The sequence below is a fragment of the Rhizobium sp. RU36D genome (assembly GCF_900176345.1).
Classification (GTDB): Bacteria; Pseudomonadota; Alphaproteobacteria; order Rhizobiales; family Rhizobiaceae; genus Allorhizobium.
Map to the genome: position 1 here is coordinate 228,740 of NZ_FWXU01000006.1, position 56,233 is coordinate 284,972.

Sequence of the window (56,233 nt, forward strand, 5' to 3'; positions counted from 1 at the left end):
GCCGGCCATATTCGCGCGGTCAGCTTACCGGGCTGCTGCGGGAAACCAATTTCACGCCCAGTGCCAGCGCGGAGGCGCTTTTCTTTCCGCCCTCGAAGATCCGCACGATCCTCAAGCTCCGGCGCGGGTTCGAACGCATGGGACGGATCGTCTGGCCAGCCTTTTCCGGCGTCATCCTGGTAGAGGCGCAGAAGCGTCTCTATCAGGGGCTGCCGGTTGCGGCGCGGGCATCGCGGCGTGTCTTTGCCCCAGTCCTGGCGCCGCAGGGCGTGCCGACGACGCGTAGCGGCCTCGACAAATCCAGCATTCAGCTTTAATCCACACGGCGTCCTTTAAGGCGTCGTGATCGGGCTTCGGCCTGTCCCGTTTCTAGAAAGAGCCATTGCGATGAGCAGCGAGTTGAACCAGCCCGTCCCCCGTCCGGGAATTCTTGATATTGCCGCCTATGTGCCGGGCAAGGAGCATGCCCCTGGAGTTGCACGGGTGTTCAAACTGTCATCCAACGAGACGCCGATGGGCCCGAGCCCGCGCGCGATCGAAGCCTTCCGCCAGGGCGCCGGCCATCTGGAGCTTTATCCCGATGGCCAGGCCATGGCGCTGCGCGAGGCAATCGCGGAAAAATATGGGTTGAACCTCTCCAATATCCTGTGTGGAAATGGCTCGGACGAGCTGCTTGGCCTGCTTTGCCACGTCTACCTCTCCCCCGGGGATGAGGCTGTTATCACCGAGCATGGCTTCCTGGTCTACAAGATCCAGATCATGGGCGCGGGTGCCACGCCCGTGGTTGCCAAGGAAAAGGATTGCACCGTCGACGTGGACGCTGTGCTGGCTGCGGTGACGCCGAAGACCAAGATCGTGTTCATTGCCAATCCCGGCAATCCCACCGGTACCTATGTGGCGGCCAGCGAAATTCGCCGGCTGCATGCCGGTCTGCCGAAGCATGTGCTGCTGGTCCTGGATGCGGCCTATGCCGAATATGTTCGTCGCAACGACTATGAGGCCGGGATCGAGCTCGTTTCCTCGGCGCGCAACGTGGTCATGACCCGTACCTTCTCCAAGGTCTATGGTCTTGCTGCCCTACGCATCGGCTGGATCTATGCGCCGGCTGCTATCATCGATGCGATGAACCGTGTGCGCGGGCCGTTCAATCTCAATGCTCCGGCAATTGCTGCCGGTGCCGCCGCGATCCGTGACCAGGACTTCGTCGACAAGGCCGTGGAGCACAACCTGCTGTGGATCGACAAGCTGACTCATGCGCTGACAGACCTTGGGTTGAAGGTCACGCCGTCGGTTGCGAATTTCGTGCTGATGCATTTCCCCGATGTCGATGGCAAGCGCGCTGCCGACGCCGATGCCTTCCTGACCAGCCGCGGCTATATCCTGCGGGCGGTGAAGGGCTATGGCTTTGCGAACTCGCTGCGCATGACCATTGGCAGCGAAGAAGCCAATCGGGGCGTGATCGAGACGCTTGGCGAGTTCATGGGGCGCAAGGCATGAAGACGGTTCTGTTCAACAAGATTGCCCTGATCGGCATCGGGCTCATCGGCTCATCCATTGCCCGCGACATCAAGGCGCTGGGCCTCGCGAACGAGGTGATCATCTCAAGCCGCAGCCGCGAGACATTGCGACGGGCCGAACAGCTCAAGCTTGGCCACACCTATGTGACGTCTGCCACCGAGGCGGTTGTCGATGCGGACCTGACGATTGTCAGCGTCCCGGTCGGCGCTTCCGAGACAATTGCCAAGCAGATTTCCGAAACGTTGAAGCCCGGCTCGATCGTCACCGATGTCGGTTCCACCAAGGCCTCCGTCATCTCCCAGATGCTGCCGCATATTCCGGCTGACGTTCACTTCATTCCCGGCCATCCGCTGGCCGGCACGGAAAAGTCCGGTCCCGATGCCGGATTTGAGGGTCTGTTCAAGGGCCGCTGGTGCATCCTGACGCCGGTTGAAGGCACCGATCCGGATGCCCTTTCCAAGCTCAAGGTCTTCTGGTGGGCGCTGGGGTCCAAGGTCGACGAGATGGATCCGGAGCATCACGACAAGGTGCTGGCGATCGTCTCGCATCTGCCGCATATCATCGCCTACAACATCGTCGGCACGGCTGATGACCTGGAGACGGTGACCGAATCCGAAGTCATCAAGTATTCGGCCTCTGGTTTCCGCGATTTCACCCGCCTTGCCGCGTCCGACCCCACCATGTGGCGGGATGTGTGCCTGCACAACAAGGATGCCATCCTGGAGATGCTGGCGCGCTTCTCGGAGGACCTTGCCTATCTGCAGCGTGCGATCCGTTGGGGCGAGGGCGACAAGCTGTTCGAGCTTTTCACCCGCACGCGTGCGATCCGCCATTCGATCATCGAAGCCGGCCAGGACGTGAATGTGCCTGATTTCGGTCGCCACGCCTTCGACCCCAAGGCTCCGAAGGCTTAAGGCTGACCCTGCCGCCTCAAAGCGGCGGCAGGGTGCCGATCGGAATGAAGCTCAGCATCACGACGCCGTTTTGCACCACGATGCGGGCGCTTGATGTATCGGCGCCCTTGGCAAGCGAGCGCAAGATGGAGGTCGCGGCGTTGGCGAGGGGCTGCATCTCGGGCAAGGCGGCTGCAATCGTCGTATTCCAGGCAGAGAGTTTCTCGATCGTCAGGTTGAATTCTCCTGAGATCAGGCCATCGTCTCCAATCGAGTAGGGTCCGCTGAAGGTGATCACCCGACCCTCGCCGAGATCCGCGACGAAGCGGCGCAGTTCTCCCGAGGCGCCGTAGAGCGCCGTACGGTAATCACTCGTGCCGTTCAGCAGCGTGGCCCGGTCGGTAACGACAAGATCGACGCTGGCGGAAATGGGGGGCAGTGCTTGCGCGAGGCCGCGGGCCGTGCCTGTAACATTTTCCAGCAGCGAGGCGATTTCCAGATTGGCCTCATTGCGGCGCACATGGGTTTCGCCACGGGCTGCAACCACATCGAATGTCTGGCCACTCACGGTTTCCGTCAGGCTGGCCTTCAGGTCCTTCACCTCGAGAGAGCTTGCCTGCAGCCCGCCATCCCCGGTTCTCGTGCTGGCATGCAGCATTGACCATTCGGCGGAGCCGGTGAGGCCGAGGGCAGAGCGGATCTGGCCGGGGCCATCGAGTTCCCAGACGATGTGCGAGGGATTATAGACTTGGGCCGCAGAGCGGAACGCTCCGAAGGTGGCGGACACGCCATTTTGCAGGTCGTCTATCTGCAGGCTGCTGCAGAAAACGCCGATGCGAAAGGGATAGCCGTGGCTGGCCGGATCGGCGCAGGCGATTTTCGGCGCTGTCGTCGTGTCGTTCTCGATCGAGGCCAGGATGCCTGTTTTCAGTTGATCGGCTGCAATATACCAACCGATCGTGTAGACAGCGATGGCAGCGACAATGGTCAGCCCCAGCTTCAGGAATTTCCGGCTCGTTGTCGACCGGGGCGCGCCGCTTGACGTTGGCATGTGCCGCTCCAATGTTGTGCGAATAGCGAAGGGTGAGGCTTTGAACTCGGATATGGACGAATTTTGGGTATTTGGCTATGGCTCGCTCATGTGGAATCCGGGCTTTGCCTATGAGCAGAGGATCGAGGCCCGGGCCAATGGCTATCGTCGATCCCTCTGTGTCCGCTCTTTCGTGCATCGTGGAACGCCTGAAAATCCGGGGCTGGTGCTGGGACTGGATCGCGGTGGATCTTGCCGCGGCATTGCCTTTCGCGTCGCTGATGCGGTGCGCGAGGAGGTCATCGCCTATCTGCGCGAACGCGAACTTGTAACAAATGTCTATCTGGAGCGCCGGCTGCCGGTGACCCTGAAAGACGGGCGACGCGTCCCGGCGCTGACCTATGTCGTCGACAGGGCGCATCAGCAATATGCCGGTGCGCTTGACGTCAGAGAAGCTGCGGCGGTCGTCAGCCAGGCCTCGGGGAAATCAGGGCCCAATCACCTCTATGTCGCCAATACGCTGTCGCACATGCAGGAGATGGGCATTCGCGATCAATGGCTGGAGCAGGTTGCCGCCATGGTCATGCCGGCTGCATAAGTCTTTTGGAGCCTAGATGGCCTCGCTGCCATGCTGATGCGGATGGCCCTTGGTCGCGCCGGATTTGAGGGCGGCTATGCGGGCAGCAGCGGTGGGCGGTATTGGCAGGTTCGGGTTTTCCTCTGCCGTCTTCACCAGAAGTTCGTCACTGGCATCCTCCAGCGTATCGATCAGGTGATCGAAGAAGGCATCGGGATCCATTCCCGGCTGGATGGGCGGCAGGATCCTGACCGTGAAATGGCCGGGATAGCGGAAGAACTTGCGCCGCGGCCAAAACAGGCCGGGATGCATGGCAACGGGAACCACGGGCAGTTGCAGGTCGCGGTAGAGGCGGGCGATGCCATATTTGTAGACGGGTTCCGCGCCTGGTGCGCGACGGGTGCCTTCAGGATAGATGATCAGTTGCCGGCCGTGCTTCAGCTCTTCCTTGGTGCGGACCATGACCTCGGCCATGACCTTGCCCCGCGCGCCCCGATCGACGGGGATCATGCGCTGCTTCCAGGCATACCAGCCAAACAGCGGTATCCACATCAGCTCACGCTTGAGAATGTAGACCGGATCATCCAGCCAGGGCAGCAAGGCATAGGTATCCCAGAAGGACTGGTGTTTCGGCGCGAGAATGTAGGCTCCCTGGGGAATGTTCTCGAGCCCTTCGATGGTGAAGGTCGTGCCGACGATCTTACGCATCAGCCAGTGGCAGGACTTCGCCCAGTTCTTCGGAATTTCGAACGCCATCTTCCGGGGGATGATGAAGTAGATCGGCGACAGAACGATCATGCGGATGATCAGGTTCGCATAGAATGCCGTGTTGAAAAGGATCGATCGAAACGCAATCATAGAGCCGCTACCCCGAAATGAAGCGCTTTGCCTACACGATATCGGATCGCAGCGGAAGCATGCGCGAACGCATCAACAGCGTGCGGACGCCCGACTGGGTCGATCCGCCGGTTCTCAATCCCGGACTGGTGCCCCAGCCGGCAAGCTGGCGGGCATAGACAATAAGCGTCTTGCCATACTCGATGATCAGGGTCCTGAGCAGGTCGGGATCGGCATACCAATCCGTCGATTTCATATCGGTATTCACGACGGGATATGGGATGAACTGGGTGGCGTGATCGACACGGCGCAGTTCCATCAGGCTGCGCTGCATGTGGTAATTGTTGGTCACGACCAGAACGCTGCGATAGCCCTTGTCGTGAATCCAGCGCGTGATTTCATTGGCATTGCCGATGGTATCAAGCGCATCGTAGCCGATGTCGACGCAGCAGTTGAAAAGGTCGGTGGAGCTCTGCGTCATCTTGCGGATGCGGGCCGGTGAGGTCGAGGGATGAGCGCCCGAGATCAGCAGGCGCTTGCCGGAACCGGCGCGCAACAGTTCCACGGCCTGGTCGATCCGTTGATAGCCGCCGGTCAGGACGACGATCGCGTCGGCCCTTGGGCTTTCGGGTGGGGCAAGGGTTGCAACGGAATCGGCAAATCGCAGGAAGCCGCCGATGAAGATCGCAAGAGAGAGCACGGCCAGAATTCCGCCGATGCGGAGCATTCTCCGGAACCGGCCGCGACGGTCGAAGAACCCGCGGTCGCCGTTGCCCGGCGGGTGCGCCGACAATGGTTCCTCTTCAGTCATTTGCCCCTTCATATCACGTGAATAGCGTCAAACTACGTTTGCGAACAGGCTGATTTGTGGCAATTCAACAGGGTTTGTGCCAGCCTCCGGTTCGTAAGGTTCATGGATATTGGCGCGCTCGCGCCTGTTGCCCTCAATCATTGAACAACCCGTCGGTGCGCGCGGGATCGGACCGGATCGCGTCGATTTCGTAGATCGTTCGCATGACGGTGATTCGTGCCGTCACCGTGGTCAGCAAGGCAATGACGATCATGGTGGCGAAAATGCCGAGATAGCCTAGCAAGCCGACGCTGAAGGTGCCGAACAGGGCGGCCGCCTGGTCGCTCTCCGGGGTCGCGATCGTCTGGTTCTGCCAGAAGCCCGCGACGGCAAACAGTCCTGCCGCCAGCAGACCGCCGGCACCGGCGCCCTTGAGGCTGATCTTGAGGAAATGCCGCTGAAACTCCCGGGCGACGAACGCGCTTTCCGCGCCGACGAAATGCAGCACCTCGATGATGTGCCGGTTGCCCGACAGTGCGCCGCGGGTGGCGAAGACGACGGTCAGGATCATCGCGGTAAACACCAGGAACAGGATGCCGAAGCCGATCATGACCGTGGTTCTGGCCATCGACACCAGCCGGTTCACCCAGGTCCTGTGATCGTCAAGGAAGGCTTGCGGCACCTCGGCCTTCAGGAGATCCCGCATGGCGGCAAAGTCGGGCGGATTGGCCTCGTCGATGGTCACGACGACAAGGCGTGGAACGGGCAGGTCGTTGATATCGAGACCCGTGCCGAGCCAGGGCTCCAAGAGGCGAGTGGTGGCCTGGTCGTCCATGATTTGGCCGCTGCGAGTGCCGACGAAGGTCATGGCGAGATCGCGCGCGCGATTGAGTGCCTGTTCCATATCCAGCCCTTCCTGGGGCTTGATCTGGATGGTGATCTCGCGGGCAATCTGGCTCTGCCAGCCAGCGGCCGTCGCACGCACCATGCTGACGGCGCCGAGCGTGAGGCAGGCCAGGAACGCCATGATGGCGATCACCACCATCAGGGCGTTGCCCTGGATGTTTGCGGGCGGCAGAATGGGGCCGGTCGGCCGCACCTGCATCGGTGGGCGCCGCGGCTGGGTCGGCGCGGGCTGACCCGTCACTGCCTTGTCGATCTTATTCATAAATGTCCAACCGCCCTTCGGTCAGAATCATCCGGCGGGCCTCCACCTGATCCATCAGCGCCAGATCATGGGTGGCGATAATGACGGCGGTTCCAAGGCGGTTGAGCTCCAGGAACAGGCTGAGTAGGCGCCGCGCCATCGGCGGGTCGACATTGCCCGTGGGCTCATCGGCCAGCAGCAGCTCCGGACGGTCGATCAGGGCGCGGGCGATGGCGACGCGCTGCTTCTCCCCGCCAGACAGGACGGCAGGCAGAACATTGATGCGCTCGCCCAATCCGACCCATTTCAAGAGTTCCAGCACGTCCTGGCGATAGGAGCTTTCTTCCTTGCCGCGCACGCGCAGCGGCAGCGCGACATTCTCATAGGTGGTGAGATGATCAAGCAGCTGGAAATCCTGGAAGACGATGCCGACCCTGCGGCGCAGCATCGGCAATTCGTTTCGCGGAATCCGGGATATGTCGCGGCCAAAGCTGCGGATGAGGCCACGCGTCGGCTGCAGCGACATGAAGAGCAGGCGCAGCAGGGTCGTCTTCCCGGCGCCAGAGGGGCCGGTCAGGAATTGGAACGACCGTTTGGGCACGTCGAAGGTCAGGTCCCGCAACACTTCCGGACCCATCCCATAGCGCAAGCCGACGTTTTCGAAATGGATCAACGGGCAACCAGCCTATCAAGATTTGAGAACAGGGACTTGTTAACACAAAGGGTTAACAACCGGTAAGCGCCTTTGCCCGCAGGCTTCCGCGGCATGGCTTTAGCGAAGCATTAACCATTTGAATTTACGACTGGGAAGGATTCGTTTCAATGCCCAGATTTTGCTGGGCGCAACAGGCTGGGCCGGAGGCGAAAACCCATGGGCGCATTCCGTATGCGGCGCGAGCCGCAGCATCAGGACTTCGATGTGTTGCCACCTTCGCACCGCCAGCGGACGGCATCGCAACTTGCAGCCGGTTTTGAAGACGACGTCAGCGATGCGCATTTCGTCGTGATTGACGACAGGCCGCATACCGCTTCTTGGCATCAGGGCAACGACAACAAGCCCTCTCAGGCGGGCCGTCAAGGCCATTCCCGGTATGAGGTCATGTTCGCCCACCTTGCCTTGCAGGGAGAGGCTTTTCTGGAGCGCTTTTCCGAGCGCGCTTTTGCCGTCATGGTGGCACTGATATTCGGTGTCGTCTTCATGCTGGCCAGCGGGCTGGCGGCGACGCAGACATCAAGTCCATCGGCTGGCGCGCCGAGGCTGGATATAACCCATGCCACGCTGACGCCGCAGGACAGGAACGGCATGCGCGTGTTGCTCATCAACGGCATCGTTGAAAACCGCAGCGAGACGTCTCAAGCCGTCCCGCGGATCCGGGCCGATATTCTGAACGGCGGTCGGCTGGTCGCCAGTACCTTTATCGACACCGATATTGCGATGCTGGAAGAAGGGCATAGTCGCGGATTTGCCGCGCGGATCCAGCATCCCGGTGGAAAATCACCGGACTTGCGCCTTTCCTTCGTTGAACAGGATGTCTTGGCGCGTTGATCATGCTATCGCGCAGCCTTCAAATGTCGGCGGCAGCGCTCAAGCATCATTCCGCCGGCTGGCCTACAGGAGCGATATCATGATCACAGTGCGCGGAAAGACCATCGAGCCCCTGTTCACCGCCGAACAAATTGCCGAGCGCAATGAAGCGCTGGCGGCGCAGATTGCTGCCGGGCCGAGCGAAGACCTGCTGGTCATCTCAGTTTTGAAGGGATCCTTCATCTTCGCGGCAGACCTGATCCGCGCGCTGCATCACGCCGGACTTGCACCCGAGGTGGAATTCATCACCCTGTCCAGCTACGGCACGGGCACGGTCTCTAAGGGCGTGCGCATCATCAGGGACATCGACAGCGATGTGAAAGGCCGCAATGTGCTGCTGATCGATGATATCCTGGAATCCGGCCGCACGCTGCTGTTTGCCAAGGAACTGATGTATGAGCGCGGCGCGGCCAATGTCAGCCTTGCCGTGCTGCTGGACAAGCGGGTGAAGCGCCAGGAGGTGCTGGAAGCCGATTATGTCGGTTTCGAATGCCCAGACTATTTCGTCGTCGGCTATGGCATGGACGTTGCCTATGCCTTCCGCGAGCTTCCCTTTGTCGGCGTCGTCACCGGCGACGCGTGACGTCAAGGCGTGGGGCGATCCAGGCCTCATGCCCCCACGCGAGATGGTTTAGCACATCCGGATAAGCCAACGGCTCATTAACCACCTGTGCCACCTCAGGTCAGTTGTTTACCGATCGCAAACACATAACTGGTGATTTGCGTCCCGGGACAGTTCACTGACGGGATAGCAGAATGGCCAAGATCTTGATCACCGAAGACGAGGATTCCCTCCGCTCCTTCGTCGCCCGTGCGCTGCGGTTGGACGGTCACGAGACCCATGAAGCGGCCGATGGCGCGGAAGGACTGGAAAAGCTCGACGGTGCCGGCTTCGACCTCATTCTCTCGGATATTCGTATGCCGGTCATGGACGGCATCGCCTTCGCGCACCAGGCGGCATCGCGCTATCCCGGAATCAAGATCCTGCTGATGACGGGCTATGCCGATCAGCGCGAGCGCGCCGACGACCTGATGGAAAAGATCATCGATGTCGTGGAGAAGCCGTTCGCCCTGCCTGATATCCGCAAGGCGGTGGCGCGGGCACTCGCCGCCTGACGCTTTCGAGCTGCTATGCCTGCGGGATCAGAGATCCAGCAGGCGTTCCAGGTAACGACGCTCGTTTTCCTGCGTTCCGCCCTGGCCCAGCTTTTCGCGGATCGCTTCCAGAATTTCACGGGCGCGCTGAACGTCGATAACGTCAGGCACCTTCACGCCGCCGTCGTAATCGGGGCCGGCCAACTGCCGCTGTCTGCCAAGGGGATCCCGGCCGTTCTGGCCGCCCTGACCCTGCTGGCCCGGACCCTGACCCTGGCTTTCGCCCGGCTGACCCTGCTGCATGGCCTGCATCATCTGGTTCATCATGTTGCGGGCACCCTGGCGCAACGCTTCCATCGCCCGGCCCTGGCCTTCGACAGCTTCGCCTCCGCGTGATTCGCCCAGGGCTTCGCCGGCGCCGCGCATCTCGCGGCCGGCCTCGCCGAACTGTTCGCCCGGCTCCATGCCCATGCCTTTGAGGCCTTCCTGAAGTTCCTTCAGCTTGTCGCCCAGCCCATCCTGTTGCGCCCGCAATTGCTTCAGGGCTTCACGCAGCTGTTCTGCCGTCATCCTGTCCGTCGGGGACTGCTGGCCGTCCTGCGGCTGGTCCAGGAACTCTCCATCCTCGCCTTCGCCAGGATCGCCCCGCTGCATGCGGTCGCGCAATGCCTGGTCCAGCCTGAACGTTTCGTCCATCAGCCGTTGCTGTTCCTGCATCAACTCGCCCAGCTTGTCGATCTGCTGGCGCATCTGGCTGTTCTGCTGTTGCTGTTGGCCCTGCTGGGGTCGTCCGGCCTGCAGATTGTTCATCATCCGCTGGAGTTCCGAGAGCATCTGCATGGCCTGATCGCGATTGCCCGAGCGGGCCAGGTTCTCGATCTGGTTCAGCATGTTCTCCAGGTCCTGCTGCCGCAGCACGTTCTGGGCCTGTTGCTGGTTCTGGGGCTGGTTTGCGTTGGGTGCGCGCTCCATCAGCGCCTGCAGGAATTCCTGCATCGCCACGCGCAACTCGTCCATCAGCTTGGCGATTTCCTCATCCGGCGCGTTTCGCTCGAGTGCTTCGCTCAGCGCCTTCTGTGCATCCCGCAGCCGCTGCTCGGCCAGCGACAGATCGCCGTCCTCGATGCCCAGCGCGATTTCCCAGAGATAATCGGCCGTGTTCTTCAGGTCCTCTTCCGTGCGCGCGAGCGTCATGCGCGCCCTAGCCGACTCGATCAACAGGTAGTGACCGAGATTTGGAATGGTTTCGTCCGGGCGTAGCGTCAACGCCTCGTTCAGCGCGATCGCGCGCGGCATGGCCCTGGTATCGAGGGCGAAAACCTGGCGCTGCTCGGCCACGGCGCCCGCCAAAGGCTCGAAGAAATTGCGGGCCGGCATGGTCATTACATGCGGTGGGCTGCGGCCGATCTGACCGGCGCCATCCCGCGCCACCAGTACGATGCTCACCTTCTTGCCCGACAGCGGATGCTCCGACAGATTGCGGCTGGACAGCCCCTTGGCTTCTCGTGCGTTCATGCGCGGCAGGTCAAGCTTGTATTCCGGCAGCGGGTAAAGCGGCGTCGCGCCTTCGGCCGCATCGACCGGCGTGATCTCCGCATGGGCGGCCTGAAGGCCATAATCATCCCTCGCGGTGAAGCCTATTTCCAGCGCGCCGTTCACGCTTCGCTTCGGCTGCCCGTCGAAGGCGATCTCGGGCACCTTGTCGGCAATAATCCCGATTTTCCATGCCTGGTCGTTTATCGATAGCGTACCGCTGTCGGCGATCTGAAACTCATGGGACCGCGCAACAGACGCAGCAGGCAAGGAGGCGGCAGGTTGTGCCGCGGCGGCGGCATCAGGCTCAGCGGCGGCGATCTCGATCGCCTCGCCTTCCTCAGGCTTGAACAGCACCTTTTCTTCACCGATGCCGCCACTGATGCGCACGGTGACCGTCGAGTTCTGCGGAACCGAGACTTCCGGTGCCAGCGCGCCATCGCGGCTGGTCAGGAATACGGGGGCGCGGCCCGTATAGGATGGCGGGGTGATCCAGGCATCCAGGCGAAGACCCGGAGCCTGTGTCTGTGACGCAGTTCGGAAAAACGCGTCCGTGATGCTGCCGGCGCCATTGGAACCGGAATAGGCAAAGGCGATCACCACGGTCAGGGCTGGGACGGCGCGCAGCGCAAACCGGTCATAGCGCGAGATATCAGGTCGCGGCAGCCCTGCATCCAGATCGGCAATGCGCTTGGCCATGCGGCGCTGATGCTCTTCCCACAAAGCGCGGCTGACCGGGTTGTCGAAGGCAGGAACATCGGCCTGAACAGCGACGGGCTGGTGAGGAAGGTTGTTGCGCTCCTCCAGCAACCGATCTGCATCGGAGGCCTGTGGCCATCTGACCTTCAGTAGCGGCAGCAGTGACGCCAGCGCCAGGAAAATGAGGATGAAGACAAGCGGGAATCGGACCCAATCCGGCATCATCCGGAATAGTCCGAACCAGGCGATGGACACGAAGATTGCTGCAATGCCCAGGGCCGGGAGGAACAGCGGGATAAGCCGCTCGGCAAACAGCACGAGCCGTGCGAAGAAACGCTTCACCGCGACGCGGCGCGCGAGCGACGGGTCGGTGCGGAAGGCGCCTTGCTTGCTGCTGCCCCGATCGAGAGCATTCATCCATCAGGTCTCCCGTTGGCCTTTGCACATCAGGGGCGATCCCCCAGCGCGAAAGATGATGCAGCAACGATAGCACCGTTTGTGGCGAAGACGAGGGCGCAGCAGAGCACCCCCGGCATTTTCATCGCAATTCCCTGAAATGTGATCGCAATTCAGTCGAGCCAGGCAGGCACGGAATCGAGGCCGATCAGTTCTTCATAGGTGGAGCGGGGGCGAATCACGTGGAATTCGCCATCCTTGACCAGCACTTCGGGAATCAGCCGCCGGGTGTTGTAGGTCCCGGCCTGGACAGCGCCATAGGCGCCGGCTGAGCCCACCGCCAAAAGATCGCCAGGCTTGGGCATGGACATTTCGCGGTCCAAAGCCAGGTAGTCACCGGTCTCGCAGACAGGGCCGACGACGTCGGCGCGGATGCGCGGTGCGTTGGCCGCAGACAGCACCACGGGCTTGATCTCGTGGTGCGCCTCGTAAAGGGTCGGCCGGATCAGGTCGTTCATCGCCGCATCGACGATCACGAAGGTCTTGTCCCCGCCATCCTTCACATAGATGACCTCAGTGACCAGGATGCCGGCATTGCCGACGATCAGGCGGCCCGGTTCCGTAACGATCTTGCAGTTCAAGCCGGCCAGCTGATCCTTGACGATCCGGGCATAGGCATCGGGTTCCGGAGGTGGATTGTTGTCGTCCTTGTAGGGAATGCCCAGGCCTCCGCCGACATCGACATGGTCGATCTGATGGCCATCGGAGCGCAAGGTCTCGACCAGTTCGCGCAACAGGCGGAATGCGTCTTCAAACGGCTGCAACTCGGTGATCTGGCTGCCGATATGCATGTCGATGCCGGAAACCTGGATGCCAGGCAGTTCTGCGGCCCGTGCGTAGACCGCGCGGGCGCGCTCGTAGGAGATCCCGAACTTGTTTTCCTTCTTGCCGGTCGAGATCTTCGAATGGGTCTTGGCATCCACATCAGGATTGATGCGGAACGACACATGCGCCTTTTTCCCGGCCTTGACGGTACGCTGGTTCAGGACTTCGAGTTCCGGCTCTGACTCGACATTGAAGCAGTAGATGCCAGCCTCGAGCGCAAGATCCATCTCGCTCGGCGTCTTGCCGACGCCTGAGAACATGATGCGGTTGGCCGGAATGCCGGCGGCCAGAGCCCGACGCAACTCGCCTTCGGAGACGACATCGACGCCGGCGCCAAGGCGGCCGAGCGTCTTGAGGACTGCCTGGTTCGAATTGGCCTTCATGGCATAGCAAACCAGCGCGTCCACGCCTTCGAAAGCCCTGGAGAAGACTTTGTAGTGGCGTTCCAGCGTGGCCGTCGAATAGCAATAGAAGGGCGTGCCGACGGCTTCCGCGATGGTGGGAACGGCCACGTTTTCGGCGTAGTAGACGCCGTCACGATATTCGAAATGGTTCACGGAGATTGCGCCTTGTCAGAGAAGTCGATCGAGCACGAAGGGCCGGTCTTCGACCGTATTCTTCGGGTTCGAGGTGCGCTGGTTCTGCTGCTCAATCGGCATGTCAGGCGGATCGAGATCGGCCTTGCGGCCGCAGCCTGACAGAATGACCAGCAGGCTCGCAATCAATCCGGTTGTCACCACAATGCTTTTAAGTGTCTTCACCTTGACCTCATCGAGCGCCGAGCCATTCATATGAAAGCCTGTAGCGAAAAATCCGCGCCTTGTGCACCCACATTCTTTTGATGGGCCTGTCAGGCGCGTTGATCAGTTTCGGCTGCGCCACCAGGCAATCTGGCGGCGAACCTCCTGAGGTGCCGTGCCGCCGAAGCTGACGCGGCTCGCCACGGAAGCCTCGACGGTCAGGACGTCGAAGACGCCTGATGTGATGGCGGGATTGATCGCCTGCAGGTCTTCGAGCTTCAGTTCCGCAAGATCGCATCCCCTGGATTCGGCCAGTGCCACGGCTTTGCCGGTGGCATGATGGGCGTCGCGGAAGGGAAGCCCTGCCTCGCGCACCAGCCAGTCGGCCAGATCGGTCGCCGTGGAATAGCCCGAGCCTGCGGCCTGCTTCATCTTGTCGGCGCGAATGGTCATGTCTGAGACCATGCCGGTCATGGCGGCAAGCGCCAGTTCCAGGCTTTCGGCGGCATCGAAGACCTGTTCCTTGTCTTCCTGCATGTCCTTGGAATAGGCGAGCGGCAGACCCTTCATCACGGTCAAAAGGGCGATCAGCGAGCCGTTGATGCGGCCGGTCTTGGCGCGCACCAGTTCTGCCGCGTCGGGGTTCTTCTTTTGCGGCATGATTGAGGAGCCGGTCGAGAAGGCATCCGAGAGCCGGATAAAGCCGAATTGCGGCGTCGACCAGATGACGATTTCTTCCGCCAGCCGGGAGAGATGGGTCGCGCAGATCGCGGCGATCGACAGGAATTCGAGCGCGAAATCGCGGTCGGAGACCGTGTCGATCGAGTTGCGGGTCGGCTCGCGGAAGCCGAGCGCCTTGGCCGTCATATGGCGGTCGATCGGGTAGGGCGTGCCGGCCAATGCGGCGGCGCCAATCGGGCTTTCATCCATATGCTCGATCGCGTGGCGCACGCGGGCGCGATCGCGGCCGAACATCTCGACATAGGCCATGCAGTGGTGGCCGAAGGTCACGGGCTGCGCCGTCTGCAGATGGGTGAAGCCGGGCATGACGGTGTCCGCATGTTCCTCGGCGCGAGTGAGGAAGGCGCTGATCAGTGCCGTCAGCGCGATTTCGACCTTTTGCAGCTCTTCCTTGACCCATAGCCGGAAATCGAGCGCCACCTGGTCGTTACGCGAGCGAGCGGTGTGCAGTCGGCCCGCTGCCGGACCGATCAGGGTCGCAAGGCGCGCCTCCACATTCATATGAATGTCTTCAAGCTTGCGGGAGAACTCGAAGCGGCCTTCCTTGATCTCTGACAGAATCGTGTTCAGGCCGTCGATGATTTTGATTTTGTCTTCGTCGCTGATGATGCCTTGATGCGCCAGCATGGTCGCATGCGCTATAGAGCCGCGGATATCCTGGGCGTAAAGCTTCTTGTCGAAACCGATCGAGGCATTTATCTCCTCCATGATCGCAGCCGGACCTGAGGCGAAGCGGCCGCCCCACATTGCGTTGGAGGTTCCTTCGTCCTTGGTGCCTTCGGCCATGCTTGCTGATCCTGGAGAATTGAATGACTCAGAAGAGACCCTTAGGCCTTCCCTCGGTCAAGCTGATTGCGATTGCGGCGTTCGCCGGGATCGTTGCCGGCGCGGTGGCGGTATACGTGAAGGAGACCGGGTCTGGCAAGGTTGAGAGTGCTGCTGTCGGCCAGTGTGAGGGCGAGGTGGCGACGGCCGAGGCGCTGAAGGCCTTCACGAGGGGCGAAGTGGCCGCCATGGTTCCTGCCAATCCGCCGCGCAAGCTGGCGGGCCTGTCCTTCGTGGATGCAGAGGACAAGGCAAAATCCCTTGATGATTTTGCCGGCAAGACCGTCCTGCTCAATCTCTGGGCCACCTGGTGCGTGCCTTGCCGCGAGGAAATGCCGGCGCTGAATGCGCTGCAGAAGGAAAAGGGCAGCGATGCCTTTCAGGTGCTGGCCATCAATATCGACACCGGGGATGCGACCAAGCCCAGGGGATTTCTGGAGGAGACCGGTGTCGACAGTCTTGGCCTCTATCGCGACAGCTCCATGGGCGTCTTCAACATCATGAAGAAGGAAGGCCTCGCTTTTGGCCTGCCGGCAACGCTTCTGATCGATGAAAAGGGTTGCCTGCTCGGCGCCATGAACGGCCCAGCCGTCTGGGACAGTGCTGATGCCAAGGCGCTGATCGACGCCGCTGTCGGAGGCTGATGGCGGCTGATCCCCCTATCAGCGGGTTGCCATCGACCGAATGGCACGTTAATAGGCCCCTATCCACAAGGACCCGGTGAAAATCCGGGTGGCTCTTCCGGCCGCCGATCCGCCGGACAACCCTCATCCATAGAAGCCTAACTCGCCGCTGCATCAGCCGCGCTGCTTCTTTCTTGCGGGATTTCATGCTCTATAAAAATTTCGACATCGCCCGATACCGCCATGAGTGGTTCGGCAACATTCGCGCCGACCTGTTGTCCGGCCTGCTCGTCGCGCTCGCGCTGATCCCGGAAGCGATCGCCTTCTCGCTGATCGCCGGAGTCGACCCAAGAGTCGGGCTCTATGCATCCTTCTCGATTGCCGTCATCATTGCCTTCGTGGGCGGACGTTCGGGGATGATCTCGGCGGCAACGGCCGCCACGGCCGTCCTGATGACACCGTTGGTCAAGGATCACGGGCTTGAATACCTGCTGGCTGCCAGCGTTCTGGCGGGGCTGTTGCAGATCCTCGCAGGTTTCCTGAGGCTCGGAACGGTCATGCGCTTCGTGTCGAAGTCTGTCATGACAGGCTTCGTCAACGCACTAGCTATTTTGATCTTCATGGCGCAGTTGCCGGAGCTCATTGGGGTGACGCCGATGACCTATGTCCTTGTGGCAGCGGCGTTGGCGATCATCTACCTGTTTCCGCTTGTCACGCGCGCAGTTCCATCGCCGCTGGTCGGCATCGTGGTGCTGACCGCGCTCAGTCTCTATTTCGGATTCGATGTGCGCACTGTAGGAGACATGGGAGAGCTGCCGTCGGCACTGCCAAGCTTCCATCTGCCAGTGGTGCCGCTGACGCTCGAGACGTTTTGGATCATTCTCCCCTATTCAACGGCGGTTGCCGTGGTCGGCCTGCTGGAATCGCTGATGACCGCCCAGTTGATTGATGAAGTGACGGATACGCCGAGCGACCGGCATCAGGAATGTATCGGTCAGGGCATTGCCAATTCGATTACCGGCTTCATCGGTGGCATGGCGGGATGCGCCATGATCGGTCAGTCCATGATCAATGTTAAAGCGGGCGGACGGGGACGCTTGTCCACCTTCGCTGCCGGGATCCTGCTGCTGATCCTCTGCGTTGCGTTGGGAGACTGGGTCAGCCTGATCCCCATGCCCGCGCTGGTGGCCATCATGATCATGGTGTCGGTCGGTACCTTCTCCTGGGCCTCGATCCGAAATCTCCGGCATCATCCGCGCTCGTCATCGATCGTGATGCTCGCCACAGTCGTCGCGGTTGTCGGCACGCATAATCTGGCGATCGGTGTTCTGGTCGGCGTGCTGTTGTCCGGGATCTTCTTTGCGTGGAAGATCGCGCAGATCTTCGGCCTATCGTCTCAATTGTCGGATGACGGCCGCACGCGCGTCTATACGATCGTCGGCCAGTTGTTCTTCGCTTCCGTGGAGCACTTCAACCGGTCATTTGACTTCAAGGAACGGCCTGAAAAGGTCGTGATTGATGTCAGCGGTGCTCACATCTGGGACATTTCCAGCGTCGCGGCCCTGGATCTCGTTGTTCTGAAGTTCCGGCGCCAGGGTGCGGACGTCGAGGTCATTGGACTGAACGCTGCCAGCGAGACGATCGTTGACAGACTTGCCATCCACGACAAGCCGGGCGCCCTTGAATTGCCGGCCGCCGCCCACTGACGACGGCTTAAGGGCTCTTGCCGATCCGCCTCAGCGGGTCGGCACCGGGTGCTCGCCGCGATAGTCGTAGAAGCCGCGGCCGGATTTTCGGCCGAGCCAGCCAGCCTCGACATATTTGACCAGCAGCGGGCACGGGCGATACTTGCTGTCAGCCAGGCCGTCATGCAGCACCTGCATGATAGACAGGCAGGTGTCGAGGCCGATGAAGTCGGCGAGCTGCAGCGGGCCCATCGGGTGGTTGGCGCCGAGACGCATGGCCGTATCGATGGCTTCAACTGAGCCGACGCCTTCATAAAGCGTGTAGATCGCCTCGTTGATCATCGGCAGCAGAATGCGGTTGACGATGAAGGCCGGAAAATCCTCAGCGACGGTGATCGTCTTGTCGAGCGATTTTACGAAGTCACGCGCCGTCGAGAAGGTCACTTCGTCCGTTGCTATGCCCCTGACAAGCTCGACGAGCTTCATCACCGGCACAGGGTTCATGAAGTGGATGCCCATGAACCGCTCCGGGCGATCCGTCGATGCAGCGAGCCGGGTTATCGAGAGCGACGACGTGTTGGTGGCGAGCAGCGCCTCGGGCTTCAGCACCGGGCACAACTGGGCGAAGATCTTGCGCTTGACGGATTCGTCTTCCGTCGCAGCCTCGATGACGAGGTCCATGCCGGCCATATCATTGATGTCGGCGGTGCCGGAAATACGGGCGAGCGTCGCCTTGCGATCATCCTCGGCAAGCTTTCCGTTGGAAACCTGCCGTGCGAGATTGCCGTTGATGGTGGCAAGGCCGGCTTCGATGCGGTCCTTGGAGAGATCGTAGATGGTGACTTTATAGCCTGCCTGGGCCGAGACATGGGCGATGCCGCAGCCCATCTGTCCGGCTCCGACGATCCCGATGTTCTTCAATGCCGTGTCCATCGCCTGGTTCTCTCCCTTGATCGGTCGGGTACTTCTGCCCGCTCACGAAATTCGCCGGACTGCTGAAGCAGCCCGGCGAATTGATAGCCCCGTACGCGATGTTTTTCCAGCTTTTTCGCAAGTGCGAAGGGGCTGGCGTTAGAGCGACTTTTCGAGTTCCGGCAGGGCTTCGAAGAGATCGGCCACCAGTCCGTAGTCCGCGACCTGGAAGATCGGTGCTTCCTCGTCCTTGTTTATGGCGACGATAACCTTCGAATCCTTCATGCCGGCGAGATGCTGGATGGCGCCCGAGATGCCGCAGGCGATGTAGAGGTCAGGAGCGACCACCTTGCCGGTCTGGCCGACCTGCCAGTCGTTCGGAGCGTAGCCCGCATCGACGGCAGCGCGCGATGCGCCGACGGCGGCACCGAGCTTGTCAGCGAGCGGCAGGATGACCTCCTGGAACTTCTCGGAAGAGCCAAGCGCACGGCCGCCCGAGACGATGATCTTCGCCGAGGTCAGCTCCGGACGGTCCGACGACGACAGCGCGTCGGAGACATGGCTGGACAGGCCGGGGTTCGCCGCTGCTGCAACCGTCTCCACCGCTGCAGATCCGCCTTCGGCGGCTGCCGAGAAGGAGGCCGTGCGAACGGTGATCACCTTCTTGGCATCGGTCGACTGTACGGTCTGGATGGCGTTGCCGGCATAGATCGGGCGCTTGAAGGTATCGGCCGAAACCACCTCGATGATTTCGGAAACCTGCATCACGTCAAGCAAAGCGGCGACGCGCGGCATGACATTCTTGCCAGTTGCCGTTGCGGCCGCGATGATCGTGTCATAGCTGCCGGCGAGCGAAACCACGAGTGCCGCGAGCGGTTCTGCCAGGTTGTTGGCATAGTCGGCGCTGTCGGCGAGAAGGACCTTGGAGACGCCGGTGAGCTTGGCAGCCGCATCGGCCGCCGCCTTGGCATTGATGCCGGCGACAAGCACATGCACGTCGCCGCCGATCTTGGAGGCGGCAGTCAAGGCCTTGGCGGTCTGGTCGGACAGGGTTGCGTTGTCGTGTTCTGCCAGGAGAAGAATAGCCATGGTAAAATCCTTTCTATCCGATCAAAGCACACCAGCGGTCTTCAGGCTGGACACCAGCTCGGCGACGTTCTTGACCTTGACGCCGGCCTGACGGCCACCCGGTTCCTCGGTCTTCAGCACCTTGAGGCGTGCTGCGGTATCCACGCCGAAATCCGCCGGGTTCTTCTTGTCGAGCGGCTTCTTCTTGGCCTTCATGATGTTCGGCAGCGAGGCATAGCGCGGTTCGTTCAGGCGCAGGTCCGTGGTCACCACGGCCGGCAGCTTGACATTGATGGTCTGCAGGCCGCCATCGACTTCGCGTGTGACATCGGCGGAGCCATCCTTGATCTCCAGCTTGGAGGCGAAGGTCGCCTGCGGCCAGCCGAGCAGTGCAGACAGCATCTGGCCTGTCTGGTTGCTGTCGTCATCGATCGCCTGCTTGCCGGTGATCACAAGGCCCGGCTGTTCGGCTTCGATGACGCCCTTGAGGATCTTGGCGACGGCGAGCGGCTCAACCGCGTCCTCGGTCTCGACGAGGATCGCACGGTCGGCACCCATGGCAAGACCGGTGCGCAGGGTTTCCTCGGCCTTGGCCGGACCGATGGAAACGACCACCACTTCGGACGCCTTGCCGGCTTCCTTCAGCCGCAGCGCTTCCTCAACCGAGATCTCGTCGAAGGGGTTCATCGACATCTTCACATTGGCAAGTTCGACACCTGAACCATCCGACTTCACACGGATCTTGACGTTGTAATCAACAACCCGCTTTACCGTGACTAGGACCTTCATCGCTTCCTTCCTTATTTGCTGTTCGACCCCGAAAATGCGCCCTCAGTGCCGCCGCCGATGGTCGATTGGCGACATCGATACGCATTTTTCGTCCAAACACAACGTCAAGCCGATGCCGCGTACCAATTTGTCTCAGCAATATCTGCCGTTTACGTTCACGTCAATAAAAATGCCGACTGCTGCAGTCATCTGCCCCAATGGATGGGCTTGCGGTTTTGTGGCGGAGGTGCCGGCGGTGCGGTTACAACGGGAGCTTCGTGCTCGACAGCCTTCGGCGTGACGATCGTCCGGTCGAAGAGTGGGACGCCACGACGTCGCAGAATGACCACCAGAACCGCGCCTGCGAGGATGCCGCCCACATGAGCGCCCCACGACACGTTGCTTTCATGATCGGTGGCCAGCATGAAGAACTGCTGGCCGATCCATAGGATCAACGGCAGGAAGGCGGGCAGGGGCAGGGGGAAGCGGAAGAGCACCAGCACCCAGACCCGGACCTTGGGGTGCAGCATGATATAGGCGGCCACCACGCCGGCAACCGCGCCTGACGCGCCGATCAGCGGATTCTGTGACAGCGGCGCGATCATGCCATGAAACAGCGCACCGGCCGCCGCGCATGCCATATAGAAGATCAGAAACTTCACATGGCCCAGCGCGTCTTCGACATTATCGCCGAACACCCAGAGGAAAAGCATGTTCGAGGCAAGGTGCCAGACGTCGCCATGCAGGAAAGAGTAGGTCAGCAGCGTGGCGTTTTCGGGAACGAGCACGAGGGCCGGATCAAGCGTGGCGCTGCCGAACATGACCGCAGGAATGAAGCCAAGGCTCAAGACCCCGGAATCGGCAAATGCGGCAGGAAGCAGGAGGCCGGTGAATAGCCAGACCAGCGTGTTCAACGCAATCAGCGTTATCGTGACGTATTGAAGCCTGATGTGCTTGAGGGCATTGCGATCATGAAGCGGAATGAACACGGCGCTTGCCCTTGCTGTGGTGTGCTGTCTATCGATTCTTTCCCGGAATCCAGAGAATATCAGCCTTCCCACCGTCATTGGCATGGCGGGCGGCGACAAAGAGGAAGTCCGACAGCCGATTTACATATTTGAGGGCCGGTTCGGCAACCGTTTCTCCGTCATAGCGCGACAACTCGACCATGATTCGCTCGGCGCGGCGCGCGATGGTGCGCGCGAGGTGAAGATGGGCGGCTGCGGCCGATCCGCCCGGCAGAATGAAGGAGCGCAGCGGATCGAGATCGGCATTCAACTGGTCGATCTCGCCTTCCAGCCGGACCACCTGGGCCTCAATGATCCGCAGCGGCTCATAGGACAGAACCTCTCCTGTTTCCGGTGCTGCCAGATCCGCGCCAAGGTCGAAGAGATCGTTCTGGATGCGCATGAGCATCGCATCGAGCTCCGCCATGTCAGCCGTATGCAGCCGCGCGACACCGATCACGGAATTCGTCTCGTCGATCGTGCCATAGGCATCGACCCGCAGGTCGTGTTTCAACCGCCGCGGTCCGGTCACCAGCGCGGTGGTTCCGTCGTCTCCGGTGCGGGTATAGATCTTGTTGAGTTTCACCATGGAAGGGAATCCTATCGTCCGCCGCCGGTCAGCCAGAGCGTCAGCATCATCAGGCCGACCGCCACCGCCTGCAGGACGATGCGCATGCGCATCAGCTTGTTGGAGAGATTGCCGTCGCCGCCCTTCATCATGTTGAACAGGCCGCGCACGAGCACGAGCACGACCAGTCCCATGACCAGGAGCGTCGCAACGGTGGTAAAGCTGGACATGCCTTGTATTGCCTTTGTCTTGATTATTCAGTCCAGCGCACGCATGAACCGGTAGAAGAGATCAGCCGGCAGTAGCCGCTTCAGAAGCGCTCCCTGCTTGGCGGGTCTCGTGACGAGATAATGTGGGCGCGGTCGCTTGGCGGTCAAGGCGTGGCACAACACTTTGTAGACTGCCTCGGGCCCAAGTTTGTGGCGATTGATCGGACCTGTGCCATTCAGTCGCGCCAACTGGCGACGGTAGTCCTCGGCATGCACAGAGTTTTCCAGGTCGATGTTGCGCTGGATATGAGCAAGGGCATTTGCGGTAAAGCGGGATTCGATCGGGCCGGGTTCGATGAGGCTCACATGGACGCCGCTTCCCTCAAGCTCCATCCGCAGGGTGACGCTCAGGCCCTCCAGCGCGTATTTTGATGCGGTGTATGCGCCGCGCCAGCGATAGGGCAAGAGGCCCAGAATGGACGAGCATTGCACGATGCGCCCATGCCCCTGCCGACGCATGGTGGGAATGACGCGACGTGTCAGGTCGTGCCAGCCGAAGAAATTGGTTTCGAATTGCTGACGCAGGACGTCGGTTGAGAGGTCCTCGACCGCGCCCGGCTGGCCATAGGCGCCGTTGTTGAACAGGGCGTCCAACTGGCCGCCCGTGCGCTCCAGAACGTCTTTGACAAGCGCCTCGATCGTCAACGCATCGGTATAGTCCATCAGGAAGGTTTCTATTCCGCTCTCCTGGAGCGGGGCGCGGTCTTCCTCCGTCCTGACGGTCGCGAAGACACGCCAGCCATCGGCGTGAAGCGCGCGTGCCGAATAGGCGCCAATGCCGGAGGAGCAGCCAGTCATGATGATGCTTCGGCGGTTGTCCATCGAATGTTTCCTGTACAAAGCGGCCCCGGTTTCCCATATTCGGCGCTCGGAAACAATCGGCACGCCGATGACCAGGAGATGGAATGCCCGCCATTGTGCGTATGATCTACAAGGCTTGCTACGACGCCGTGATGCATTTTACTGATGACGACGGCTGGGCGATGGCCAGTCATGTGGCGTTGTCGGCCTTGCTGGCGGTGTTTCCGTTTCTGATTTTCGGCACGGCCCTGGCGAGTTTCCTGGGGGCGGATCAGTTTTCCGAAACGGCAATTCACATCATCTTCGATACCTGGCCGGAGGCCATTGCAAAGCCGCTGGCCGAACAGGTCGTTCAGGTGCTCACCATCCAGCGCGGCGGCCTGCTGACGATCTCGGTGCTTGCCGCCGCCTATTTCGCTTCGAATGGTGTCGAGGCTCTGCGCGTCTCGCTCAACCGTGCCTACCGGGTCACCGAGACGCGTCCATGGTACATCACGCGCCTGATCAGCCTCGGCTTTGTCCTTGCCGCCGTCGTCATCTTTGCGGCGCTCAGCGTGCTGCTCGTGGCGGTGCCCGTGGCGCTGGCCTATGCCGAGACCTGGTTCCCATGGATGAAGAACCTGCTCTCCACCGTTGCCAATTGGCGCGTCATCGGCACGCTCGTGGTTCTTGCAGTCGCGCTGATCGTCTCGCATCTCGGGCTGCCGGCCGGCCGGCGGCGAATGCTCGATATCTTGCCGGGCGTGCTTCTGACACTGGTGCTCTGGGCAATCGGGGCGCTTGTCTTCACATCCTATCTCGCGACATTCGCAAATTACGCCGCGACCTATGCCGGTCTCGCCTCCGTCATGGTAGTGCTGGTGTTTCTCTACATGGTTGCCGTGATTTTCATTATCGGCGGCGAGTTCAATGCAGCCCTGGCAAAGTTCAACGTGATGCCGGTTTCAATATCCGAAGCGACGCCGTCAGAGGCCAACGAGTCGGCGAATATCCGCTGAGGAAAACCCCTGTGCGCGCAGTTCGGCGAGACCGGTATCGCCGTTGCTTTTCGAAAGCTTGTGACCGTCTGCACCGGTGATCAGCCTGTGGTGGTGATAGACCGGCGCCGGAAGCCCGAGCAGTTCCTGCAGCAGCCGGTGAATGCCGGTGGCGGCGAATAGATCGAGACCGCGCACCACATGCGTGACGCCTTGAAGGGCATCGTCGACCGTGACCGAGAGATGATAGCTTGATGGGGCGTCCGACCGCCATAGCACGACATCGCCCCAGGCAAGCGGATCCGCCTTGATCACTCCGGTGGGCCCATCGCCGGTTTCCTGAAAATCCAGGTCCGCGCCGATGGCCGCAACCGCCGCCTCCACATCCAGCCGCCATGCATGCTTGTCTCCCCTCGCTATGCGTGTCTCCCGCTCGTCGGATGCTAGATGCCGGTCATCAGGCGGGTAGTGGGGTGCGCCATCAGGGTCGCGTGGCCAAGATCGGCCGGCTTTTTCACTGGCTGAGACCCGCGCCTTTACCTCGCCGCGACTCATGAAGGCTGGATAGGCGAGACCTCTTGCAATCAAGCCATCAAGCGCTTGGCGATAGGCGCTTAAATGCTCCGACTGACGGCGCACCGGCTGCTGCCAGGTGAGACCCAGCCATAGAAGATCCTCCACAATGGCGGTTTCGAATTCCGGCTTGCAGCGGGCTATGTCGATATCTTCCATCCGCAGCAGGAGGTGCCCACCCAAGGCCTCGGCCATGTCGGCGTTTAGCAGGGCAGACAGGGCATGGCCCAGATGCAGCGACCCGTTGGGGCTTGGTGCAAAGCGAAAGGTGGGGTTTTGACGGCCTGTCGGGATCATGCTTTCTTCTGCCACAAAAGATGCGGCAGAGCCAAGGCGCCTGCACAGAGGGCTCACGGCAGTGCTGATACGCGGACAGGGGGATGTGGACGAGGGGCTCCAGGTGCTTCTTGCGCTTGATCCAAGACTGGAGCCGATCGCCGCGATTGCCGGCCCCTTGCCGCTGCGGCTGGGTTCTCCGGGATTTGCAGGCCTTGCCCATATCATCGTATCGCAGATGATCTCGCGGCAAAGTGCACAGGCGATCTGGTCTCGCATGCTTTCCGCGATGGAAACCGTCGATTCCGACCGTTTCCTCGCCCTGGACGTGGCCGCCGTAAGCCAGCTTGGCCTGTCCCGAGCGAAGGCCGCTTGCCTGCGGACTTTGGCCGAGACCGTGATGTCCGGGAAGCTGGATCTCGTTGCCGCGGCAAACCTTCCGGCTGAAGAGGCCATGGCTTTGCTGACTGCCCTGCCTGGCATCGGCCCCTGGACGGCCGAGGTCTATCTGATGTTCTCGGGTGGTCACGCGGATATTTTCCCGGCCGGTGACGTGGCGCTGCGGGCTGCCGTGGGAGATGCCTTTTCGCTGACCACACGGCCCGATATCGCCACTGTCGCTGAAATCGCGCTTGCCTGGCGGCCTTGGCGCTCCGTCGCCGCCCGCCTGTTCTGGGCCTATTATGCTGCCAAAAGCGGGCGAAATGCGCTGCCGGCAGCGCAATAGGCATGCGTTTGTGCATGCGACAATTTAATGGGCTTCACAATCCTGTAACATCAGACCTAATATAGAAGGGCAGATGCCGAATCGATCAGGAGACGCCCTTGACGATTGCAGTCTCTCCCCAGTCCTTGCCGGCGCTCGTCCTGAATGCCGACTACAGGCCGCTGAGTTATTATCCCTTGTCGCTATGGTCCTGGCAGGACGCGATCAAGGCCGTCTTCCTTGACCGCGTGAATATCATCGCGGAATATGACCATTCGGTCTGCTCGCCGAGCTTTTCCATGCGCCTGCCGAGCGTGGTGAGCCTCAAGACCTATGTCCAGCCGACACGCAACCCCGCCTTCACGCGGTTCAACGTGTTCCTGCGGGACAAGTTCGAGTGCCAGTATTGCGGGTCCGAGGACGACCTGACCTTCGACCACGTCATTCCGCGCGCTCATGGCGGCGAAACGACTTGGGAAAATGTCGTTGCGGCCTGCTCGCCCTGCAATCTGCGCAAGGGAAGCAAGCTGCCGCGCCAGGCAAACATGTTCCCGGCGCAAAAGCCGTATCGGCCGACGGTGCAGGACCTGCATAACAACGGCCGACTGTTCCCGCCGAACTACCTGCATGAAAGCTGGGTCGACTATCTCTACTGGGATTCCGAGCTTCAGCCGTAAGCAGGCGCGCCGATCGCGGTCAGGCCTTGGCGCGCACGCCGATGATGGCGAGCGTCGCCAGTACGGCACTGGCCAGCACATTCCAGCCGGCGAAGGAAAGCCCAAGCACACGCAGCGTGGCCTCGGTGCAGGAGGGGCCCTTGACGCTGTTCAGCTGCGCCAGGATATCGCCGCCGCCGGCGCTGACCCCTGATGCGCTGATGCTGCAGCTCGCCGGACCTTCCCAGAACTGCCATTCAACGCCAGAGTGGTAGACGCCAAGGCCACCACTCCAGATCATCAGCAGGGCGATCGCCAGCAACAGCAGCCGGCTGACCCAGGCGGGCAGCTTCAGGGCGGCGGCCAAGATGGCCAGGATGCCGACGGGGATGCCGATGTAGTAGGGCGTGCGCTGCATGAGGCACAGGGCGCAAGGGATGTAGCCGCCGATATGCTCAAAGCCGAGCGCCGAGCCGACCGTCACGGCCATGCCGAGGGTCGTCAAAAGAGACATGTTGAGGCGATTAAAGACTGTCTGCGTCTGCATGTGCGAACTCCGTCGCGTCTTGAAAGCCCGTCGTGATCTTCCGGATTCGCGCTCGGTGCTTCAGGTTCTTGTTTTCGTGCATGTCCTTATTCCGAAACCGACGATCCCTTTCGGCGGACATGTTCTAATGAAGGAGGAAACGATAGGCCACATAAAGGACAATCAGCAAGGCTGCGCCGGCAAGCGCAATCTGTCCAAGCCGCTTCTCGATGAAATCTCGGATCGGCTCGCCGTAGCGCCGCAGCAGCCAGGCGAGCAACAGGAAGCGTCCGCCGCGGGTGATGATCGCGGAGACGATGAATAGCCAGATGTTCACATGCGCCACGCCCGACAGGATCGTCACGATCTTGATCGGTGGCAGATGGGCGAAACCCGATGTTATCAGCAGCAGGATGATGGTCTGGTAATCGACCGACTTGCGCAACTCGTCGAAGGCCTCGTACTTCCCGTAGAATTCCAGGATCGGGCGGGCTACCGTTTCGAACGCGTAGTAGCCAAGAAACCAGCCTGCGATGCCGCCAAGAACGGATGCGACGCTGGCGATCATGGCATAACGCCATGCCCGTGCGGGCCGGGCCAAGGCCATCGGAAGATAGAGCACGTCGGCGGGAACCAGGAAGATCGAGCTTTCGACAAAGGCGATGACGGCAAGCCAGGTTTCCGCAGACTTGCGAGCGGCAAGCGACATCGTCCAGTCGTAAAGTCTGCGCAGCATGCCAATGATCCCCAGGGTTTCAAGCTGCGACGCTTTTATTGAAGCGGCTCTGGCGTGTAAATGGCCTGATACTGCGGTGCAGCGCGCGGCGTGAAACTTTGTCGTGATGGTAAATCCGCGAAAGAATCCTGTTGACCCCGCAATTTTGCTTCGTATATTCCGCCACACTTCGCACCATGCGAAGCGCATGCCCCTTTGGCGGAATTGGTAGACGCGCCTGACTCAAAATCAGGTTCCGAGAGGAGTGCTGGTTCGATTCCGGCAAGGGGCACCATCGACTTTTTCGACATGTTTAAGTCTCCTAACATCTTGAATGGTGTTGATATTTGCGCGGTTCGATAGCCCTCATTTCGCGCATAGGTCAGGCGTTCGGCGAACACCAGCTTGAGCACCGCGCGGCGGTCCTCAAGACGAGGCGAAAGCCATAGTTTGCAAGGGTTTTCGAGGAAGGAAAAAGCGGTTCGATAAGTTTCGCCAAAACTTTTGAGCGGCTTGCCGCAATTGGCGATCTTTTCGCGCATCACCATCTTCTGCGACTCCAGTTCCTTGATCTTGCGCTCATAGGCTTTGACCACGGAATCGCTGGACGCATCGACAATGCGTTCAAGCAGAGCGTCGATTTTCTTATCCATCGCGCGGATTTCGGTTTCGAGTGTTTTGCCTTGCATTCCAGCGTTGGCAAGCTTTGCATCCCACAGGTCGCGGAACATCGCGAACGCTAAATGAAACAGTCCCTCGGACGGTTTCAGCGTTTGCAGCAGCGCTTCAAAATCGCCTTCCAGCTTTTCCTTGCGGATCGACTTTCGGCTGAGCGCACATTTGGGCGTGTCGCAGAGATAGTAAGGATAATGAGCGCTGCGTCCTTTCGACCAGCACGCCGTCAGCGGCTCCCCGCACGATGCACAGCAAACAAAACCACGGAGCGGGAAAGCCTCATTGAGGTCTTTGCGGGCGGGTGCTTTCGCCTTGCCGTCACGGCGTTCCTGCACGGCAAGCCAAGTCTCGAAACTCACCAGCCCTTCATGCTTGCCCTTGAGCGGCTCCACCCCCCAATCGTCACAGGATACATATCCCGCATAGACCGGACGCGAAAACAATTCGAAGACGCGCTCGGAATGAACCTCGCCTTTGCGATCCTTCGGCCACGCAGGCTGCGCGGCGAGATAGCGAGCGACTTCGGCAACTCCTTCGAAACGACCGGATGCAAATCCTTCCAGCACATCGGCGATGATGGTGGCGTAAGGCTCGTCACGCTCAAGCACCTTGCCGTGGCCCGATTTACGGACGGTCTTAAATCCTATTGGACTCTTGAACGGCCAGTACCCATTCTGCAAACGCGCCTTCATGCGGTTGCGTGTCTGCTCCGCATTCTTTTGCCTCTGGTGCTGCGATACGGACGCCAGCAGGTTTTCCACGAGGATGGAGTCGGAATCGTCCCCGAACTCGATGGTGGGGCTTTCCAGCTTGCCGCCCGCTTCGCGCAGCAGGTCGCGCAAATCCCAATGGCCGCGAATGTCACGGCTAAAACGCGAGATATCGTCGATAATGCAGACATAGCCTTCCTTGCGGTGGGCTTTCAAAAACTTGATCATCGCCATCATGGCGGGGCGGCTGGCATGGCCGCCGCTCACATCGTCGCGGAACACATCCACGACCTCATAGCCTTTCATGGCCGCATAGTCGCGGCAGCGGCGCTCTTGGCTTGCAAGGCCATCGCCTTCGATCCGCTGCTTGACCGAACTGACCCTGCAATACAGGACGGCTTTTTGTGTCGGGGATGGTTTCATGGTCTATCGCTTTCTCCGCCCGCGCGTTCCGGCATCATGGAACGTATCGGACAGGTCTTCTTTGTCTGGTGTTGTAGGGTCTTCGGCAAACTGTACCACGGGAAGAATCCCCGTTTCATCTTTTGCCCGCGTTTCATCCACATGGCTGCGGGCTTGCTGGACGGGATCGTCCCCAAAGGCACGGTCCACAAAACTGCGCATGATGGTGTAGAGCGACAGCAGCAGTTCCGTCTTGCGATCTTCCGGCATATCGAGATGATCGACATGACGGCGGTATTTTTCCAGATCGACGGATAGCGGGACAGCGAGGGGCCGCACGTTTTTGGCGGCGGACAGGGCGGCGGAAGAGTGAGCAAAGATGTCTCCAACGCCGCTTTCCATAGTCTTGCTGTTCTGCCGTCTCCTCTTCTTCTTTGCCGTCATCTGCCAACCCCATCGGTCAGGCATTAAAAGAACAATACAGGAACATTATCCTAGATTGCAAGAGAATTAATTCCTACATTTTCTGTCTGAACTTCTTGTCGAGGACAGTAGACTTGTCGTGAAAGATCAGGTGCAGCGGATCGACCTGTTTGTGACCGCCGAGATAACGGGCAATGCGAATGTCGCCCAGCGTCTTCATTTTTGAGGTCAGCCGCTCTTTCAGCAGGGTCGCGGCATAATCGCGGGCATCCCTGACCGTGTCGCGGGGCGCGGCCCAGTTTGGGGCAGGATGGCTGGCCTGCGGCACGTTCCAGCGTTTGAGAATGGCCTTGGTTTCATTGTTGTGCCAGCGCGGCGCGTGTTTGCGCATATGGTCGATCATGCGGCGTTCCAGATCGTTGATATAGCGGGCCAGAGCTTCGCCGGAGAGATCGCCGTTTGCCCGTTCGGGCACCGGCGGGCGTCGGATGCTCGCGCCAGTGTCGTTGGACGGGCTTTGCAAAAGTTTGGATGTATCGGCGGATGCGCCGAACACACGGGTGAGCGAGGCATGGGGAGCACGAACCATGGCATGAATCCCTTCATGGCTTGGAGAACAGTAAGACCACGGGGCATTCGCCCCGTTCGGGAATGATGGTGCGAGAGTGCGGGCCGACATAGGTGCAGCGGCGGTAATACGGATGGCTGTAAGGGCCTGTATATTCATACGCATAGCGAAGATGGGGCAGCGGCACATCGAGCGGCCCGATGGTCCACAAGGCCAGCACGGGCGGCACCCACAGCAGATGACGCAGGCGCACGGGGGCCACGAAACGGCGTGCCTTCCGCGCCCGTCTTACCCGATAGCGAACGCCCTCGATGACGGGCTTGCCGTCTGTGCCTTTGTCGGGATAGCGGATCGTGAAGACCGCATCGCCATAGAGCTTCGAGCCTTCCAGCGGATTGTCCGCCACTTCGTCACGGAACGGCGCAATCCGTCCATAGTCGATCATGGTCAGCCGCAGGGGCCGAAGGCCGCGCGTGAACACCCATGCTCGATTGCGCGGCATGGCGAGGATTTCATCGGGCGTCATGAGGCGGCGGCCCTGTTCGCGGCTGGAGACGCCGATATCCTTCACATCCGCCTGATAGGAATAATCCTGCCGTTTGATCGTGGCTTCCGCCAGCATGTCGGAGATATGCCGCGCACGGTCGAACGAGTTGATGCCCGCATAGACTTTCACATCGGAATAGGCCTCAATCGCGGCGGCGGCTTCACGCCCGTATTTCTTGATAAGGCCGTTGAAGGACTGGATATAAAAATCGGCGGAGATTTTGAGGCCGCGCATCGTCTCCATATCGGAGACGATATCCGCGAAGCGGTAGTTCAAGGCTTCCTCACCGACGATATGAATGGGATGTCCGGCGGGGTCGCGCTTCGCCACTTCCAGAAGCGTATGATTGAGAAGCGAGACAACGGGCGCGAAATCACGCGCATGGGAGAGTGGCGACATCACGAAGACGATGATTTGCCGCTTGCGGATTTCGGCAATGTTGGCGGTGGCGGTGCGGCCATAGCCCGCCATGCGTCCACCCTGATTGAACGAGATGAGCGGCTGCGTCGCGCCTTCCATGAACGAGGCCGCGTGTTCGGCGTTGTTCTCGAACTTATCGAGAAGGTTCGCGGCTTCCGTTTGCAGGAATTCGGCAATCGGATCGTTCGGGAACATCCGCACCGCTTCATGGCGGAGTTTTATCAGCCGTTCGCGAAACTTCTTGGGATCATTCAGCAGCGCAAACACATCGGCGGGCGTGCAGAGCGCGGGCGACATCAAGGCATTGCTCAAGATCGCGATGGAGATGCAGCGGCGCTGACCGTTGCGGAAGAACAGGTTCTTCGTGTCCCCGTCCTTGGGTTCGGGCAGGTGCAAATCCGCCAGATCAAGGCCGAGCTTGATCGTGTCTTTCCGAAACTCGCCCTTGTCATGGCAGGCGTCGATGACAGGCTGATACAGGTTCAGCTCGACCGCGCCGCAGATATCCAGATGCGCTTTGGCAGGATTGATGCACCACACATCAAGCCCCATCGCCCGCAGCGCCGGAACCATCATCGGGGCGAGTTCGGTTTTGACATCGGGAATGAACAGGGATTTTCCCAGCCGCGCCTGATGCAGAACGCTTTGCATGACGAGGAAGATCGTTTTGCCGACACCTGGCGGCATTTCGATGAGGGAAAACGGGGTTTTGGGCGGGGAGAAGACGGGATATTTTCCGGCATACATGCCCAGGAAATTGCCGCTGGCGGGATCGTGCATATGGCGGGCGACGAGTTCGGCCCATTCCGCCTCGCGGCCCGTACCGTGATCCGTCGAGGCTTGCGCCGTCTTCACCAGATCGCGGCGCAGCCTGTAGTCTTTCCAGCCGAGACGGAGGCCTTTAAACGCGGTGGGGATTGCCATGGCGGAGCAAAGCCCCGCCATAGCCATGGAGCCGCCGGACTCGGACGGCCAGAATTGCCATGCGGCACTGGCGCAAAGTGCAGCCAGCAGCGTGTTGCCGTTGACAGGGCCGCTTTTGGGGCGAACGGGAATGCTCATCGCGCATCCTCCCGATGATCGCGAAACGCCATGGCCTGTTCGACAGCGGCCCGCACGGCGCGAAGCCGCCCGATAGGGCCGAAGTTCATGGCCACGTCGTCATCCCGAAGGGCCATCGAATGGACCCGCAACACGCCGAAGCGCAAGGAGACGATGATGGCGGCGACGGACAGAGCCGTGAGCGTCACGGCTTCCACCGCCAGCAGATACCGCCAGAAGCCAATCGAAAATCCGATAAGGCCAGCGGCGGGCAGGCCGACGAATAGCACCAGCGGCCGTTGCACCGAGACATATTCGATCTGGCCGAGGGCATAGGTTTTGCGCGGCGTGCGCAGGAGGGTTTCGGAGACATGAAACCCGCCGCCTTGATAGAAGACAGGCCGTTCCATCACGCACCCGCCTTCGCGGTGCAGGCACCCGCGCTGAAGGTTTGCACCATGCGTTCATCGAACGCCTTGATGGGCGCGGGACGGATCAAACCGAGCGTGCCGGAGAAAATCGCCCACTCGGTGCGCGTGTCCGCAATGGCGGTATCCGCTACACAGCCGCAAACATCGCCCGCCTTGCCGAGCGTGGTGGCGGTCTCGGTCTTGATACGCTCTACCGAGCGATTATAGGCGTCAACGGCGGCGCGTTTTTGTTCTTCGTACTGGCGCAGGGACATATTGAGCGTTTGGTCGATCCCGAACGCCTGACCCAGCCCCATCCGGTTCAGTTCCTGCATCATGGGATTGTTTTGAAACTGGCGAAGCTGGGAGGCAGCCATTTCTTTCGAGGCATCGACGGCGGGCGGCGGAAGTTCTTCCGCCTTTCGTTTGGCAGCATTCAGCGTCAACTCGCTGAAATTGCGCTGGCACATCGGAAGATGGTCGGCGCGAACGACGCGGGTCGCGACTTCGGGGCCGATGACGAGGTAGTTGGCACCAGCCCACAAAACGGCAGCCGCGACGGCGGCTTTCGGGGCGATATCGGAGAGTAGTTTGAGCATGGAATTCTCCAGTCATGTTGGAAAAAGACAAGGGGGAATCCATCGGGCGGCGGGGTTTCCGCCGCCCGTGGCTGGGTCAAACTTTCAAGAAGGGTGACGGGCTGCTATTCGCCGCGCAGGATTCCTAAGCGCTTCCGCCGTCGGCGTAGGGAGGACGATCCGCACTTTGCGCGGCTGGTCGAATCGGTTGGACGGCCCGACTGGCTTGCCTTGCATTCGTTGCAGAGAATGGAAACGAGCTTCATGTCATTCTCCTTCTATTCGTAGGCTGAAAGGGAGGTCGGGCGGAAATCCAGCCTGTTGGATATTGCGGATTTTGCCGATGAAAGCATGAAAGGGACCGGCGGGCGGCGGCAGAACCGCCGCCCGTGGCAGTGTGCAGATTTCCGAAAACAAGTGTTAGGGGGTGGTTTTCGGCGGCGTCCGCTTCAAACATTCCGCGCAAGGTGCGAAGCGGGGGTTCCTGATCCGACCCGGAAGCCGGGTGGTCCCGACGGCATCGTGCACCTTCATGCAGCGATCCCAGAAAATGCAGTCGTATTTCATGCACTTTCTCCTCAAAAACACATCAGGTGAGAGAGCCACTTGATGTGTTTTTGAGAGTACGACGGATTTTATTATAGTCAATCAAAAATGATGCGAATTGATTGATCTATTTTTTGTTATTTAATCGTGACGATTGAATCCTACCTTTGGCTAGGCGCTCATGGGGTGTCAAAACTGTTAACGGCTTTTCCAAAAGCCTGTCATTCAGTTCCTTCTTCGTGGGAAGGTTAATATCTGCTCGCTGGCGGTGGTGACTCTCCCAGTTTCGCAGGGCCATTTCGGCTTTTGGGTCGATACGGCGCAGGTCGGCGCGGGTAAAATTTCCGTCGAGATATTCCGCGTAAACTTCCCGGATAAAATCCGGGGCGGATTGTGACCTGTCCGGGCGGTTCTCATAAAGCCTGCCGTCGGGGGCGGTGGTCGGAATTTGCTTTGCCTTCGGCGAAGTCACAATGGCCCATATCTGGCCGAGCGTTTCTCCCGGCAGCGATCCGATTTTGGCATGGATATTGGCCTTAAGCTCTTCTGCTTCCGACTTCGGAGAAACCGTGTCCCCCAACAGTGCCCGCGCCACATCCTCCAGTTGTCGCCATTGCTCGTCGTTCATTTCCTCGGCGGCTCGCGCTATGAACGTGCCGCTCAACCGCTTGTTCGGGAGGCTGTCCCCGTCTTCCCTGTCTTTCGGCACTCCACCATCATCTTTGCCGAATTCGGCCTCCGTTAGAGGCTCGGCAAAATACTCCTCACCATTATATTTAACACGAAAATGGTGATTTTTCACGTTTATAATATATTCAGGAGAGTATTTAGAATTTTTACTAAAATCTAATAAGTTTAATCCGTCACGAGAAAAAACTTCCGTGGAGGCATATGCGCCAATTACGCTAAAAAATCCAAAATATACGCTACCTTCCTCGATAAGAAGGTGTATTTCTTTATTGAAATCTATAGATTCGCCTATATTGGCGCGGGACAAAAGCGCAGATAGCCCACTTTCCAAAAGCCATACGGCGATGGAATAATGCTTTTCGCCCAAGCGATCCGGGAGATTGAGGAGTCCCGAAAATTTATCTATGGTTGCAGCCGTATCATTGGTGCGGGCGGGCGATATGCCTGTATCACGGGGGCTATTTACCGAGGGCGTTTTCATATGTGCGTCTCGACCGTTTCGGAATTTCGCTTCCGTCAACGCCTGTCATACTCATTGAGAGTACGAATGAAGATAAGGCGGCGCAAACGTGTCTCAATATCATAATATCGCAGATATTAACCCCCGAAAGATTGCCTTGTTCCTCGATCTTGATGGAACGCTCCTAGAAATCGCGCAGCGGCCCGAAGACGTCGAGGTTCCCCACGCGCTTCTTGACGGCCTGTATCGAGCGCACAATACACTTGCTGGGGCTGTCGCGATTATTTCCGGGCGGAAGCTTGATGACATCGATAAGCTCCTCTCTCCCCTAAAATTGTCGGCGGCAGGAAGCCACGGCCTTCAGCAGCGTATCGGCGATGACTTCCTGGAATGGCTGACCCCGCAACATCAAGCCATGGCCGAACAGATTGCTATGCGTTTGCAGGATTTCGCGTCCGGCGATCATCGGCTTTTGCTGGAACGAAAGCCAGGAACCGTTGCGCTTCATTACAGGCTTGCGCCCGGCCGCGAGAAGGACTGCCGCGACGCAATCCTTGGCGCGGTTTGCAAAAATCCTCTGTTTCAAGTCATGCACGGCAAGATGGTTTTTGAAGCACGTCCAGCCGGTATGAATAAGGGAGGAGCCATTGTTTCGTTTATGGATAGAGGCCCTTTTCATGGACGGATACCTGTATTCATAGGGGATGATGTAACCGACGAAGATGGTTTTAGGAGGGTGAACCTACTGGGCGGTATCTCCATCAAGGTAGGCGCGGGCGCAACCCTAGCCGATTATCGCGTGCTAACTGTCGTGGACGCGCGTGAAATCGTGTTCCGGATAGCGTCGGGAGAGCCAATCACCACGCCCGCCTTGTTTGTCGCTACGAAGGAGAAAGGCCGGTGAACAATACCACGCAAACCGATACCATGACCGTCATTGGTGCTTATTTTGAAAGGGACAAAGCTCAACTTGCCCGTATTTCAATAGATGCCGGGCTTGTCATAAAGGATAAAGTGAACAGGATAGTTCATCCTGATCTTTCGCTTGGAGGGATAAAAGCTGTTTTCGGTGCCCGGCAGGACTATCAGGAAATAGAATTGCTGGACCGTGAACACGGATATTCATCCTCCCTCGTGAATGTGAGGGATTGGATACTGGACGGTCCCAAACCGGATTTTGTTTGCTTGGCAGCGTTTGGTCCTTTGCCAGCCTATAGAGGTTATGAAAGTACGCCGTTGCTGCCGCCGCGAATAAATGAATATCCGCTCTCGGCTCCGCCCTTGAAGATTTTTGAGAATTTTCACGCATCTCTTAAGAAAATCGGCATAAAACACTCGATAACAAAAGATACGTTCGCTCTGGCAGCGTATGAATTCTTCAATAGAAGATTGCAGCAGATCGAACCGCATGGCGTGCTGCCGCAGGATCTTATTTGCTACGTCAATGTCGGACACGGCATCGGGATTGGCTATTGCTGCGAAGGTTCGCCTTGGGAGCCGAGAACCTTTCCTGAAGTGGGGCACATGCATATTCGGAAATCGGACTTCGAAAATATCGCGTCCGTCTGCAAAGCGCACACCTCCTGTCTAGCAGGCTTTGCTACCGTTCGCGCCATCAATAAGCGGCTCGGGAAATATTCAGATGCTCGGCCGGAGACAGCATTCCAAGCACTGCCTCCCAATCTTCCTGATGATATAATTCAGGTCGAAGCTCATTATCTAGCGCAGCTCTGCGCGAGCATAAACCAGTTAATAGCGCCCGATCTCATAATACTAGGCGGGCCGGTCGCCGATATTCCCGGCATTGTGGAGGCCACTCGCCAACAGTATCTTGACCAGCTCCACATTGCGAGTTCCTTTGACCCGCACCCAAGATTGCCTCGCACCAACTACATCCGGGGCGCTTCCAATGATCACGATGGAAGGGCTGGCGTATGGGGAGCGCTCTTATTAGGGGCCAGACACCTCGGTCCCCGTTTGCGATAAGAACCGTTAATTGGTTCGCATCCCATCGCGCTTGACTTGAATATGTCAGTAACCGCCCCGTCGCGGACCTTTGGTCCACTCGCAAGCTGTGTTTTGCTATGCAAAACGGCTTGGCAAGGGAAACCCGCTGGCGCGTTTCCCGTTGCATCCCTTCCGGCTGTGGCGTTCATCGGCCTTGAACCTCTTCACGCCATCCAATCGTATCGCGATTGACCCCTCGCACCGGCTGGCCGTTGCATCACCAATCAGGGAGCGTTCCTGCTGCCCCGATACCCCATGACCAACCCTGCGCGGATTGGATGCCGTCAGCGTCTTTCCGCTGAATCACGCGCAAGGAGATTTCCGCTCTCCCTGCACCCATCGGCCAAAGAGCATTCTGCGCCCCTTGGAACCCTGACCGCCGTTCCGCCTGCGGCATCCGGCACGGGCGAGATTGCAGCTCTCCCCGTGACCCCATCGCCGTTACGTTGCAGCCGAATTCAATTGTCTGCGCAACGAACCGCTTAACGTCCACTTGAAACGAAACAGCGGTGTTTCAGCATCACCTGCCGGACCGTAAGACATCCTTTCTGCCACCTAAATTAGCCTATCATGCCACGGGCAACCGGCTTGCCCCGTTGGGGCATTTTCCGCGAAGCGGAAAACCGCCTATTGCAACGCGTCCCGCTTATGCAATTTCGCCGCTTGCATGATAGACCGGAGCCATCGGGGCGGGGAACAATCAGGTTCCGCCCTTCGGGCGTTCGATCCTGCCTCCGGCGCGGATCGAACAGGGAACATGGAATATGCGCGTGTGGCCAAATGTGTCGAGAGGCAGTCAAATGCTGCAATCGATAACGCCTTAATTTTCTAAAATTGCTTGAGAAATAGCAATTTGTCGTGTTAATGTTAGTCAATTGATCTTAACTTTACGCGTGGCTGAGCATGCTCGAAATTGCTGAAAAAGATATTCTTCAAAGTTTGGAACGCGACAATCCCTGGTGGGGCGCTTCAGATTCGCATTTAAATAGCGATTTTCCCCATCGCCGCGCATATTTTAATGGCTTTCGTGAGCTTGCCTTCAACTGGAAAATTCGACGTTCAGTCATTTTAATGGGGCCGAGGCGCGTTGGAAAAACCGTCATGCTTCAGCAACTTGTTTCTGATGCCATAAATGAGGGAGTCGCGCCCGCCGCGATATTGTTCGCGTCAATTGATACGCCCCTTTACAGCGGCATGCCTCTTCAACGATTGCTTGATCTATTCCAGAAGCAAACAGGATGTGATCCATATGGCCGGCGGTTGGTGATTTTTGATGAAATCCAGTATCTGAAAGATTGGGAAGTTCATCTAAAGGTTTTGACGGACCAGTTTCCGAACACACGGTTTATTGCTTCTGGTTCGGCCGCAGCAGCTTTGCGTCTCAAGAGCCAAGAATCTGGAGCAGGGCGTTTTACAGATTATTTTCTACCACCTCTAACATTCTCCGAGTTCCTTGATTTTTCTGGTCTTGAGAAGAAGCTTATCGTTGAAACAGACTACGGTCGGACGAAGCGATATCAAGCAAAAGACATCCTGGCGTTGAACGAAGCTTTCATCGACTACCTTAATTTCGGGGGGTATCCAGAAGCTGTTTTGAATGCGGAAGTGAGGACTGATGTGCAGCGATATCTTGGTAGAGATATTGTAGATAAAGTCTTGCTCAGAGATTTGCCAAGCCTTTATGGAATTCAGGACATTCAGGAGCTAAATAGACTATTTTCGACGATTGCTTATCATACAGGGCAAGAAATCAGCCTTGAAGGGCTTTCTTCAAGTTCAGGGGTAGCAAAAAATACGATCACACGTTATTTGGAGTACTTGGAGGCTGCTTTTCTTATAGTCAGGGTTACGCGCGTAGATGATGCTGGTCAGACCTTTCAGCGCATGCGTAATTTCAAAGTATATTTGACAAATCCATCAATGAGATCCGCATTGTTTGCCTCTGTCGGAGCCGACGATGAGGCAATGGGTAGCCTTGCGGAAACGGCGATATTTAGTCAATGGTTCCACTCTGATGAGTTGCGACAACTTCACTATGCTCGTTGGAAGTCAGGAAGAAAGGATTTGGAAGTCGATCTTGTAAAGGTCGACCCTGCAACATTGCGCCCCTCGTGGGCTTACGAAATCAAGTGGTCGGATCGGTATGTGGAACACCCCGGAGAATTAAGAGGGCTGATCGAGCTTGCAGGAAAGAAACCGAAGTTTCCCGTTCAGGTGGGAGCGACAACCAGAACATTGAGTGCTGAAACCACTGTAGATGGTGTAACAATTAAGCACTTTCCGTGCGCATTGCACTGCTACCAGATTGGGAAGAATTTGACCGCGGGGCGCCCCGCATAAAGTTACGCCTTAAATTATTGAAAAATAATTACATTTTTCACGTTGTCGGAATAGCGTCAGTTTGGTTACGTTAGTTTGACGCCCGCGTTTTTGGGGCCGCTAAAGACGCAAATGGTGGGGCTGGCTGAACCGCTGGTGGGCCTCCTCTGCCTTAGCCGCCATCCCAAACTTTTGCGTGGGCGATAGCTCCCTGTAAATCTTCGTCAGCTCATATGTATGGACACGACGAGCGGCCAGAATTTCCCGCTGCAATCGTTGGCGCTCTTCAAGCTGGAGTTCGATAAGCACCTGCTTTTCCTTGGCGTCCCGTTCGGCGGCATTGGCGACCTCTTGCGCGTTCTGGTCCCGCAATTTGCCATGCTTGCCAATCACGCGGTCCCACAGGCCGCGAATGCCCTTGCGGAATCTGGCGTTGCGTTCAATAGCCTCCTGCGTCCAGCGGTCATCCTGCGCGGTTTGTAGGGCCTTTCTATCGGCGCGGTGGCGTTCCACCATGACAATACGCTTGGCCTCGACTGCTTGCGACGCCTTGGCAAAATCTTCCTTCGCAGAATTGGCGAAGCTTTGCAGTTTCTCCCGCTTCAATGCCGCAACGCGGCTTTGCGCATCGTCCAACGAGGGGAGCGCGGCGATATCGCCCATGCGGGCAACGACATCCTTTGTCTTGACGTTCGCCCACCGCGCCACGGCATAGACCTCACCGTGAACATCAACGGCGACCACGGCGCGACGATCACCACGGGCGAGGAAGTAGCCGCGTTGTTCCAATGCCTGTTTGAACGCTTTCCCTGAATCTGAAGAGGCCCAGCATTGCTGGAACAGTTGCTTGATGGAACGCGGGTCCTGTCCCGTGCGCTTCGCCTGAAACCATTCCTTTCGGTCAAAGTTCAAGGGATTGCGCAAAGCCGGATCGATCATACCTTCCGGCATTTTCCAGCCATGCTCAATGTAAAGCTCGCGGGAAATGTCCATGAGCTTGCGTTTGGTATGGGCGAGGTTGATGGCCGTCATGCTTTCGGCGTTGATGCGCGACCAGACGCAATGGGCGTGTCTTCGGCCTTCCTTTTCATGAAAGACCAAAACACGCGGCTGGCCTTCCAGCCCGAGCCTCGTTTCGATCCTGTGCACGGCATCTTCGAAGACATGCACGGGCACGGATTCATCTTCCGGCGGATTGAGCAAGCAGGAGAACAGGAATTGTTTGCATTTCGTGCCGCGACTGACCGCATAGGCTTCCTTGAAGGCACCTGCCACGGTGTCCGCGACAAAGCCTTGGATGTCGTGAATCTCGACGTGCTCGTTTTCGGGTTTCATCAAATGGCGGGCCAGATCGTCATGGCCCGCCCGCTGGCTTGCTTTGAGGATCATGGACGTTCGCTTCCGGTTAGGCCGAGCGCAAGAAGCAGATCGCGGCGCATGCCGACCACGGACTTGCAGGCATCGGCAATCTCGCGCTCGGTTTCCGGTGTGACGGGAAGAGCGCCTATATTCACGGCCTTGGCAAGTTGATTGAGATTGCTGGACAGGCGGGAGCCGCCCAGCGCGGCCAGAACCCGCGCCAGCGCGGTTTCGTCTACGGCAGGTTTACGGGAAGTCCTGCGCTTGGTCTGGACCTCCGTCCCAAGCAGGGCATTGCGGATAAAGGTGCCAAGCGGCACCTTTCCGGCGCGTTCCAACAGAAGGCGTTTTTCGTCGTCCGTCAGGCGCAGACAGAAATTCTTGGTTTCCGGCTTCCGCCGTTTCGGGCGGGCCGTTTGAGGTTTGGAAATGTCAGCCATCGGCCCGCCCTCAAGGTGAAGGCGAGGCCGGACGTGCCAGCGACGTATCCTTTAAAACTTGCTCCCAATGAGCCAATTCTGTAAAAATCTGGTTTGACGCTTCTCCGGTGAAGCGCACCACTCTACACCTCCTCACATCTCAAGCCGTTGTTGTTAATTACGCTCTATTGCGCAAATGCGAAGCAGTTTGCTTTTTCGTTGTGCAATTGCGAGATGGATGCTAGCTTCACGAAATTGTCATTTCCGTGGATCTGATTGATGCGCCTGCCCGATCGCGGCTCCTATGAGGCTCTGTATCGCGACTTCCGATGGGATATCCCGGAGCGCTTCAACATCGGCGTCGAGACCAGCGATGTCTGGGCCGCGCGCGATCCAGAGCGGGTTTGTCTTCAGCATTTCTCCCCCGAGGGTGCGCATCTGGCGATGACCTATGGTCAGTTGGCCGACCAGTCCTCGCGCTTTGCCACCGGACTTCGACAGTTGGGCGTCGGCAGAGGCGATCGCGTGGCGTTGCTGCTGCCGCAGTGTTTCGAAACGGTGATTGCCCATCTGGCCATCTACAAGCTTGGGGCTATAGCGGTGCCGCTGGCGTTGTTGTTCGGCGTCGAGGCGCTGGAATACAGGCTTATGACGGCGGAAGCCTCCGTCGTGGTCACCAATGGTTTCGGGCTGTCTCGCCTTCAGGGCATCAGGGACAAGCTGCCGGCGCTGCGTCATATCGTGTCCATCGATGCCGATGCCGCGGGACAAGCGATCGCCTTCCGGGACCTGCTGTCGGCGCCGGCTTTGACCGATATCGCCGATACCGGTCCCGATGATGCTGCATTGATGATCTTCACATCGGGAACAACAGGGCCGCCGAAAGGCGCCCTGCATGGCCATCGGGTTCTGCCGGGGCATATTCCGGGCTTCCAGTTTGCCCATGGCTTCCTGCCGCAGCCGGGCGACCGCATCTGGACGCCCTCCGACTGGGCCTGGGCGGGCGGGTTGCTGAATGCCTTGCTGCCGGCGCTGATGCTTGGGGTTCCCGTGGTGTCGTCGCCGGCGCAGAAGTTCGATCCTGACATGGCCTATCGCATCATGTCGGAGATGCAGGTGCGCAATGCCTTCATTCCGCCGACGGCGCTGCGCCTGCTGAAATCCGTTGAGAGACCGCGGGAGACCTATGATTTGGTCCTGCGTAGCATCGGGTCGGCGGGTGAGTCCCTGGGTCGCGAGACCTATGAGTGGGTGAAATCGACGCTTGGCATCGTCCCGAATGAATTTTACGGGCAGACGGAATGCAATTTCGTGCTGTCCTCTGCCGCCAATCTCGGCGTGTCCAAGGCGGGCGCCATCGGTTGCCAGGTACCGGGGCATCGTGTGGCCATCATCGACAACAAGGGCCGCGAATTGCCGAGGGGTGAACTCGGCCAGGTGGCCATTCGCCGGCCGGATCCGGTGATGTTTCTGGAATATTGGCGCGACCCGGAAGCGACGGCAGCGAAATTCGTCGGCGACTGGATGTTGACCGGTGACATGGGTCGCAGCGACAGCGAAGGGTACATCACTTTCTTCGGTCGCGATGACGATGTGATTACGTCGTCAGGCTATCGCATCGGGCCGGCGGAAATCGAGGACTGCCTGCTTGGTCATCCCGCCGTTCGGCTGGCGGCGGCAATCGGCAAGCCGGATCCGCTGCGCACGGAGATCGTGAAGGCCTATGTCGTGCTGGTGGACGGCCATGAGCCGTCCGACGATCTGCGCCGGGACATCAGCGACTGGGTCAAGCAACGGCTATCGATGCATGAATATCCGCGCGAGGTGGCCTTTGTCGACAGCCTGCCGCTGACCACTAGCGGCAAGGTCATCCGCCGGATGTTGCGCGATAGCGAGTTGGCCACCGCGGCCGAGTGAGTTTCTCGTCCTTCAGGCTCCGGTGCGCCGCGACATGATCTTGTCACGCAGGATGCGGGCAACGTTGCGGGTGTTGCGGTAGAGGTGCAGTTGAGCCGCAGCCTGGCGAACGTCGCGGTCGCTGTTGCGCTTAAGACCGATCACCAGGGTTCCCATCTCCTCGCGCTCCTGCCAGAAGCGGCTCATGATCGGATGGTCTGGCACGGCGCAGGAATCCGTGCGCACGATGTTGGCGTCATCCAGATGCCATTCCGTCAGTTCGGCCATCAGCAGCTTGCCGGGGGAGTAGCGAGCGAAATTTTCGTTGAAGGCGGTCTTCCACGTATAGGCTTCGCCGCCCATCAGCAGCACGACGAGGGAGGCGATGGCGCTGCCGTTGAAATCCAGCGTGTGGATGCGGACGGCATCCGCTTCCGCCAGGTTGGTGATGGCTTCACGGGCAAAGGCGGCGCGGAAACGATCCATGACCATGGCGCTGCGCTTTCTGCCCTTCCAGCCGCTTGCCTCCAGTGCCAGGAACTCCTCGAGCCGGTGCCGTATCTCGTTCGGCTGGCGAGCGACGTTGTAGACGAGATTGCCTTCTCCGGCCAAACGGCGGAACTGCCGCCTGACCTCGCGCAGATGCTCTTTGGAGATCGTTTTCCGGAGATAGGTATCCCCGTCGTCATAGCTTTCCAGGAAGGGGCGCGTCGTCAGGTTGGCGGTCGTCAGCGGCAGGTCGCGGCTCAGCGCAACAGCCTTGGCCAGTTGGGTAAAGCGGCCGTTCAGCCGGAGGTCCGGGATCACCAGGATCTCAGGCAGTTTTGCCGTTGGTGACATCAGGGCCTCGAACAGGTTGTCGAGTGTTTCCGCTGCCTCTTCCGCATCAACTAGCGGCGTCCCCAGTGGACCAAACGGATTGGACCAGACGCGCATGATCGAGGGGCCGAGCGCGAAGCCGGGCTTTTCGATGGAATAGGGCATCAGCAGGCGGCTGCGCGATTTGGTGCTTGTCTCATCCCGCATCAGGGCGATGCGCACCTGCCGTTCGTCCAGCCGGGGTATGGCCGGGGCCAGGAAGCGACCGGAAAAGAAGACATTGGGTTCCATGGCCCGGTTGCTGAGGAAGTCGAGTTCCTCCTGCAGGTCATAACCTAACTGGCCGGGATAAAGGCAAAGCCGCCGGCCCGGACGACCAACGGGAAGGACCGTATCCGCGGCAGGTCTTGGCACATGGCTTGGCGGCACGGTGCCGACCATGCGGCTGGTGCCGCTGTTCAGGTTCTCATCGTAGACCGGAGGGTTAACCATGGTCAGTTCGCTCTCGTTTTGTCCATCAATGAAAGGGGATTGGCGAATGCAAATAGAAGTATTCCCAGCGATCGTCGGACGGCCACATGCAGAAGGACAGCTTCAACCAGGGTGGCGCTTGCGGTTGCCAGGGCCGCGCCTGTGAGGCCGAAAAGCGGGATCAGCGTGACGTTCAAAGTGATGTTGGTCGCGAGCGCGCCGACATAGAGCCATACGCAGAGTGTCTGCTTGCCGGCCATGGTCAGGAGGACTTCGCCTGGGCCGACCAGCGCCTTGGCGAGGCTGCCGGCAAAGAGGATGACCATCAGCCCATAGCCGACGGTAAAGGCCGGTCCGAAAAGCGACAGCAGCAGTTCGCCCGCCAGCAGGACGCAAAGTCCAACCGTGAGTGACGGCCAGAAGCTCCAGCGGGCCGTGGTGCCGGCGAAGGAGGCAAGGGCTCGCATATCGTTTTCGGCCATCATTGCCGAGAAGCGCGGCGCCGCGGCCGCTTTGACGGCAAAATAGACGAACTGCACCAGGGCCATGGTCTTGGCCGCCGCGAAGTAGATCGCGACCTGATCCGGATCGAGATAGAGACCGACGACCAGCACGTCGGAATTGGTCAGCAGGAAGCCGAAGCCTTCGATCAGGAAGATCGGAATGGCGACCCGGAACCAGGCGAGGAAATCGATCTTCAGCGGCCCGCGGACGAAATGCCGGCGCAGGCGCCAGGTGATGGCGATGAACTGGCTGAGCGTGGTGACATAGGTCGCCGCCAGCGCCGCCTGCATGGCTGTCGTCGCCGTATGGGGCGCATCAAACACCGTCACAGCCGCCAGCATGAAGCCAAGGATCAGCAGGGGGCGGATGATATAGGTGGGGCTCAAGGCCGCTACTGGCCAGCTGTTTGCACGGGCCGTGCCATCCAGCACGTCGCCAAGGGCGATCATCGGCAATGCGAACAGGCCCAGAAACAAGGGAATGATGTAATAGGCTTCGATACGGTCGCCCAGGAAGTGTAGCGCCAGTAGACCGGTGCCGGCCAGCGCGCTGGCTGATACCATGGCGAAGATGCGCGCGGTGACCGTTAGGCCGCGGATCTCGTCATGTTCTTCCCGCGCCGCGTATTGCGGCAGGAAGCGGATGATCGCAGTGTGGAAGCCGAGGCAGGACAGGTTGCCGAAGACGACCACGAGCACCCAGACGAAGACGAAGATGCCGTATTCGAATTCTCCCATCAGCCGCGCCTGGATGATCTGCGAGGCAAAGGCGATCGCGGCACTGAAGACGCGGATGGCAAAGGCGATGAATGCCATGCGTTGGGCACGGGCGGTGGCATCGTCACGCGTCAATGCAGCCAGCAGCTTGCGCCACATCGGCCTGAGGCCCGACGGCAGCATTTTTTCCGCTGAATGGACGACTGCCATCATCGACGCGCATTGCTCACTGAAACAGGCAAAAACAATGCTTCAGTCTTGGCAGAGCACGGTTAAGAAAGGGTTCGCTGCCTCTGTGTCAGCCCCTTCATTGATGTGCAAAACCCCGCCACCGGGTTGCGGTGACGGGGTTGAATTTGACGCGATTTCAGATCAGGCCTGCTCGAAAGCGCCGTGGCAGTGCTTATATTTCTTGCCGGAACCGCAAGGGCAGGCCTCGTTGCGGCCAACCTTGCCCCAGGTGGTGGGGTCCTGCGGATCGCGATCGGCCGGATCGACATAACCAACGTCATCCGCCTGACCTTCGGCCTGCTCGATTTCATCGGTGCCGGTCGTTGCATCGAGGTGATGCATTTCCATGTCGGCTGGCGGCTGCGGGGCCTGAGCTTCGCGCACCAGTTCCACGCGCATCATCTGCGAGGTGACGGCTTCGCGCAGGTTGGCAAGCAGGGCCTGGAACAGCTCGAAGGCTTCGGACTTGTATTCCTGCAGTGGATCGCGCTGGGCATAGCCGCGGAAGCCGACGACCGAACGGAGATGGTCGAGATTGACGATGTGCTCGCGCCAGAGATGATCGATGGTCTGAAGAACGACGGAGCGTTCGACATAGGCCGTCAGCTCAGGTCCGAAACGCTCAGCCTTGGCAGCGACGGCCTTGTCGGCGGCGTCCTTGATGCGGGCCAGCATTTCATCATCGGCGATGCCTTCCTCGGCAGCCCATTCCTCGATCGGAAGATCGAGATTGAGCGTCTGGCGCACGGCGTTCTTGAGGCCGGCAACATCCCATTGTTCGGCATAGGCGCGCTCGGGGATATGCAGCCGAACCATGCCTTCGATCACTTCATGGCGCATGTCGGTGATGGTTTCGCTGACGTCAGCCATGTCCATCAGCTCGATGCGCTGTTCGAAGATCACCTTGCGCTGGTCGTTCAGCACGTCGTCATACTTCAGAAGGTTCTTGCGGATGTCGAAGTTGCGGGCTTCGACCTTCTTCTGGGCGCGCTCAAGGGCCTTGTTGATCCAGGGATGGACGATTGCCTCGCCTTCCTTCAGGCCGAGCTTCTGCAGCATCGAATCCATGCGGTCCGAGCCGAAGATACGCATCAGGTCGTCCTGGAGCGACAGGTAGAATTTCGAGCGGCCCGGGTCGCCCTGACGGCCGGAACGGCCGCGGAGCTGGTTGTCGATGCGGCGGCTTTCGTGACGTTCGGTCGCGATGACATAAAGACCGCCGGCGGCAAGCGCCTTTTCCTTGAGCTGCTTGACCTCCTCGCGGATGGCCGCCTCCTTGGCGTCCCGCTCGGCGCCCGGCTCCATCTCGGCCAGTTCCCGCTCCAGCCGCATATCGACATTGCCGCCGAGCTGAATGTCGGTACCGCGGCCTGCCATGTTCGTGGCGATGGTGACGGCACCCGGCACGCCGGCCTGGGAGACGATATAGGCTTCCTGCTCGTGATAGCGGGCGTTCAGCACCTGGAAGTTTTCAAAGCCGGACTGGCGCAACATGGTGGCCAGGATCTCAGACTTTTCGATCGAGGTGGTGCCGACCAGCACCGGCTGGTTGCGCGAGTGCGCATCCTTGATCTCGGTGATGATCGCCTTGAACTTTTCCTCGAAGGTCCGGTAGACCTCGTCATCTTCGTCGATACGCTTGATCGGCAGGTTGGTCGGAACCTCAACGACATCAAGGCCGTAGATGTTGCCGAATTCCTCGGCTTCCGTGGAGGCCGTGCCGGTCATGCCGGCCAGCTTTTCATACATGCGGAAGTAGTTCTGGAAGGTGATGGAGGCCAGCGTCTGGTTTTCAGGCTGGATCTGCACCTTTTCCTTGGCTTCCAGGGCCTGATGCTGGCCTTCGGAATAGCGGCGGCCCGGCATCATACGGCCGGTGAATTCGTCGATGATGACGATTTCGCCGTTGCGGACGATGTAGTCCTTGTCGCGCTGGAACAGCTTGTGCGCCTTCAGGGCGTTGTTGATGTGATGGACGATCGCGACGTTCTCGACATCGTAAAGGGATTCGCCCTTCAGGAGGTTTGCCTGGCGCAGGAGGTTTTCAAGCTTTTCCGTGCCGACTTCCGAGAAGTTCGCCGAGCGCTGCTTTTCGTCGATCTCATAATCTTCCGGCGTCAGGGCCGGAATGAAGGCGTCGATGGTGTTGTAGAGATCCGAACGATCATCCAGCGGACCTGAAATGATCAGCGGCGTGCGGGCCTCGTCGACCAGGATCGAGTCCACTTCGTCGACGATCGCGTAGTTATGGCCGCGCTGGACCATCTGGCCGCGCTCATACTTCATGTTGTCGCGCAGGTAGTCGAAGCCGAGTTCGTTGTTGGTCGCGTAGGTGATGTCGCAGGCATAGGCCGCGCGGCGCTCGTCGTCGGAGAGGCCGTGGACAATGACGCCGGTCGTCAGGCCGAGGAATCCGTAGAGCTTGCCCATGTGGCCGGAGTCACGCGAGGCCAGGTAGTCGTTGACGGTAACGACATGAACACCCTTGCCCGTCAGCGCGTTCAGGTAGACCGCAAGCGTCGCGACGAGCGTCTTGCCTTCGCCGGTCTTCATTTCGGCGATGGCATTGTCGTTCAGGATCATCGCACCGATCAACTGCACGTCGAAGGGGCGCATGCCGAGCACGCGGCGGGAGGCTTCTCGCACCACGGCGAAGGCCGGCACCAGCAGATCGTCCAGTGTCTTGCCATTGGCCAGTTGTTGGCGGAATTCAACCGTCTTGGCGGCGAGGGCCGCGTCGTCCAGGGCCTTCATGCTGTCTTCCAGCGCCTTGATCGCTGCAACGCGAGGCTGGTAGCCGCGAACCCGCCGATCGTTCGAAGAGCCGAAGATCTTGCGGGCAATTACACCAAGACTGACCATTCCAATGGTCCTTTCTGACTGACGTCACTGTTTTGCGCCGAGCCAAAATCGAGACGGGTATCGAAAAATTGACACGGTGCGCCAGGAAACTGCTCTGGACGCGAAGTTGCGTGACAGATAAGAGGGGGGTCGAATGATGTCAACGGGACAGGTTGATACAGACCACGATAGACGCGGCCGTTGCGGGCTTTTTTAGCACTCGGGCGACCTCGTTTCAAACATGCTATTCTTCCGAAAGGCAAAGCAATGTTGCGTTCCCATAAGCTGGTTCTTTTCGCTTGCGCCGCAATTCTCGGTGCGCAGGTCAGTGCTTTCGCGGCAGACGAAGACAAGGTCGTCGCGACGGTCGGTAATCTCGAGATCCGCCAGTCGGAGCTCGACATGGCGGTTGGCAACCTCGATCCGCAGCTGGCCCAGCTGCCTGACGAGCAGAAGCGCGTCGCGGCCCTGTCGGGTGCGATCGACGTCAAGCTGCTGGCCAACAATGCAGTTGGTGAAGGCATTGAAAAGTCGGACGAATACAAGCGCCGCATGCAGTTCATCGGCGACCGCGAACTGCATAACCTCTACTTCAAGAAATATGTCGTCGATGCCGTCACCGACGCCGACGTGAAGGCGCGTTACGACAAGGAAGTCGCAGCCCTGCCGAAGCAGGAAGAGCTGCGCGCTCGGCATATCCTCGTGAAGACCGAGGAAGAGGCAAAGGCTATCATCGCCGACCTCGATGCCGGCAAGGACTTCATCGAACTTGCCAAGGAAAAGTCGACCGATCCGAACAAGTCGGAAGGTGGCGACCTCGGATTCTTCAGCAAGGGCCGCATGGTTCCGGAATTTGAAGAAGCAGCCTTCGCCATGCCGGTCGGCAGCTATTCCAAGACCCCGGTGCAGACCCAGTTCGGTTTCCATGTGATCAAGGTCGAGGAAAAGCGCGACGTTGCTCCGCCGACTTTCGAGGAAGTCCAGCAGCAGGTTCGTCAGCTCGTCATGCGCGACAAGTATCTTGAGCTGATCACCAAGGCGAAGGAAGCCTCGAAGATCGATATCAAGGACGAAGCCTTGAAGGCCGGTTACGACGCGGTCAACGCGCAGCAGCCTTGACCTGACAATGCTCCTGGGCTGGCCCGGGGGCATATCCATGTGAGACGAGCCCGCCGCCCGGCGGGCTGATAGACTGGTAGAGACGATGTCCGGATCCATTTCTCCTCTCGCCCCGAAGAGCTATGTCGACATGCCGGCCATTCGCGGATTGCGGATGGCGACGGCTGCGGCCGGCATCAAATACAAGAACCGCACCGACGTGTTGCTGATGGCCTTTGACCAGCCAGCGTCCGTCGCAGGCGTCTTCACCCGTTCCAAATGCCCGTCCGCACCGGTTGATTTCTGCCGCGCCAATCTCGGCGGCGGCGTGGCGCGCGGCGTTGTCGTGAATTCCGGCAATGCCAATGCCTTTACCGGCGTCAAGGGCAAGGCGGCGACCGAACTGACGGCCAAGTCAGCTGCCGAGGCGCTCGGTTGCTCGACGGGCGAAATCTTCCTCGCTTCGACCGGCGTGATTGGCGAGCCGCTCGACGCCAGCAAGTTTGCCGGTGTCCTCGGTGACATGGTCGGGCAGGCCACGGGTGATTTCTGGCTTGAGGCTGCCAAGGCCATCATGACGACGGATACCTATCCGAAGGTTGCCACGCGTACCGCCGAGATCGATGGCGTGACCGTCACAATCAACGGCATTGCCAAGGGTGCCGGCATGATCGCGCCCGACATGGCGACCATGCTGTCTTTCGTCGTGACCGATGCCGATATTGCGCCTGCAGCACTTCAGGACTTGCTGTCTAGGGGCGTTGAGCCGTCCTTCAATTCGATCACTGTCGATAGCGACACATCGACCTCGGACACGCTGCTCGTGTTTGCCACCGGGGCCGCCGCAGCGGATGGACAGAAGCGGGTGGAAGATGCGGGCGATGCCCGTCTGGCGAGCTTCCGCGCCGCCCTCAACGATCTCCTGAAAGACTTGGCGCTGCAGGTCGTGCGCGATGGCGAAGGCGCACGCAAGATGGTCGAGATCACGGTGATGGGCGCCGAAAACGACGTTGCTGCCAAACGCATCGCCCTGTCGATTGCTAACTCTCCCCTAGTCAAGACGGCTATTGCCGGCGAAGACGCCAATTGGGGCCGCGTCGTCATGGCGGTTGGCAAGTCCGGCGAGATGGCGGACCGCGATCGTCTGGCGATCTGGTTCGGTGGGATCCGGGTTGCGGTCAATGGCGAACGCGATCCTGACTATTCGGAGGCCGCGACGTCAGCCGCGATGAAGCAGGAGGATATCGCCGTCCGGGTCGATATCGGGCTTGGCGCCGGCACCGCGACCGTCTGGACCTGCGACCTCACGAAGGAATATGTCGCAATCAACGGTGACTACCGGAGTTGACGGTAAAGATGCAGATGACGACCTCCGACGGCAACCTGCCGCTGGTTCGGCGGCTTGAAGCGGTCGGATTCCGGGCATGGCCGGCTGCCTCGGTTCAGTATGATGGCAGCTGGCAGGTGCGGCTCACGGGCGGGCATCCTTCCAAGCGATTGAACTGCGTCGTTGCGCTGGATCCCTCTGACAGCCGGGACATCGCGATTCGGCTGGAGAAGGCGGAACGCAAGTTCGTATCCTATGGGCGGCCGATGATTGTGCGGGAAACGCCGCTGACGCCCAAGCCGATGCTGGAATTCCTGAAGTCTGACGGCTGGACCTGTTTCGAAGAGGTTGTGACCATGACCGTCGACCTCGGCGGACTGGCGTTGCCGGACACGCTGGACCATCTGCCAAGCCATGATGTCGGGCGTTTTGTCGATGCCGACCTTGTCGTCAATGGCAGTGATGTGGCGTTGAAGCCAGCGCTTGCGGAAGTCGTGAGCGCGATCAAGCCTCCGACCGGGCTTTTTGTGATCGAGGATCCCGAGACGGGGCCGGAGGCCGTCGTCTTGTGCGTGCAGGACAACGATCTCGCGGGCATCATGTCGCTTGCTGTCGTCGAACGTGCCCGCCGCCAGGGGTTGGGCGTGGAGATCTTGTCCGCCGCCCTGCGTTGGGCGCGGATGCGCGGCGCGCGAACCGCCTGGCTTCAGGTCGAGACGGGCAATGTCGCAGCACTCTCCCTTTATGCCAAGCTTGGCTTCAAGGAGGCCTATCGATACCGCTACTGGCGCAAGGGGACGCAGTCGTGACCGGAAAGCCCATCCTGCTCGTTGCTGCTTGCGCCCTCGTCGATGCCGATGGTCGCATCCTGCTGGCACAACGCCCTGAGGGCAAGTCGCTGGCGGGGCTTTGGGAATTTCCCGGCGGCAAGGTGGAGCCGGGCGAAACGCCGGAGCAGACGCTGGTGCGCGAGCTTGACGAGGAACTCGGCATCGCAACCAAGGAAGCCTGTCTCGCTCCGCTGACCTTTGCCAGCCACAGCTATGAGACTTTTCATCTGTTGATGCCGCTGTTCATCTGCCGGCGCTATGAAGGCATTGCGCAGGGGCGGGAGGGGCAGGCGCTCAAATGGGTGCGCCCGATGGCGCTTAGGGACTATCCGATGCCACCGGCAGATGAGCCTCTGATCCCGTTTTTGCAGGATCTGCTGTAGAAATTCTCCCCGCTTTTTGTGGAAACGGACAGCCCAAAGCGCTTCGCCATCCATTCTTAACTGAAAGTTAAGTACATTGGGACAATTGTCGTTCCATGCATGCGTGTGTGTGGAGCGTTTGATATGGACGAGGACTTCTGGGAATCCGTTCAGGAGCGGGAATATACTCCGCGATCGGCTAGAACAGGCGTGTTCAATATCGCCCTCCTGTTCGGTACGGCTGCGATTGCATTGTCCTTGATCTTGCCGCCGATGTTGAGTGAGAATCCGGACAAGAAGCGTCTGGCCTTCGAGCCCGATCAGTATGACAACATCACGACCGGCTCGATCAACAAACCCGATGGCGAGAACAAGCGCTATACGATCCGGCGCAGCGTCCTGCAGGAGACGCCGGGTTCGATTTGCATCGTGGACGGTTACGAGGGTGGCGCGGGCTGCTGATGGCGGTTCGCTCCACGCTTTAGAAGATCAATGGGCGGTCATTGAGTGCTGCCGGGGAGACGACGGAAATGCGCCTGCTGAATCGCCTTCTCGCAGACACGTCAGGTGCGACCGCGATTGAATATGGATTGATCGCCGCCTTGATCTCCCTGGCGCTGGTCACCGGCTTCACCGCTTTCACCGGTAGCCTCGCCAATATCTTCACCGATGTGAACACCTCGATCAACAGCGCCGGCCAGTAAGCCAGCGCTTTGCCGTCTACGGTCGTTTAGGACTGATCGGTCCGCGGCGGTGCCAGTGCATCGGCAAGCCGCATCTTGGCGGAGCCGGGCTTCAAGGGCTTCTGCTGGCTTTCGTGCGGCGCCCAGCCTGATACGTAGACAAACGAAAACGTCGCCCGGATACGTCCGTCAGGATCGGCGTGACGCTCGGCATAGATTTCGGCGGCGCGCAGGAAAAAGCCGCGCGTCACTGGCTTGCGGCTGCGCGCCCGCAGGGGATTGCCCATGCCCATGGCTCGGAGGTCGCGCATCAGTGGAAACAGCGAATCGTAACGAACGGTATAGTGCTGGCTGTCGATGACCGGCAGGGCAAAGCCCGCCCGCTGCATCAAACCGCCGATATCCCTGATATCCGCAAAGGGAATGACCCTGGGGCTCGCGCCCCCCGACATTTCGGCCTCGGCTGCCAGCAGGACATCGCGCAATTCCGCCAGGGTTCCCGCACCGGGAATGGCGGCCAGGAACAGGCCGTCGGGTTTCAGCGCGCGGCGGATCTGGGTGAGCACGCCGGGCAGGTCATCGACCATATGCAGGGCAAGCGGCGACACGATCAGGTTGACCGACTGCGGCGCGAGCGGCAGGGTCTCAAAATCGGCCTTGATGACCGTCTCGCCAGGTGCAGCAAATGCTTGGTCGGTCTCTACGCGTTCGATCCGATCGATCTTTCCGGTCTCCGACAGCGCCTGGGCGGCGATGCCGGTGGCGCCATGCAGTTCAACCGCGTGCTCGAACCGGCGTTCCACCAAAGCAAGGCGATCCGCAAGCTCCGAAGCGGCGAGCTTCAAGAGGAAGTCTGCGGGCGGCTGTGATGCGGAAAGCGCACGCAGCCGGTTTGCAGTAACGAGTTCCTGATCGAAAATCCTGTCCATTGCCTGCTCAGTCAAATTCTATGCGGTTGATGCCAAATGGGGCGACGAATCTCCGCCGACAAGACCGCTATAGCCGGTTGATTAAAGGTCGGATCGACCGGAAAGCGGAATCCGCATTGCCCTATGGCAAAGGCACCCTGACGCCTTTATTGTCAATGGCATGAACCAGCATTTGGCCGGCAGTGTTATGGGTTTCGGCTTGCGCGGCCTGGCCGGTGCGGGTCGGCTGCTGCGCGACCTGGTCTATCCGCCCGCCTGCGCGGCCTGCGGTATCGGCACCCATAAGAGTGGCGGCCTCTGTTCGGCCTGCTGGGGCAGCGTGGAGTTCATCGAGCGCCCCTATTGCGAAGTGCTCGGACTGCCGTTCTCCCATGATCTCGGGCCGGGCATCCTCTCGCCGGAGGCCATAGCGAACCCGCCGGAGTTTGATCGGCTGCGCTCGGTGGCGCGCCATGAGGGCATCGCGCGCGATCTCGTGCATGCGCTGAAGTATCGCGATCGTCTGGACCTGGCGCCGATGATGGCCACCTGGATGATGCGGGCCGGCGGCGAGGCGCTGCGTGAGAGCGATGTGGTGATGCCGGTGCCTCTGCATCGATGGCGCCTGTTGTCGCGCAAGTTCAACCAATCGGCCGAATTGGCCCGTCATCTGGCACGCCTTGCGGGCAAGCCCTATCTGCCGGCGACGCTGCTGCGTCGCAAGCGCACCCACCAGCAGGTCGGTCTGAGCGCAACGGCGCGTCAGGAGAATGTGCGCGGGGCTTTCGCCATCGCGGAGGGCCGGGAGGCGGACGTGTTTGGCAGGCGCGTCGTGCTGGTCGACGATGTCTACACAACAGGCGCCACCGTCGCCGCGGCCACCCGCGTTCTCAAGCGTGCGGGAGCGTCGGAAGTGACAGTTTTAACCTTTGCAAGGGCATTGTAGGTGCCTATATGACAGAGATAGCGTTGCGTCCGTCCGGGCGTGCGAAGGTGATCTAGCTTATTGATGGAGCATGGGGATACCCGAAGGCCGTTGTGCGCCTTTCGGCCGCGTGCTCTCGGGTCTGGCTGCCGGCCGCGGGCCGGTATGGTCGATAGGAATGGAACAGGCGAATGGCATCCGTAACCATCTATACACGACAGTTTTGCGGCTATTGCGCACGCGCCAAGGCGCTGCTTGACGACAAAGGCGTGGCCTATGTGGAACATGATGCCACTGGAAATGCAGAGCTACGCCAGGAGATGATCGGCAAGGCCAATGGCCGGACGACGTTCCCGCAGATATTCATCAACGATACCCATGTCGGGGGCTGCGACGACCTCGTGGCGCTTGATCGCGCCGGCAAGCTCGACCCGATGCTGGCGAACTGAGGGATACTGTCATGACGTTCAAGGCTGCCGCCATTCAAATGTGTTCCGGCGTGGATCCGGAGAAGAACGCTTCGGATTTGTCGAGGCTGGTGCGTGAGGCGGCCGGCCAGGGCGCCGTCTATGTGCAGTCGCCGGAAATGACCGGCGCCGTGCAGAAGGACCGCAAGGGTCTGATGGCGGTTCTGAAATATGAGCGCGACGATATCATCGTCAAGACCGCGTCGGAACTTGCGCTCAGCCTCGGTATCCACGTCCATGTGGGATCGACCGCCATTGCGTTGCCGGATGGCAAGATTGCCAATCGTGGCTTCCTGTTTGGTCCCGATGGCGGCAAGATCTGCAGCTACGACAAGATCCACATGTTCGATGTGGACCTGGATAACGGAGAAAGCTGGCGCGAAAGCTCTGTTTATCGTCCAGGCTCCGAGGCGCGCGTGGTCGATCTGCCCTTCGCCAAGCTGGGTTTTGCCATCTGCTATGACGTCCGCTTCCCGTCGCTGTTCCGCACCGAGGCCATGGCCGGTGCCGAAGTGCTGACCGTGCCGGCGGCATTTACCCGCCAGACCGGCGAAGCGCATTGGGAAATCCTGCTGCGCGCCCGCGCCATCGAAAATGGCGCGTTCCTGATTGCCGCGGCCCAGGCTGGTCTGCACGAAGACGGTCGGGAAACCTTCGGTCACTCGATGATCATCGATCCCTGGGGCAAGGTCATGGCATCTGCCGGTGGCAGTGGCGAGGCTGTGGTGCTGGCAGAGATCGATCGGTCTGCCGTTGCCGCTGCCCGCGGCAAGATACCGAATCTCAAGAACGGCCGCGACTTTAACCTCGACATGGTGCCGGCCCTTGCCAAAGGGGGTGTCACGGTTTGATCCGCTACGCGCTTTCCTGCGAAAACAGTCACGAGTTTGAAGGCTGGTTTGCCGAAAGTGCCGATTTCGACCGGCAAAAGGGGCTTGGCCTTCTCACTTGTCCCGTCTGCGGTTCGGAGTCGGTCTCCAAGCTTCTGATGGCGCCATCGGTTGCGACCTCACGCAAGAAAGAGGCGACCCATGCGCTTGCGGTGGACGAGGCGCAGAAGGCGAGCTTCGTAAAGCTCAAGGAGGCAGTCGCCGCGATCCGAGCGAACAGCGAGGATGTCGGCGAACGCTTCCCGGAGGAGGCTCGCAAGATCCATTATG

The 56,233-nt window shown here is 59.7% G+C and carries 56 protein-coding genes, 1 tRNA gene, 1 pseudogene and 1 other annotated feature (2 of these 59 cut by a window edge); of the genes and pseudogenes, 27 read left to right on the forward strand and 31 right to left on the reverse strand.

From position 1 onward, the window contains the following. From B9A97_RS10120 to B9A97_RS10130, 3 genes are all read left to right on the forward strand, one after another. Nucleotides 1-317 carry the 3' portion of a class I SAM-dependent methyltransferase gene (locus tag B9A97_RS10120; protein WP_084365201.1) on the forward strand. It extends 448 nt beyond the left edge of the window, so the window shows 317 of its 765 coding nt (coding positions 449-765); its start codon lies off the left edge, out of view; its stop codon occupies nt 315-317. 70 nt (nt 318-387) lie between these two features. Further along, a complete protein-coding gene (gene hisC / locus B9A97_RS10125) occupies nt 388-1,497 on the forward strand; it encodes a histidinol-phosphate transaminase (protein WP_084365202.1) in 1,110 nt (369 codons plus the stop codon). Beyond that, complete coding sequence (locus B9A97_RS10130) at nt 1,494-2,432, forward strand: prephenate/arogenate dehydrogenase family protein (RefSeq protein ID WP_084365203.1); 939 nt, start codon at nt 1,494-1,496, stop codon at nt 2,430-2,432. The genes hisC and B9A97_RS10130 overlap by 4 nt, the downstream gene beginning before the upstream one ends. A 16-nt stretch (nt 2,433-2,448) precedes the next feature. On the opposite strand, the gene B9A97_RS10135 is transcribed toward B9A97_RS10130, so the two are convergent. Next, the gene (locus B9A97_RS10135) at nt 2,449-3,462 is read right to left on the reverse strand and encodes a DUF2125 domain-containing protein (RefSeq protein ID WP_084365204.1); all 1,014 of its coding nucleotides are present in this window, start codon (nt 3,460-3,462) and stop codon (nt 2,449-2,451) included. A 40-nt stretch (nt 3,463-3,502) separates the two neighbouring features. On the opposite strand from B9A97_RS10135, the gene B9A97_RS10140 reads away from it, so the two are divergent. Further along, nucleotides 3,503-4,039 (forward strand): gamma-glutamylcyclotransferase, encoded by a 537-nt coding sequence (locus B9A97_RS10140; protein ID WP_143530392.1) that lies wholly within the window; start codon nt 3,503-3,505, stop codon nt 4,037-4,039. Between the two features lie 12 nt (nt 4,040-4,051). Here B9A97_RS10140 and B9A97_RS10145 read toward each other — a convergent pair whose 3' ends face one another. The 4 genes from B9A97_RS10145 to ftsE form a co-directional block, all read right to left on the reverse strand. Then, complete coding sequence (locus B9A97_RS10145) at nt 4,052-4,876, reverse strand: lysophospholipid acyltransferase family protein (RefSeq protein WP_084365206.1); 825 nt, start codon at nt 4,874-4,876, stop codon at nt 4,052-4,054. A gap of 31 nt (nt 4,877-4,907) precedes the next feature. Then, nucleotides 4,908-5,666: a YdcF family protein gene (locus tag B9A97_RS10150; protein ID WP_084365207.1), complete on the reverse strand. Its 759-nt coding sequence runs from the start codon at nt 5,664-5,666 to the stop codon at nt 4,908-4,910. Nucleotides 5,667-5,799: 133 nt separating this feature from the next. After that, complete coding sequence (locus B9A97_RS10155; RefSeq protein WP_084365208.1) at nt 5,800-6,813, reverse strand: cell division protein FtsX; 1,014 nt, start codon at nt 6,811-6,813, stop codon at nt 5,800-5,802. Then, nucleotides 6,806-7,465 (reverse strand): cell division ATP-binding protein FtsE, encoded by a 660-nt coding sequence (ftsE, locus tag B9A97_RS10160; RefSeq protein ID WP_084365209.1) that lies wholly within the window; start codon nt 7,463-7,465, stop codon nt 6,806-6,808. Before ftsE ends, B9A97_RS10155 begins: the two co-directional genes overlap by 8 nt. A 198-nt stretch (nt 7,466-7,663) precedes the next feature. Here ftsE and B9A97_RS10165 point away from each other — a divergent pair, with 198 nt between their 5' ends. From B9A97_RS10165 to B9A97_RS10175, 3 genes are all read left to right on the forward strand, one after another. Then, on the forward strand, nt 7,664-8,338 hold the full coding sequence (locus B9A97_RS10165; RefSeq protein ID WP_084365210.1) for a hypothetical protein: 675 nt from the start codon (nt 7,664-7,666) through the stop codon (nt 8,336-8,338). Nucleotides 8,339-8,417: 79 nt separating this feature from the next. Then, on the forward strand, nt 8,418-8,960 hold the full coding sequence (gene hpt, locus B9A97_RS10170) for a hypoxanthine phosphoribosyltransferase (RefSeq protein ID WP_084365279.1): 543 nt from the start codon (nt 8,418-8,420) through the stop codon (nt 8,958-8,960). Between the two features lie 173 nt (nt 8,961-9,133). Beyond that, nucleotides 9,134-9,493: a response regulator gene (locus B9A97_RS10175; protein WP_084365211.1), complete on the forward strand. Its 360-nt coding sequence runs from the start codon at nt 9,134-9,136 to the stop codon at nt 9,491-9,493. Between the two features lie 27 nt (nt 9,494-9,520). Here B9A97_RS10175 and B9A97_RS10180 read toward each other — a convergent pair whose 3' ends face one another. The 4 genes from B9A97_RS10180 to argH form a co-directional block, all read right to left on the reverse strand. Further along, complete coding sequence (locus B9A97_RS10180; protein WP_084365212.1) at nt 9,521-12,121, reverse strand: TIGR02302 family protein; 2,601 nt, start codon at nt 12,119-12,121, stop codon at nt 9,521-9,523. Nucleotides 12,122-12,273: 152 nt separating this feature from the next. Beyond that, on the reverse strand, nt 12,274-13,542 hold the full coding sequence (lysA, locus tag B9A97_RS10185) for a diaminopimelate decarboxylase (RefSeq protein ID WP_084365213.1): 1,269 nt from the start codon (nt 13,540-13,542) through the stop codon (nt 12,274-12,276). A gap of 15 nt (nt 13,543-13,557) precedes the next feature. Next, complete coding sequence (locus tag B9A97_RS10190) at nt 13,558-13,746, reverse strand: LPS translocon maturation chaperone LptM (RefSeq protein WP_143530393.1); 189 nt, start codon at nt 13,744-13,746, stop codon at nt 13,558-13,560. A 102-nt stretch (nt 13,747-13,848) separates the two neighbouring features. Further along, nucleotides 13,849-15,252, reverse strand: a complete 1,404-nt coding sequence (argH, locus tag B9A97_RS10195) for an argininosuccinate lyase (RefSeq protein ID WP_084365215.1) — start codon at nt 15,250-15,252, stop codon at nt 13,849-13,851. Nucleotides 15,253-15,275: 23 nt separating this feature from the next. Between argH and B9A97_RS10200 the strand changes: the two genes are divergently transcribed. After that, nucleotides 15,276-15,935 carry a thiol:disulfide interchange protein TlpA gene (locus B9A97_RS10200; RefSeq protein WP_084365216.1) on the forward strand — a complete coding sequence of 220 codons (660 nt, stop codon included), beginning with the start codon at nt 15,276-15,278 and terminating at the stop codon, nt 15,933-15,935. A gap of 66 nt (nt 15,936-16,001) precedes the next feature. After that, nucleotides 16,002-16,057: a sequence feature (sul1 is cis-regulatory element that is thought to sense ions involved in sulfur or methionine metabolism; They are found in Alphaproteobacteria), on the forward strand. 63 nt (nt 16,058-16,120) lie between these two features. Next, nucleotides 16,121-17,620 (forward strand): SulP family inorganic anion transporter, encoded by a 1,500-nt coding sequence (locus B9A97_RS10205; RefSeq protein WP_084365217.1) that lies wholly within the window; start codon nt 16,121-16,123, stop codon nt 17,618-17,620. Nucleotides 17,621-17,650: 30 nt separating this feature from the next. Here the strand turns inward: B9A97_RS10205 and B9A97_RS10210 are convergent, their stop codons facing one another. The 7 genes from B9A97_RS10210 to B9A97_RS10240 all read right to left on the reverse strand — a co-directional run bounded on the left by B9A97_RS10210 (nt 17,651) and on the right by B9A97_RS10240 (nt 23,013). Next, nucleotides 17,651-18,532 (reverse strand): 3-hydroxybutyryl-CoA dehydrogenase, encoded by an 882-nt coding sequence (locus B9A97_RS10210; RefSeq protein ID WP_084365218.1) that lies wholly within the window; start codon nt 18,530-18,532, stop codon nt 17,651-17,653. Between the two features lie 138 nt (nt 18,533-18,670). After that, on the reverse strand, nt 18,671-19,600 hold the full coding sequence (locus B9A97_RS10215; protein WP_084365219.1) for an electron transfer flavoprotein subunit alpha/FixB family protein: 930 nt from the start codon (nt 19,598-19,600) through the stop codon (nt 18,671-18,673). Between the two features lie 21 nt (nt 19,601-19,621). Next, a complete protein-coding gene (locus B9A97_RS10220) occupies nt 19,622-20,368 on the reverse strand; it encodes an electron transfer flavoprotein subunit beta/FixA family protein (protein WP_084365220.1) in 747 nt (248 codons plus the stop codon). Between the two features lie 185 nt (nt 20,369-20,553). Continuing rightward, complete coding sequence (locus B9A97_RS10225; protein WP_084365221.1) at nt 20,554-21,336, reverse strand: rhomboid family intramembrane serine protease; 783 nt, start codon at nt 21,334-21,336, stop codon at nt 20,554-20,556. A gap of 28 nt (nt 21,337-21,364) precedes the next feature. Beyond that, on the reverse strand, nt 21,365-21,943 hold the full coding sequence (locus B9A97_RS10230) for a cob(I)yrinic acid a,c-diamide adenosyltransferase (protein WP_084365222.1): 579 nt from the start codon (nt 21,941-21,943) through the stop codon (nt 21,365-21,367). A gap of 11 nt (nt 21,944-21,954) precedes the next feature. Further along, nucleotides 21,955-22,152, reverse strand: a complete 198-nt coding sequence (locus B9A97_RS10235) for a twin transmembrane helix small protein (RefSeq protein ID WP_084365223.1) — start codon at nt 22,150-22,152, stop codon at nt 21,955-21,957. Between the two features lie 27 nt (nt 22,153-22,179). After that, nucleotides 22,180-23,013 carry an SDR family oxidoreductase gene (locus tag B9A97_RS10240; RefSeq protein ID WP_084365224.1) on the reverse strand — a complete coding sequence of 278 codons (834 nt, stop codon included), beginning with the start codon at nt 23,011-23,013 and terminating at the stop codon, nt 22,180-22,182. A gap of 83 nt (nt 23,014-23,096) precedes the next feature. Between B9A97_RS10240 and B9A97_RS10245 the strand changes: the two genes are divergently transcribed. After that, on the forward strand, nt 23,097-23,990 hold the full coding sequence (locus tag B9A97_RS10245) for a YihY/virulence factor BrkB family protein (protein WP_084365225.1): 894 nt from the start codon (nt 23,097-23,099) through the stop codon (nt 23,988-23,990). On the opposite strand, the gene gluQRS is transcribed toward B9A97_RS10245, so the two are convergent. After that, entirely contained in the window at nt 23,958-24,839 is an 882-nt protein-coding gene (gluQRS, locus tag B9A97_RS10250; RefSeq protein WP_084365226.1) for a tRNA glutamyl-Q(34) synthetase GluQRS, read from the reverse strand. The genes B9A97_RS10245 and gluQRS overlap by 33 nt on opposite strands. Here gluQRS and B9A97_RS10255 point away from each other — a divergent pair. Further along, entirely contained in the window at nt 24,838-25,545 is a 708-nt protein-coding gene (locus B9A97_RS10255; protein WP_084365227.1) for a DNA-3-methyladenine glycosylase family protein, read from the forward strand. The two genes, gluQRS and B9A97_RS10255, sit on opposite strands and share 2 nt — an antisense overlap. A gap of 98 nt (nt 25,546-25,643) precedes the next feature. Continuing rightward, nucleotides 25,644-26,201 carry an HNH endonuclease gene (locus B9A97_RS10260; protein WP_084365228.1) on the forward strand — a complete coding sequence of 186 codons (558 nt, stop codon included), beginning with the start codon at nt 25,644-25,646 and terminating at the stop codon, nt 26,199-26,201. Between the two features lie 19 nt (nt 26,202-26,220). On the opposite strand, the gene B9A97_RS10265 is transcribed toward B9A97_RS10260, so the two are convergent. Further along, the gene (locus B9A97_RS10265; RefSeq protein ID WP_084365229.1) at nt 26,221-26,727 is read right to left on the reverse strand and encodes a disulfide bond formation protein B; all 507 of its coding nucleotides are present in this window, start codon (nt 26,725-26,727) and stop codon (nt 26,221-26,223) included. A 124-nt stretch (nt 26,728-26,851) separates the two neighbouring features. After that, the gene (locus B9A97_RS10270) at nt 26,852-27,442 is read right to left on the reverse strand and encodes a YqaA family protein (protein ID WP_084365230.1); all 591 of its coding nucleotides are present in this window, start codon (nt 27,440-27,442) and stop codon (nt 26,852-26,854) included. Nucleotides 27,443-27,631: 189 nt separating this feature from the next. Between B9A97_RS10270 and B9A97_RS10275 the strand changes: the two genes are divergently transcribed. Beyond that, a tRNA-Leu gene (locus B9A97_RS10275) sits at nt 27,632-27,716 on the forward strand. 541 nt (nt 27,717-28,257) lie between these two features. Here B9A97_RS10275 and B9A97_RS10280 read toward each other — a convergent pair. The 6 genes and pseudogenes from B9A97_RS10280 to B9A97_RS10305 form a co-directional block, all read right to left on the reverse strand. Continuing rightward, a pseudogene (locus B9A97_RS10280) lies at nt 28,258-29,229 on the reverse strand (recombinase family protein); the annotation flags it as partial. 496 nt (nt 29,230-29,725) lie between these two features. Next, nucleotides 29,726-30,187: a hypothetical protein gene (locus B9A97_RS10285; RefSeq protein ID WP_143530394.1), complete on the reverse strand. Its 462-nt coding sequence runs from the start codon at nt 30,185-30,187 to the stop codon at nt 29,726-29,728. Nucleotides 30,188-30,233: 46 nt separating this feature from the next. Then, nucleotides 30,234-32,228 carry a type IV secretory system conjugative DNA transfer family protein gene (locus B9A97_RS10290; protein ID WP_084365232.1) on the reverse strand — a complete coding sequence of 665 codons (1,995 nt, stop codon included), beginning with the start codon at nt 32,226-32,228 and terminating at the stop codon, nt 30,234-30,236. Further along, a complete protein-coding gene (locus tag B9A97_RS10295; protein WP_084365233.1) occupies nt 32,225-32,617 on the reverse strand; it encodes a hypothetical protein in 393 nt (130 codons plus the stop codon). The genes B9A97_RS10290 and B9A97_RS10295 overlap by 4 nt, the downstream gene beginning before the upstream one ends. Next, a complete protein-coding gene (locus B9A97_RS10300) occupies nt 32,617-33,216 on the reverse strand; it encodes a hypothetical protein (protein WP_084365234.1) in 600 nt (199 codons plus the stop codon). The genes B9A97_RS10295 and B9A97_RS10300 overlap by 1 nt, the downstream gene beginning before the upstream one ends. Before the next feature lie 652 nt (nt 33,217-33,868). Next, nucleotides 33,869-34,912 (reverse strand): hypothetical protein, encoded by a 1,044-nt coding sequence (locus B9A97_RS10305; RefSeq protein WP_084365235.1) that lies wholly within the window; start codon nt 34,910-34,912, stop codon nt 33,869-33,871. Nucleotides 34,913-35,048: 136 nt separating this feature from the next. Here B9A97_RS10305 and otsB point away from each other — a divergent pair, with 136 nt between their 5' ends. From otsB to B9A97_RS10320, 3 genes are all read left to right on the forward strand, one after another. After that, the gene (gene otsB / locus B9A97_RS10310) at nt 35,049-35,795 is read left to right on the forward strand and encodes a trehalose-phosphatase (protein ID WP_179145261.1); all 747 of its coding nucleotides are present in this window, start codon (nt 35,049-35,051) and stop codon (nt 35,793-35,795) included. Beyond that, nucleotides 35,792-36,877, forward strand: a complete 1,086-nt coding sequence (locus tag B9A97_RS10315) for an ROK family protein (RefSeq protein ID WP_084365237.1) — start codon at nt 35,792-35,794, stop codon at nt 36,875-36,877. Before otsB ends, B9A97_RS10315 begins: the two co-directional genes overlap by 4 nt. A gap of 924 nt (nt 36,878-37,801) precedes the next feature. Next, complete coding sequence (locus B9A97_RS10320) at nt 37,802-39,238, forward strand: ATP-binding protein (protein ID WP_084365238.1); 1,437 nt, start codon at nt 37,802-37,804, stop codon at nt 39,236-39,238. Between the two features lie 99 nt (nt 39,239-39,337). Here B9A97_RS10320 and B9A97_RS10325 read toward each other — a convergent pair whose 3' ends face one another. Both B9A97_RS10325 and B9A97_RS10330 read right to left on the reverse strand, forming a co-directional pair. Then, on the reverse strand, nt 39,338-40,606 hold the full coding sequence (locus B9A97_RS10325; protein WP_084365239.1) for a relaxase/mobilization nuclease domain-containing protein: 1,269 nt from the start codon (nt 40,604-40,606) through the stop codon (nt 39,338-39,340). Then, complete coding sequence (locus B9A97_RS10330; RefSeq protein ID WP_084365240.1) at nt 40,603-41,016, reverse strand: hypothetical protein; 414 nt, start codon at nt 41,014-41,016, stop codon at nt 40,603-40,605. The genes B9A97_RS10325 and B9A97_RS10330 overlap by 4 nt, the downstream gene beginning before the upstream one ends. 258 nt (nt 41,017-41,274) lie before the next feature. Between B9A97_RS10330 and B9A97_RS10335 the strand changes: the two genes are divergently transcribed. Further along, entirely contained in the window at nt 41,275-42,912 is a 1,638-nt protein-coding gene (locus tag B9A97_RS10335; RefSeq protein ID WP_084365241.1) for an AMP-binding protein, read from the forward strand. Nucleotides 42,913-42,924: 12 nt separating this feature from the next. On the opposite strand, the gene B9A97_RS10340 is transcribed toward B9A97_RS10335, so the two are convergent. The 3 genes from B9A97_RS10340 to secA all read right to left on the reverse strand — a co-directional run bounded on the left by B9A97_RS10340 (nt 42,925) and on the right by secA (nt 48,494). Further along, the gene (locus tag B9A97_RS10340; protein WP_084365242.1) at nt 42,925-44,202 is read right to left on the reverse strand and encodes a GNAT family N-acetyltransferase; all 1,278 of its coding nucleotides are present in this window, start codon (nt 44,200-44,202) and stop codon (nt 42,925-42,927) included. 2 nt (nt 44,203-44,204) lie between these two features. After that, nucleotides 44,205-45,611, reverse strand: coding sequence for a lipopolysaccharide biosynthesis protein (locus B9A97_RS10345; RefSeq protein WP_084365280.1), 1,407 nt, complete (start codon nt 45,609-45,611; stop codon nt 44,205-44,207). A 162-nt stretch (nt 45,612-45,773) separates the two neighbouring features. Continuing rightward, nucleotides 45,774-48,494, reverse strand: a complete 2,721-nt coding sequence (gene secA / locus B9A97_RS10350) for a preprotein translocase subunit SecA (protein WP_084365243.1) — start codon at nt 48,492-48,494, stop codon at nt 45,774-45,776. A 246-nt stretch (nt 48,495-48,740) separates the two neighbouring features. Between secA and B9A97_RS10355 the strand changes: the two genes are divergently transcribed. From B9A97_RS10355 to B9A97_RS10380, 6 genes are all read left to right on the forward strand, one after another. Beyond that, on the forward strand, nt 48,741-49,592 hold the full coding sequence (locus B9A97_RS10355; RefSeq protein ID WP_084365244.1) for a peptidylprolyl isomerase: 852 nt from the start codon (nt 48,741-48,743) through the stop codon (nt 49,590-49,592). An 85-nt stretch (nt 49,593-49,677) separates the two neighbouring features. Next, nucleotides 49,678-50,919 carry a bifunctional glutamate N-acetyltransferase/amino-acid acetyltransferase ArgJ gene (gene argJ / locus B9A97_RS10360; protein WP_084365245.1) on the forward strand — a complete coding sequence of 414 codons (1,242 nt, stop codon included), beginning with the start codon at nt 49,678-49,680 and terminating at the stop codon, nt 50,917-50,919. Between the two features lie 14 nt (nt 50,920-50,933). Beyond that, entirely contained in the window at nt 50,934-51,707 is a 774-nt protein-coding gene (locus B9A97_RS10365; protein ID WP_084365282.1) for a GNAT family N-acetyltransferase, read from the forward strand. Beyond that, nucleotides 51,704-52,111, forward strand: coding sequence for an 8-oxo-dGTP diphosphatase MutT (mutT, locus tag B9A97_RS10370; RefSeq protein ID WP_143530397.1), 408 nt, complete (start codon nt 51,704-51,706; stop codon nt 52,109-52,111). The genes B9A97_RS10365 and mutT overlap by 4 nt, the downstream gene beginning before the upstream one ends. Before the next feature lie 123 nt (nt 52,112-52,234). Further along, nucleotides 52,235-52,552: a hypothetical protein gene (locus B9A97_RS10375; protein ID WP_084365246.1), complete on the forward strand. Its 318-nt coding sequence runs from the start codon at nt 52,235-52,237 to the stop codon at nt 52,550-52,552. Nucleotides 52,553-52,620: 68 nt separating this feature from the next. Then, nucleotides 52,621-52,794 (forward strand): Flp family type IVb pilin, encoded by a 174-nt coding sequence (locus tag B9A97_RS10380; protein WP_084365247.1) that lies wholly within the window; start codon nt 52,621-52,623, stop codon nt 52,792-52,794. A gap of 26 nt (nt 52,795-52,820) precedes the next feature. On the opposite strand, the gene B9A97_RS10385 is transcribed toward B9A97_RS10380, so the two are convergent. Next, nucleotides 52,821-53,702, reverse strand: a complete 882-nt coding sequence (locus tag B9A97_RS10385) for a methyltransferase domain-containing protein (RefSeq protein WP_084365248.1) — start codon at nt 53,700-53,702, stop codon at nt 52,821-52,823. A gap of 187 nt (nt 53,703-53,889) precedes the next feature. Here B9A97_RS10385 and B9A97_RS10390 point away from each other — a divergent pair, with 187 nt between their 5' ends. The 4 genes from B9A97_RS10390 to B9A97_RS10405 all read left to right on the forward strand — a co-directional run. Further along, nucleotides 53,890-54,627: a ComF family protein gene (locus B9A97_RS10390; RefSeq protein WP_244564176.1), complete on the forward strand. Its 738-nt coding sequence runs from the start codon at nt 53,890-53,892 to the stop codon at nt 54,625-54,627. 170 nt (nt 54,628-54,797) lie between these two features. Beyond that, nucleotides 54,798-55,055 carry a glutaredoxin 3 gene (gene grxC / locus B9A97_RS10395; protein WP_084365250.1) on the forward strand — a complete coding sequence of 86 codons (258 nt, stop codon included), beginning with the start codon at nt 54,798-54,800 and terminating at the stop codon, nt 55,053-55,055. 11 nt (nt 55,056-55,066) lie between these two features. Continuing rightward, nucleotides 55,067-55,924: a carbon-nitrogen hydrolase family protein gene (locus tag B9A97_RS10400; protein WP_084365251.1), complete on the forward strand. Its 858-nt coding sequence runs from the start codon at nt 55,067-55,069 to the stop codon at nt 55,922-55,924. Continuing rightward, nucleotides 55,921-56,233, forward strand: partial view of a DUF1178 family protein gene (locus B9A97_RS10405; RefSeq protein WP_084365252.1) — the 5' portion only. It continues 116 nt past the right edge of the window; the window shows 313 of its 429 coding nt (coding positions 1-313); it begins with the start codon at nt 55,921-55,923; the stop codon falls past the right edge of the window. Before B9A97_RS10400 ends, B9A97_RS10405 begins: the two co-directional genes overlap by 4 nt.

Coding starts and splice junctions, on each gene's coding strand:
- hisC (WP_084365202.1), top strand. CDS start 388: ATGAGCAGCGAGTTGAACCAGCCCGTCCCCCGTCCGGGAATTCTTGAT.
- B9A97_RS10130 (WP_084365203.1), top strand. CDS start 1,494: ATGAAGACGGTTCTGTTCAACAAGATTGCCCTGATCGGCATCGGGCTC.
- B9A97_RS10135 (WP_084365204.1), bottom strand. CDS start 3,462: ATGCCAACGTCAAGCGGCGCGCCCCGGTCGACAACGAGCCGGAAATTC.
- B9A97_RS10145 (WP_084365206.1), bottom strand. CDS start 4,876: ATGATTGCGTTTCGATCGATCCTTTTCAACACGGCATTCTATGCGAAC.
- B9A97_RS10150 (WP_084365207.1), bottom strand. CDS start 5,666: ATGACTGAAGAGGAACCATTGTCGGCGCACCCGCCGGGCAACGGCGAC.
- B9A97_RS10155 (WP_084365208.1), bottom strand. CDS start 6,813: ATGAATAAGATCGACAAGGCAGTGACGGGTCAGCCCGCGCCGACCCAG.
- B9A97_RS10165 (WP_084365210.1), top strand. CDS start 7,664: ATGGGCGCATTCCGTATGCGGCGCGAGCCGCAGCATCAGGACTTCGAT.
- hpt (WP_084365279.1), top strand. CDS start 8,418: ATGATCACAGTGCGCGGAAAGACCATCGAGCCCCTGTTCACCGCCGAA.
- B9A97_RS10175 (WP_084365211.1), top strand. CDS start 9,134: ATGGCCAAGATCTTGATCACCGAAGACGAGGATTCCCTCCGCTCCTTC.
- B9A97_RS10180 (WP_084365212.1), bottom strand. CDS start 12,121: ATGAATGCTCTCGATCGGGGCAGCAGCAAGCAAGGCGCCTTCCGCACC.
- argH (WP_084365215.1), bottom strand. CDS start 15,252: ATGGCCGAAGGCACCAAGGACGAAGGAACCTCCAACGCAATGTGGGGC.
- B9A97_RS10200 (WP_084365216.1), top strand. CDS start 15,276: ATGACTCAGAAGAGACCCTTAGGCCTTCCCTCGGTCAAGCTGATTGCG.
- B9A97_RS10205 (WP_084365217.1), top strand. CDS start 16,121: ATGCTCTATAAAAATTTCGACATCGCCCGATACCGCCATGAGTGGTTC.
- B9A97_RS10210 (WP_084365218.1), bottom strand. CDS start 18,532: ATGGACACGGCATTGAAGAACATCGGGATCGTCGGAGCCGGACAGATG.
- B9A97_RS10215 (WP_084365219.1), bottom strand. CDS start 19,600: ATGGCTATTCTTCTCCTGGCAGAACACGACAACGCAACCCTGTCCGAC.
- B9A97_RS10220 (WP_084365220.1), bottom strand. CDS start 20,368: ATGAAGGTCCTAGTCACGGTAAAGCGGGTTGTTGATTACAACGTCAAG.
- B9A97_RS10230 (WP_084365222.1), bottom strand. CDS start 21,943: ATGGTGAAACTCAACAAGATCTATACCCGCACCGGAGACGACGGAACC.
- B9A97_RS10235 (WP_084365223.1), bottom strand. CDS start 22,152: ATGTCCAGCTTTACCACCGTTGCGACGCTCCTGGTCATGGGACTGGTC.
- B9A97_RS10240 (WP_084365224.1), bottom strand. CDS start 23,013: ATGGACAACCGCCGAAGCATCATCATGACTGGCTGCTCCTCCGGCATT.
- B9A97_RS10245 (WP_084365225.1), top strand. CDS start 23,097: ATGCCCGCCATTGTGCGTATGATCTACAAGGCTTGCTACGACGCCGTG.
- B9A97_RS10255 (WP_084365227.1), top strand. CDS start 24,838: ATGCTTTCTTCTGCCACAAAAGATGCGGCAGAGCCAAGGCGCCTGCAC.
- gluQRS (WP_084365226.1), bottom strand. CDS start 24,839: ATGATCCCGACAGGCCGTCAAAACCCCACCTTTCGCTTTGCACCAAGC.
- B9A97_RS10265 (WP_084365229.1), bottom strand. CDS start 26,727: ATGCAGACGCAGACAGTCTTTAATCGCCTCAACATGTCTCTTTTGACG.
- B9A97_RS10270 (WP_084365230.1), bottom strand. CDS start 27,442: ATGCTGCGCAGACTTTACGACTGGACGATGTCGCTTGCCGCTCGCAAG.
- B9A97_RS10290 (WP_084365232.1), bottom strand. CDS start 32,228: ATGAGCATTCCCGTTCGCCCCAAAAGCGGCCCTGTCAACGGCAACACG.
- B9A97_RS10295 (WP_084365233.1), bottom strand. CDS start 32,617: ATGGAACGGCCTGTCTTCTATCAAGGCGGCGGGTTTCATGTCTCCGAA.
- B9A97_RS10300 (WP_084365234.1), bottom strand. CDS start 33,216: ATGCTCAAACTACTCTCCGATATCGCCCCGAAAGCCGCCGTCGCGGCT.
- B9A97_RS10305 (WP_084365235.1), bottom strand. CDS start 34,912: ATGAAAACGCCCTCGGTAAATAGCCCCCGTGATACAGGCATATCGCCC.
- B9A97_RS10320 (WP_084365238.1), top strand. CDS start 37,802: ATGCTCGAAATTGCTGAAAAAGATATTCTTCAAAGTTTGGAACGCGAC.
- B9A97_RS10325 (WP_084365239.1), bottom strand. CDS start 40,606: ATGATCCTCAAAGCAAGCCAGCGGGCGGGCCATGACGATCTGGCCCGC.
- B9A97_RS10330 (WP_084365240.1), bottom strand. CDS start 41,016: ATGGCTGACATTTCCAAACCTCAAACGGCCCGCCCGAAACGGCGGAAG.
- B9A97_RS10335 (WP_084365241.1), top strand. CDS start 41,275: ATGCGCCTGCCCGATCGCGGCTCCTATGAGGCTCTGTATCGCGACTTC.
- B9A97_RS10340 (WP_084365242.1), bottom strand. CDS start 44,202: ATGGTTAACCCTCCGGTCTACGATGAGAACCTGAACAGCGGCACCAGC.
- B9A97_RS10345 (WP_084365280.1), bottom strand. CDS start 45,611: ATGGCAGTCGTCCATTCAGCGGAAAAAATGCTGCCGTCGGGCCTCAGG.
- secA (WP_084365243.1), bottom strand. CDS start 48,494: ATGGTCAGTCTTGGTGTAATTGCCCGCAAGATCTTCGGCTCTTCGAAC.
- B9A97_RS10355 (WP_084365244.1), top strand. CDS start 48,741: ATGTTGCGTTCCCATAAGCTGGTTCTTTTCGCTTGCGCCGCAATTCTC.
- argJ (WP_084365245.1), top strand. CDS start 49,678: ATGTCCGGATCCATTTCTCCTCTCGCCCCGAAGAGCTATGTCGACATG.
- B9A97_RS10365 (WP_084365282.1), top strand. CDS start 50,934: ATGACGACCTCCGACGGCAACCTGCCGCTGGTTCGGCGGCTTGAAGCG.
- B9A97_RS10375 (WP_084365246.1), top strand. CDS start 52,235: ATGGACGAGGACTTCTGGGAATCCGTTCAGGAGCGGGAATATACTCCG.
- B9A97_RS10380 (WP_084365247.1), top strand. CDS start 52,621: ATGCGCCTGCTGAATCGCCTTCTCGCAGACACGTCAGGTGCGACCGCG.
- B9A97_RS10385 (WP_084365248.1), bottom strand. CDS start 53,702: ATGGACAGGATTTTCGATCAGGAACTCGTTACTGCAAACCGGCTGCGT.
- B9A97_RS10390 (WP_244564176.1), top strand. CDS start 53,890: ATGGGTTTCGGCTTGCGCGGCCTGGCCGGTGCGGGTCGGCTGCTGCGC.
- grxC (WP_084365250.1), top strand. CDS start 54,798: ATGGCATCCGTAACCATCTATACACGACAGTTTTGCGGCTATTGCGCA.
- B9A97_RS10400 (WP_084365251.1), top strand. CDS start 55,067: ATGACGTTCAAGGCTGCCGCCATTCAAATGTGTTCCGGCGTGGATCCG.